At 64.1% G+C, this 44,129-nt stretch carries 34 protein-coding genes and 1 other RNA gene; 28 read left to right on the top strand and 7 right to left on the bottom strand.

The features are described from left to right. The 5 genes from GY769_10835 to GY769_10815 form a co-directional block, all read left to right on the top strand. Positions 1 to 914, top strand: a 914-nt coding sequence (locus tag GY769_10835) for a hypothetical protein (GenBank protein MCP4202413.1), incomplete at its 5' end; no start/stop codon positions are given. Between the two features lie 202 nt (positions 915 to 1,116). Beyond that, a complete protein-coding gene (nrfD, locus tag GY769_10830; GenBank protein MCP4202412.1) occupies positions 1,117 to 2,667 on the top strand; it encodes a polysulfide reductase NrfD in 1,551 nt (516 codons plus the stop codon). Next, complete coding sequence (locus GY769_10825; GenBank protein MCP4202411.1) at positions 2,664 to 5,591, top strand: molybdopterin-dependent oxidoreductase; 2,928 nt, start codon at positions 2,664 to 2,666, stop codon at positions 5,589 to 5,591. Before nrfD ends, GY769_10825 begins: the two co-directional genes overlap by 4 nt. Before the next feature lie 73 nt (positions 5,592 to 5,664). Then, positions 5,665 to 6,534 carry a hypothetical protein gene (locus GY769_10820; protein ID MCP4202410.1) on the top strand — a complete coding sequence of 290 codons (870 nt, stop codon included), beginning with the start codon at positions 5,665 to 5,667 and terminating at the stop codon, positions 6,532 to 6,534. An 11-nt stretch (positions 6,535 to 6,545) separates the two neighbouring features. Continuing rightward, on the top strand, positions 6,546 to 7,361 hold the full coding sequence (locus GY769_10815) for a carbon-nitrogen hydrolase family protein (protein MCP4202409.1): 816 nt from the start codon (positions 6,546 to 6,548) through the stop codon (positions 7,359 to 7,361). A 238-nt stretch (positions 7,362 to 7,599) separates the two neighbouring features. Here GY769_10815 and GY769_10810 read toward each other — a convergent pair whose 3' ends face one another. Beyond that, entirely contained in the window at positions 7,600 to 11,556 is a 3,957-nt protein-coding gene (locus tag GY769_10810; GenBank protein ID MCP4202408.1) for a hypothetical protein, read from the bottom strand. Positions 11,557 to 11,763: 207 nt separating this feature from the next. Between GY769_10810 and GY769_10805 the strand changes: the two genes are divergently transcribed. Next, a complete protein-coding gene (locus GY769_10805; GenBank protein ID MCP4202407.1) occupies positions 11,764 to 12,384 on the top strand; it encodes a YceI family protein in 621 nt (206 codons plus the stop codon). A 3-nt stretch (positions 12,385 to 12,387) separates the two neighbouring features. Here the strand turns inward: GY769_10805 and GY769_10800 are convergent, their stop codons facing one another. Together GY769_10800 and GY769_10795 are read right to left on the bottom strand one after the other, a co-directional pair. Then, the gene (locus GY769_10800; GenBank protein ID MCP4202406.1) at positions 12,388 to 12,756 is read right to left on the bottom strand and encodes a hypothetical protein; all 369 of its coding nucleotides are present in this window, start codon (positions 12,754 to 12,756) and stop codon (positions 12,388 to 12,390) included. 21 nt (positions 12,757 to 12,777) lie between these two features. Next, positions 12,778 to 13,929: a pyridoxal phosphate-dependent aminotransferase gene (locus GY769_10795; GenBank protein ID MCP4202405.1), complete on the bottom strand. Its 1,152-nt coding sequence runs from the start codon at positions 13,927 to 13,929 to the stop codon at positions 12,778 to 12,780. 101 nt (positions 13,930 to 14,030) lie between these two features. Here GY769_10795 and GY769_10790 point away from each other — a divergent pair, with 101 nt between their 5' ends. Continuing rightward, on the top strand, positions 14,031 to 15,683 hold the full coding sequence (locus tag GY769_10790; protein ID MCP4202404.1) for an MBL fold metallo-hydrolase: 1,653 nt from the start codon (positions 14,031 to 14,033) through the stop codon (positions 15,681 to 15,683). Positions 15,684 to 16,194: 511 nt separating this feature from the next. Here the strand turns inward: GY769_10790 and GY769_10785 are convergent. Together GY769_10785 and GY769_10780 are read right to left on the bottom strand one after the other, a co-directional pair. Then, positions 16,195 to 17,175: a pyridoxal-phosphate dependent enzyme gene (locus GY769_10785; protein ID MCP4202403.1), complete on the bottom strand. Its 981-nt coding sequence runs from the start codon at positions 17,173 to 17,175 to the stop codon at positions 16,195 to 16,197. A 31-nt stretch (positions 17,176 to 17,206) separates the two neighbouring features. Further along, complete coding sequence (locus GY769_10780) at positions 17,207 to 18,070, bottom strand: hypothetical protein (protein ID MCP4202402.1); 864 nt, start codon at positions 18,068 to 18,070, stop codon at positions 17,207 to 17,209. Positions 18,071 to 18,282: 212 nt separating this feature from the next. Here GY769_10780 and shc point away from each other — a divergent pair, with 212 nt between their 5' ends. The 20 genes from shc (at position 18,283) to GY769_10680 (ending at position 39,549) form a co-directional block, all read left to right on the top strand. Next, entirely contained in the window at positions 18,283 to 20,250 is a 1,968-nt protein-coding gene (gene shc, locus GY769_10775; protein MCP4202401.1) for a squalene--hopene cyclase, read from the top strand. A gap of 4 nt (positions 20,251 to 20,254) precedes the next feature. Beyond that, the gene (gene hpnH, locus GY769_10770) at positions 20,255 to 21,256 is read left to right on the top strand and encodes an adenosyl-hopene transferase HpnH (GenBank protein MCP4202400.1); all 1,002 of its coding nucleotides are present in this window, start codon (positions 20,255 to 20,257) and stop codon (positions 21,254 to 21,256) included. Between the two features lie 13 nt (positions 21,257 to 21,269). Further along, on the top strand, positions 21,270 to 22,253 hold the full coding sequence (locus GY769_10765) for an NAD-dependent epimerase/dehydratase family protein (protein ID MCP4202399.1): 984 nt from the start codon (positions 21,270 to 21,272) through the stop codon (positions 22,251 to 22,253). Next, positions 22,240 to 23,022, top strand: coding sequence for a hypothetical protein (locus GY769_10760; protein ID MCP4202398.1), 783 nt, complete (start codon positions 22,240 to 22,242; stop codon positions 23,020 to 23,022). The genes GY769_10765 and GY769_10760 overlap by 14 nt, the downstream gene beginning before the upstream one ends. Beyond that, positions 23,019 to 24,422: a hypothetical protein gene (locus GY769_10755; GenBank protein ID MCP4202397.1), complete on the top strand. Its 1,404-nt coding sequence runs from the start codon at positions 23,019 to 23,021 to the stop codon at positions 24,420 to 24,422. Before GY769_10760 ends, GY769_10755 begins: the two co-directional genes overlap by 4 nt. Before the next feature lie 72 nt (positions 24,423 to 24,494). Further along, positions 24,495 to 25,586, top strand: coding sequence for a polyprenyl synthetase family protein (locus tag GY769_10750; protein MCP4202396.1), 1,092 nt, complete (start codon positions 24,495 to 24,497; stop codon positions 25,584 to 25,586). Then, a complete protein-coding gene (locus GY769_10745; protein MCP4202395.1) occupies positions 25,583 to 26,629 on the top strand; it encodes a type 2 isopentenyl-diphosphate Delta-isomerase in 1,047 nt (348 codons plus the stop codon). Before GY769_10750 ends, GY769_10745 begins: the two co-directional genes overlap by 4 nt. Positions 26,630 to 26,635: 6 nt before the next feature. Next, a complete protein-coding gene (gene hmgA / locus GY769_10740; GenBank protein ID MCP4202394.1) occupies positions 26,636 to 27,907 on the top strand; it encodes a hydroxymethylglutaryl-CoA reductase (NADPH) in 1,272 nt (423 codons plus the stop codon). 8 nt (positions 27,908 to 27,915) lie between these two features. After that, a complete protein-coding gene (locus GY769_10735; GenBank protein MCP4202393.1) occupies positions 27,916 to 29,037 on the top strand; it encodes a hypothetical protein in 1,122 nt (373 codons plus the stop codon). Continuing rightward, complete coding sequence (gene mvaD / locus GY769_10730) at positions 29,030 to 30,052, top strand: diphosphomevalonate decarboxylase (protein MCP4202392.1); 1,023 nt, start codon at positions 29,030 to 29,032, stop codon at positions 30,050 to 30,052. Before GY769_10735 ends, mvaD begins: the two co-directional genes overlap by 8 nt. After that, positions 30,049 to 30,885: a hypothetical protein gene (locus GY769_10725; protein MCP4202391.1), complete on the top strand. Its 837-nt coding sequence runs from the start codon at positions 30,049 to 30,051 to the stop codon at positions 30,883 to 30,885. The genes mvaD and GY769_10725 overlap by 4 nt, the downstream gene beginning before the upstream one ends. Positions 30,886 to 30,994: 109 nt before the next feature. Further along, entirely contained in the window at positions 30,995 to 31,981 is a 987-nt protein-coding gene (locus GY769_10720) for a squalene/phytoene synthase family protein (GenBank protein MCP4202390.1), read from the top strand. Positions 31,982 to 32,032: 51 nt separating this feature from the next. After that, a complete protein-coding gene (locus GY769_10715; protein MCP4202389.1) occupies positions 32,033 to 32,779 on the top strand; it encodes a sulfite exporter TauE/SafE family protein in 747 nt (248 codons plus the stop codon). 44 nt (positions 32,780 to 32,823) lie between these two features. After that, positions 32,824 to 34,644 (top strand): UbiD family decarboxylase, encoded by a 1,821-nt coding sequence (locus GY769_10710; protein ID MCP4202388.1) that lies wholly within the window; start codon positions 32,824 to 32,826, stop codon positions 34,642 to 34,644. A gap of 456 nt (positions 34,645 to 35,100) precedes the next feature. Next, on the top strand, positions 35,101 to 35,601 hold the full coding sequence (locus GY769_10705) for a flavin reductase family protein (GenBank protein ID MCP4202387.1): 501 nt from the start codon (positions 35,101 to 35,103) through the stop codon (positions 35,599 to 35,601). A gap of 128 nt (positions 35,602 to 35,729) precedes the next feature. After that, positions 35,730 to 36,026: a cell division protein ZapA gene (locus tag GY769_10700; protein ID MCP4202386.1), complete on the top strand. Its 297-nt coding sequence runs from the start codon at positions 35,730 to 35,732 to the stop codon at positions 36,024 to 36,026. A gap of 53 nt (positions 36,027 to 36,079) precedes the next feature. Further along, a non-coding RNA gene (gene ssrS / locus GY769_10695) (6S RNA) lies at positions 36,080 to 36,264 on the top strand. Positions 36,265 to 36,333: 69 nt separating this feature from the next. Next, on the top strand, positions 36,334 to 37,914 hold the full coding sequence (gene rny, locus GY769_10690) for a ribonuclease Y (protein MCP4202385.1): 1,581 nt from the start codon (positions 36,334 to 36,336) through the stop codon (positions 37,912 to 37,914). After that, complete coding sequence (locus GY769_10685) at positions 37,911 to 38,699, top strand: TIGR00282 family metallophosphoesterase (GenBank protein ID MCP4202384.1); 789 nt, start codon at positions 37,911 to 37,913, stop codon at positions 38,697 to 38,699. Before rny ends, GY769_10685 begins: the two co-directional genes overlap by 4 nt. After that, positions 38,686 to 39,549: a glycosyltransferase family 2 protein gene (locus GY769_10680; protein ID MCP4202383.1), complete on the top strand. Its 864-nt coding sequence runs from the start codon at positions 38,686 to 38,688 to the stop codon at positions 39,547 to 39,549. Before GY769_10685 ends, GY769_10680 begins: the two co-directional genes overlap by 14 nt. Positions 39,550 to 39,737: 188 nt before the next feature. On the opposite strand, the gene GY769_10675 is transcribed toward GY769_10680, so the two are convergent. Beyond that, positions 39,738 to 42,842: an alpha-mannosidase gene (locus tag GY769_10675; protein MCP4202382.1), complete on the bottom strand. Its 3,105-nt coding sequence runs from the start codon at positions 42,840 to 42,842 to the stop codon at positions 39,738 to 39,740. Between the two features lie 41 nt (positions 42,843 to 42,883). Between GY769_10675 and GY769_10670 the strand changes: the two genes are divergently transcribed. Continuing rightward, a complete protein-coding gene (locus tag GY769_10670; protein MCP4202381.1) occupies positions 42,884 to 43,405 on the top strand; it encodes an acyloxyacyl hydrolase in 522 nt (173 codons plus the stop codon). A 13-nt stretch (positions 43,406 to 43,418) separates the two neighbouring features. Here the strand turns inward: GY769_10670 and GY769_10665 are convergent. Beyond that, positions 43,419 to 44,129, bottom strand: a 711-nt coding sequence (locus GY769_10665) for a glucose-1-phosphate cytidylyltransferase (GenBank protein MCP4202380.1), incomplete at its 5' end; no start/stop codon positions are given.

Below are 44,129 nucleotides of genomic sequence, written 5' to 3'. Positions count from 1 at the left end.
GCTCGTTCGGCCTGTCGGTGTACGGCCAGGGCGGCATGAACACCGACTATCCAGCGCCGACCTTCGGCGTTTCGCCGACCGGCGTCAACCTGTCGCAGCTGTTCATCGTCCCGACCTATGCCACCAAGTTCGGCAGTGAAGACCACTCGATCGGCATCTCGCCGATCATCGCTTACCAGACCTTCGAGGCGGAAGGCCTCCAGGCTTTCGGTATGTTCTCTTCCGATCCGGCCAAGCTCACCAACAACGGCGCCGACACCTCGACCGGATTCGGCGCGAAAGTCGGCTACCTGGGCAAGCTCAGTCCTCAGTTGTCTCTTGGCATCGCCTACCAGACCAAGATCTCGATGGACGAGTTCAGCGACTACGCCGGTCTCTTCGCCGGTGACGGTAATTTCGACATCCCGTCGAACTACGTCGTCGGCATCGCCTACAAGTTCGGCGACAACGCGGTGTTCGTGCTCGACATGCAGGAGATCATGTACACCGACGTGAAAGGTGTCAGCAACCCGATTTTTCCGGCTCTGGGCCGCGCCTTCATGGGCGACCCGAGCGGTCTGCTCGGCAGCCCGACCGGTCCCGGCTTCGGCTGGGAAGACATGACCGTCATCAAGGCGGGCCTCCAGTGGGGCTCAGAAGACTGGACTTGGCGGCTTGGCTACTCGACGACCGACCAGCCGATTCCCGGAACCGAGGTTTTGTTCAACATCCTGGCGCCAGGTGTGGTCGAAGACCACATCACCGTCGGTTTCACACGGGATCTCGCCTCCAACCGGGCCTTCAGCGTCTCTCTGATGCACGCGCCGTCGGTCAGCGTCAGCGGGCCGAACCCGCTCGAGGCGCCCGGCCAGCAGACGATCGAGATCGCGATGGATCAGTGGGATCTGGAGATCGGATACTCCTGGGGCATCTGAGGACCGAATAGAGGTTGGTAGAAGGCTCGCTTCTGAGCACGAGTTGCTTGCTTCGGTTTGGCTGCTTCGAGGCGGTACGCCGCCGCGAAGCAGCTGCTTCTTTTCTTCGGGTCGGGCGGCGGATACTCCATAATTGGTGGACGGGAAGAGGAGTGACGGTGATCGCCGGCCGCGAAAAGAAACTGCCGAGAGGGAACCTGGTATGTCGCTAGCGGTGGCCGACCGCACCGAGACGGCCCGCTGGGCCAAGGTCATCGACCACGAAAGCTGTATCGGATGTCACGCTTGTTCAACCGCGTGCAAGTCGGAAAACGAGGTGCCGCTTTCGGTCAATCGAACTTATGTCAAGTACGTCGATGTCGGTGTCTTCCCGCAGGCGAGACGCGCGTTTCAGGTAACCCGGTGCAACCAATGCGCCGACGCCCCGTGCACGCAGGCCTGTCCGACTCGGGCCATGCATGCCCGTCCCGACGGCATCGTCGATTTCGATAAAGACATCTGCATCGGCTGCAAGGCCTGCATCGCCGCCTGCCCCTACGACGCGATCTTCATCAACCCGGAGGATCATTCGGCCGAGAAGTGCAACTCCTGCGCGCACCGGATCGACATGAACTTGGAGCCCGCCTGCGTCGTGGTCTGTCCGACCGAGGCGATCATGGTCGGCGATCTCAACGATCAGCGGTCACGCGTCGCGCAGATGGTCAATCGTGAGCCGGTGGCTGTCCGACGGCCCGAGAAGGAGACCCATCCCGAGCTTTTCTACCGCGGCGCTCATCAAGCGACGCTCGACTCTCTGGCCGCGCGCCGGCCGGAGGGCGCTCTTTTCATGTGGAGTGAGCAGACCGAGGGCGCGCACAATGTGGTCTCGGGCTATCCGATGGAGGCCATCGAGGATGGCCACGTGGCCAATTCCTCCGCCAAGGCGCTCCTGTCCTACGACGTGCCCCACAAGACGCCGTGGGACTGGCGGGTGAGCCTCTATACCCTCACCAAGGGTGTTGCGGCCGGTGCTTATCTCGTGCCGCTCCTCATGATTCTTTTTGGTTGGCTCGACGCCGAGAGTCCGATGTGGCGATGGGCGGCGCCCATCGTTTCCGGCGCGTTCCTCGGGCTCACCGGCCTGGTCCTGATCGCCGATCTCGAGCACCCGAAACGTTTCTACATGATCTTCACCAAGGCGCATTGGAAGAGCTGGCTGGTCAAGGGCGCGTTTGTCATCGGAGCCTATTCGGCGGTCCTCGCACTCCACTTTCTGGTGACCCTGCTCGACGGGCCCGGCCGAGCCCTCCTGGCCGCTCCCGGTCTGCCGCTCGCGGCCATGACCGCGGTCTACACCGCCTATCTCTTCGCCCAGGCCAAGGCGCGAGATCTTTGGCAGAGCCCGCTTCTGCCACCGCACCTCCTCGTGCAGGCGATTCTCGCGGGGTCGGCGGCGCTCCTGCCGGTTGCGTATTTCGTCGATCCGGACGTGGTGCCGCCTCTCTTGATCGTTCTCGCAGTCTCCGCGCTGATTCATCTCCTCATGGTGCTCGGCGAAGTCACCTTGACCCACACCACTGCTCATGCCCACCTGGCAACGTGGGAGATGGTGAGAGGCCGGTACAGAGCTTTCTTCTGGACAGGAATAGTACTGACGGTTGCGGTCCTGGCGGCCCCGTGGATCGGCGCGGCCGCCGCTCCGGTGGCTGTCGTGGGTTTGCTGGCTTTCGAACACTCGTACGTCCAGGCAGGACAGGCGGTACCCTTGGCATGACGGACATCAAGAAACTCAATGAGCGCGTAAGCGCCGCACGCAGAGATACCGAAGCGCGTGGCGAGACTTTCTACCCGGGCGCCAGCCGGATCCATCTGGCGTCGTTCCCGCCCAGGGAGCGCTGGGACGACTGGGTCGAGTTGGACTCGAAGTCCTGGCCGAAGCGGGTCGAGAAGCGCTACATGCTCGTGCCCACCACCTGCTTCAACTGCGAGTCGGCCTGCGGGCTTCTGGCCTATATCGACAAGGACACGCTTCAGGTGCGCAAGTTCGAGGGCAATCCCGAGCATCCGGGCTCGCGCGGGCGCAACTGCGCCAAGGGGCCGGCGACCTTGAACCAGATCATCGATCCGGACCGCATCCTCTATCCGCTGAAGCGCGCCGGCAAGCGCGGCGAAGGCAAATGGGTCCGAGTCACCTGGGACCAAGCCCTCGAGGACATCTCGAGGCGAGTCGCCAAAGCCATTCGCGAGGGGCGGCAGCGCGAGATCATGTATCACGTCGGCCGGCCCGGGGAGGACGGTTTCACCGAGAGGGTTATGGCGGCCTGGGGAGTCGACGGTCACAACTCCCACACCAATATCTGCTCATCGGGCGCCCGTGCCGGCTACCAGTTCTGGTGCGGCATCGACCGGCCGAGTCCGGACCACGCTCGCGCCGAGGTGATCTTGCTGATCAGCTCCCACCTCGAGACCGGGCACTATTTCAACCCGCACGCGCAGCGGATCATGACCGCCAAGAAGAACGGCGCCAAGCTGATCGTGCTCGACACCCGCCTCTCGAACACGGCAACCCATGCCGATTTCTGGCTCGCCACCCAGCCCGGCTCCGAAGCCGCGGTCATGCTGGCGATTGCCAACTACCTGATCCAGAACGATCTCTACAACAGGGAGTACGTCGAGCGCTGGTGGAACTGGAAGGAGTACCTCGGTTCAGTGCACCCCGGTCTCGAGCCCACGTTCGAGAGCTTCGAGCTCATGTTGAAGGCCGAGTACGAGGGCTACACCTTCGAGTTCGCGGCGCGGGAATCCGGCGTCGACGCCGACACCTTGCGCCGGGTCGCCGAGACGGTGGCGACCGCGGGCACCCGTCTCTCGACCCACAACTGGAGGAGCGCCAGCTCGGCCAATGAGGGCGGCTGGCAAGTCGCGCGCACTCTGTTCTTCTTGAATGCGCTGATGGGAGCGATCGCGGTGCCCGGCGGCACCTACCCCAACGCCTGGAACAAGTTCGTGCCGCGGCCGATTCACCTGCCGCGCCATCCGGAGTACTGGAGCGAGCTCACCTGGCCGATCGAGTTCCCGCTCACGATGTACGAAGCTTCGTTTCTGCTACCGCATCTGGTCAAGGACGGCCGCGGCAAGCTCGACACCTATTTCAGCCGCGTCTACAACCCGGTGTGGACCAACCCGGACGGCTTCTCCTGGATCGAGATGCTGACCGACGAGGAGAAGACCGGCCTTCATGTGGCACTGACGCCGACCTGGAACGAGACCGCTTACTTCGCCGACTACATCCTGCCCATGGGGCATTCGTCGGAGCGCCACGATACCCACTCCTACGAGACCCACGACGCCCAGTGGATCGGTTTCCGGCAGCCGGTGATGCGCGCCGCCCGGGAGCGGCTCGGCGAGACGGTCACCGACACCCGAGAGACCAACCCCGGCGAGGTCTGGGAAGAGAACGAGTTCTGGCTCGAGCTTTCCTGGCGCATCGACCCGGATGGCGAGCTCGGTATTCGTACGTTCGTCGAGTCCAAGGAGCGCCCCGGCGAGCCGCTCAAGGTCGAGGAGTACTATCGTTTCCTGTTCGAGAAATCGGTTCCTGGACTGCCCGAGAAGGCCGCGGCCGAGGGCTTGAAACCGCTCGAGTACATGCGCCGCTACGGCGCCTTCGAGGTGGAACGCGACATCGGGCCGGTCTACGAGCGCGAGGTTCCCGCCGACGAGCTCGAGGACCCGGTCGAAGACCAATACGGACGCGTGTTCACGCGCGCGCCGGCGCCGGCGCCGGTCAACCTTGCTCCCACCGGAGCTCCACCCGGAGACGATGAAGGCCGGCGCTTCGCCGGCGTCAAGATCGACGGCAAGATACTCAGGGGCTTTCCGACTCCGTCGGGCAAGCTCGAGTTCTATTCTCCGACTCTGGCGGCCTGGGGCTGGGACGAATACACGATCCCGACCTATATCAAGAGCCACGTCCACCCCGACAACATGGCTCCGGACGAGATGTGCCTTATCTCGACCTTCCGGCTGCCGGTGCAGATCCACACTCGCTCGGCCAACGCCAAGTGGCTGGACGAGATCGCCCACACCAACCCGCTGTGGCTGCACCCGAAGAAAGCCGCCGAGATCGGTGTCCGAACCGGCGATCTGGTGCGAGTCGAGACCCACAACGGCTACTTCGTGGTCAAAGCCTGGGTCACCGAGGGAATCAAGCCCGAGGTCGTCGCTTGCAGTCATCACATGGGTCGCTGGAAGCTCCAAGAACCGGACGGTGACCTCGCGCGCGGCCAGCGCCAGTTGATGGCCACCGTGTCGCTCGACAATCAGGGCAGCGACTGGAAGATCCAGCGCAAGAAGGGCGCGGGGCCGTACGAGTCGAGCGACCCCGACACCTCGCGCATCTGGTGGACCGACGTCGGCGTGCACCAGAATCTGACCTTCCCGGTCCACCCTGATCCGATCTCGGGCATGCACTGCTGGCACCAAGCGGTGCGAGTGAAGAAGGCCGAGCCGCAAGACGGCTATGGCGACATCTCGGTAGATATCGAGAGGTCCCATCAAGTGTTCAAGGATTGGTTGGCCAAGACCCGGTCGGCGATGGACCACTCCCCGGACGGCACCCGCCGCCCGGCTTGGCTGGTGCGCCCGGTCAAGCCGGTTAAGAACGCCTACAAGCTGCCCGAGCCGGTCAATAGCTAGATCGGCAAGGACCCGTTCTCCTGAGTTGAGCCGAGCGGGTCGTTTCAGTCTTCGCTCTGCACCTTCGAGAAAAGTGGAGATCTTCAGGTTACTCGCCCTGATCGCCGAGACGCCCGGTGCGGCTCTGGAGAAAGCCGCGACGGTCCTGGAACTGGGAGCGCCACCCTCCGAAGTTGAACACACGGATCTGTTCGACTTCCAGCTCTATCCGTACGCGTCGGTCTACCTGGGCGGTGAGGGCATGATGGGGGGCGAGGCACGGGACCGGATCGCGGGCTTCTGGCGCGCGCTCGGGGAAACGCCGCCGTCGGAGCCCGATCATTTGACGGTTCTGCTGGCGGCCTATGCCGAGCTCGCCGAGCGGCAGGCCGATGCCGAGGACGACGAGGCGCGATCCCGATGGCGACACGCGCGCTCGGCGTTTCTCTGGGAACATCTGCTGAGCTGGCTTCCGGTCTATCTGGAGAAAGTCGGAGAGAGCGGCTCGGACTTCTATCGCAAATGGAGTGAGCTGCTATCCGCCGCCCTGGTCGAAGAGGCAGCTCTTCCATCTCCGCAATTGCCTGGCGGCCTGCCGCTTCACCTGCGCGAGGCACCGCCATTCGGTGAGCTTGACGATGCCGGTGGCGACGAGTTCCTGCAGGCGATTACGACCCCGGTTCGCACGGGAATGATCCTGGTGCGTTCGGACCTCGAGCGCTGTGGTCGAGACCTGGGGCTGGGCCTGCGCAAGGGGGAGCGACGCTATGCCTTGAAGAGCCTCCTCGGCCAGGCGCCGCGGGAGACGCTCGAGTGGCTCGCCGCGGAGGCGGATCGGTGGGCGGATCGGCATCGAGCTCGAAACGAGGCGCTCGCGCCGATCTCGAGCTTCTGGCGGCGGCGGGCCGAGGGCACCGCGACCCTCTTGCGCGCTGCTGCGGCTTCGCTCGAGCCGCCCGCGTAGAATCGGCTTCCATGGATACTCCGTTTCTCGCCGCCGCGGTCCAGCTGACCTCGACTTCCGACGAGGAGCGCAACTGGGAGGAGGCCAAGACCTTCGTTCGAGAGGCTGCCGGGCGGGGAGCCCGCTTCATCGCGACTCCCGAGAACACCAATTTCCTCGGCCCTCATGAGGAAAAGGTGCGGCGGGCGGAGTCGCTCGACGGTAAGACCTGCACGCGGTTCGCCAAGCTCGCCGCCGAGTGTGAAGCGTTCTTGTTGCTGGGCTCCTTCAACGAGCGCTCGGACGAGCCCGAGCGCTGCTACAACACCTCGGTTCTTTTCAACCCCGAAGGCAAACGGATCGCGATCTATCGAAAGATCCATCTGTTCGACATCGATCTCTCGGAAGAGGTCAGCATTCGGGAGTCGGCGACCATCAAGCCGGGCGAGGAAGTCGTGGTTGCGAATACCGACCTGGCCGCACTCGGTCTTTCGATCTGCTACGACCTGCGCTTTCCCGAGCTCTACCGGCGGCTCACCGTAGACGGCGCCGAGCTGCTCTGCGTGCCGTCGGCCTTCACCTGGACCACCGGCAAGGCCCATTGGGAGCTCCTGCTCCGCGCGCGAGCGGTCGAGAACCAGTGCTACGTCCTGGCCGCGGCCCAGTGCGGCAAGCATGACGACGAAGGCCTGCGCGAGACTTGGGGCCACTCGGCGATCATCGACCCCTGGGGCGAGGTGCTCGCGATGGCCGGGGAGGAGCCCGGTGTCATTGTGGCCGAGTTGGATCCGGAGAGACTGGCCGAAGTCCGGCGGGCCATGCCGGTGGCCGAGCACCGGCGGCTGTAGGGGCTGCTATAGGCTTCGATCTTCGGCACGGAAGTAGCGGTCGAAAGCCGTCTCGACCGAGGCGATAGCGTCGCGCCGGTGAGGTCTCTCTGGGAGCACAGAGAGGCTCCCTCCGAGACCCACCCTGCGCTTCCTTCAGCCGCGTTTGTAGCGTTCGACCTCGTGTCGTTCGAAGTTCGTGTCCGAGTTCGGCAGTGGCAAGCGACGGACGTCGGAGAAAAGCTCAGGCTGAAACGAGCTAGTCGGCCGGATAGCAGCCCACGAGGTCGCCGCTGGCTGTGTCCCGCAGAGTGATGGCAAGTTGGAGATCAGCGCATTCGGCTTCGCCAAGGACCGCGGCCGCCACCTTGCGTCCGGGCAGTCGAACCAGCGAGAAGTCCTCCGGATGTTGGACGCCCTTGAAGATAACGGACCCGATCTGTTTTCCCGTGAAAGCGTTTCGGGTCGAGAGGCCGGTCTTCGTACCGCTCTTGTCCGTCCACAGGATCGAAACATTTGGGCCGGCCGAGTCTCTGGGGCCGGGCGCGATTTCGAGATCCAGCGGTAGACGTTTCTTGCGGGATCTGATGATTCGCGTCACTGAGCCGTCGAGCAGATTCACTGTGATCATCCGGATAGCGCCGTTCTTTCGTCTGCGGGCCAGAACGCTGGCGTATTCGGGCTTCTTGGGGTCTTCCTGGACGATCTCGAGATCGATGGGGACCAGCTTTCCGTCGATCGTCGCGTCGCCGATCGTCTGCCCGGTCCCGGCGTCGAGAGTCAGAAGGCGCATGGAGCCAGACAGACTCGATCGGCCGAGGACGACGAGGCCCCACTTGTCACGGCCACGTATCGGTTTCGGGATCTCGGTTACTTCGAGGTCGACGGCGTCGAAGGCTTCCGGCAGGGCAAATTCGAGAGGATCCGACGATTGAGCTCCGAAGGGGGTTATAAGGACACTTGCCTGTTTGCCAAGGCCGCGCCGGCTCAGCACGGCGGCTCGAGTCGGTCCGCCGCCATTGGCCGGGACGACTTCCAGGTCAAGCGGATGGTGCTTGCTCGTGAGCTCGATACTCGAGGTCTCCGCACCGTTGAGTGCGTTGCGCACGGAGATCTGGACCTGTTTGCGCAGGCGGGTGAGCACCGCGAGCTCGGTAGGCTCGTCGTCGGCAGAGCTTGTGGCGAGCTCGAAGTCGACGGCCTCCCATCTGTGCGATGGGGCGAAATCCGCAGCAGAAATCGCGACACCCGAGGCCGCATCGCGCACAGCAAGGTTCGAGCCCAGGATCGCCAGCTCGTCGCCGCCCAGGCCGTCGAGATCGGGCAGTGTGAGGAGCTTCGGTAGTCCCGCGGTCGCGGAGCCGGCTCGAAGGACCCAGAGCTCCTGGCCCGACCGCTTGCTCGATGCCGTGAAGAAGAGGTGCCCGTCGACGCTTTCGAACTGCTGCGGCCAGGATTGCGTGTGCCCGGGATCGAGGTCGGCGACCAGAACGGTACCGCTGCGGGTTCCGTCAGTGCTCCACAGCTCGGAGCCGTGGACGCCGTCATTGGCAGCGAAATAGACCCGCCCATCGAATTCATGGAACTCGTTCGGAAACGAGGACTCCGCCCCGGGGTTGATGTCCTTGACCCGATAGGTTCCCTCATCGGTGCCGTCGGTGCTCCAGAGCTCGATGCCGCGACCATCGCCGGCCGCGAAGTAGATCCTGCCGTCGAGGACGGCGCCGGTGCCGTAGCCCATAGAGCTGTCGCTACCGGGCTGGATGTCCTTGACCAGGTAGGTTCCGTCTGCCGTGCCGTCGCTCGCCCAGATCTCGTCGCCGTGAACACCGTCTTCCGCCCAGAAGAACAGTTTGCCGTCGAGCGCGCCCAGCGCGTACTCCGGATAGGAGTCTTCGGGGCCCTCCCAGATGTCCTTGACCAGCCTGGTACCTTCGGGGGTGCCGTCGCTGACCCATAGCTCCCGTCCGTGTACCTCGTCGCGGATGTGCAGCAAGAGGCGGCCGTTCGCTTTTCCGATCGCCGACGGGTACCCCGGCGCTTCGCCGGGCCAGGCATCCTTGAGCAGCCGCGTCCCGGCGTCGCTGCCGTCGCTTACCCACAGCTCTTCTCCATGTACGCTGTCCTCGGCCTGGAAGATAACCAGCTCGCCGAGCGCGTGGAGCCGATCGGGCCAGCGAAACTCCTCGGGGGGAGAAACGAAACGGGTTCCCAACTCGGTTCCATCGCTGACGTAGAGCTGGCGGCCGGATTCAGAAGAGTAGCCGCTGAAGAACACGCGGTCGCCAACCGCCACGAGGTCGTGCGCGTACAGGCTTTCGGGCCCCGGTTCCAGATCGTCAACCAGGCGAGTGCCGCGTCGGGTCCCGTCGCTGGTCCAGAGCTCGCTTCCGTGCGTACCATCAGAAGCGAAGAAAAAGAGACCCGAACCGGCTGCGACCAGGTATGTCGGAAACGACGGCCCCTCGGGGTTGATGTCTCTGACCCTGAAGGTGCCCGCGGCAGTGCCGTCGCTGCGCCAGAGCTCCCGATCACTCAGATCATTCCCAGTGGAATAGTCCCGGTCGGGGCACTCGAACGAGCAGTCATCCGCGGTGAAGTAAAGGACGCCCTCCATGCCGGTGAACTCGGTGGGAGACGAGCTCAGAGTCCCTTTCGAGTCGATGTCTTTGACCAGAACCGTGCCACCTCTGCTGCCGTTCGTGCTCCATAGCTCGTCGCCATGGACTCCATCGTCGGCGTTGAAGTAGAGGCGCCCGTCGAGCTCCAGAAACAGGCCAACCTCGGCGTCGTAGGCCCCCGGCTTGATGTCCTTGAGCACGAAAGTCCCGGACTCGGTGCCGTTGGAAATCCAGAGCTCGTAGCCACGCCTGCCGTCATTGGCGATGAAGACCAGACGATCGTCGAACTCGAAGCTTTGGATGTAGTCGCCGGTGTACTTGAAATAGAAGAACGGCGCTTGTCCCGGCGGCCCGATGTCCTTGGCCATTCGGGTGCCGGATTCCGTGCCATCGGACGACCAAAGCTCGACTCCGTGGATGCCGTCATCGGCGATGAAGAAGACGCGACCACCGGCCTCGGTCAGATCTCTCGGACCCGTGTACCCCTCTCCAACCGATGCAACGAACCGCGTGCCGTCCTGGGTGCCGTCGGACGTCCAGAGCTCGTACTCGTTGCTCGTGAAGAACAGACGGCCGTCGACCAAGGTGGGCCAATACAGATAATCGGCACCCGGGATCTTCACCGCCACCCGAGTGCCGGCTTCTGTTCCATCGGTGATCCAGAGATGAGGCAGCTCTCGCGTCAGGAAATAGAGCTCGCCGTTGAGCGCGGTGAAGGCCCCGGGTTCCGCGGGTGCCGGTCCGGGAGCGAGGTCCTTCACAAGGTATGTCCCGTTCTTGGTGCCGTCGGACGTCCAGAGCTCCATTCCGTGAACGCCGTCGTCGGCACTGAAATACAAGCTGCCTTCGTGGGCGACGGCCCACCGCGGGTATGAGCCTTCTGACCCAGAGCGGATGTCCCGGAGCATGAACGTGCCGTCCCGGCTGCCGTCGGTGGTCCAGAGCTCATTGCCGTGAACCCGGTCGTTCGCCACGAAGACCATGCGGTCTCCAACGGCAAAGAAGGAGTTGAGCCCGTCGAAGCCTTCGGCGATCCGTTCCGTTCCCTCGGCCGTGCCGTCGCTGGTCCAGAGCTGGCCGCCGAGGACGCTGTACTCGATGCCGAAGAAAACCCTACCGCTCGCGGGTAGGAGCCAAGGGGCACGACCTCCGGTAGGAACCTCGATGACTTTCTTCGACCCCCTCGCGGTGCCGTCGCTGGTCCAGAGATCCCAGGAGTCGCGATCGACCTCGTAGAGAAAGAAGAGGAGCCTGTCGCCACCGACGACGACCGGACGGGAAATGCCCCAGTCCGGTCCCGGGACGAGATCCTTGACCAGTTTCGTGCCCGCCGAAGTGCCATCGGACCGCCACAGCTCGCGGCCGTGATCGGGCTCGAACGCGGAGAAATAGAGCATTCCGCCCATCTCCACCTTGTAGGACGGCGTAGACCCCGCGTTGACACCGTTGAGGTCTTTCAAGAGGTTGGGCACCTGAGCGCCGGCCTCGGTTGCAGCGAGTATCAACAGGAGCGCGAAGAGCTGAGCGCAGGCCGCGAGCCGGCAGCACGGCGATACTCGCTTCCGCTTCTCCACCTCTAGCGGGATGCTGGACATGGTTTTCCGGGAAGGCTACCACCGTGCATGCGCCAGCCGCGACACGCATAGCGGCAGGATCGCACCGTCCGTAGGGGTGGGATGACAATACTCGCAGCGCAGCGGCCTGGAGGTTGTATCATCCGGCGTCGCGTGGAGGGGCAGGCCCCTCGTCAGCCGAGGAAGGCGGTTTTCAATCACAGTCACCGATTCATTGAGGAGACCCAGATGCGATCAAGATTCCTTTCGACCCTGGCCCTGGCGGCCGCTCTGGCCACCTTTGCCGTGCCCGCGGTTCAGGCCGCTGAGACCTATGCCATCGACAATAGCCATTCCAACATCGGTTTCTCGGTCAAGCACTTCGGGATCACCAGTGTTCGGGGCGAGTTCAAGGAGTTCTCGGGCGAGCTGATGATCGACGAAGAGGACCTGGTCAACTCCTCGGTGAAGCTCGAAATCGTTGCCGACAGCGTCGACACCAATCACGAGCAGAGGGATGGCCATTTGCGCAGCGCCGACTTCTTCGATGCCGAGAATCACGGCCAGCTGACCTTCGAGAGCACCAAGATCGAGAGTGCCGGTGACGGCGAGTATCTGGTTACCGGGAATCTCACGATCCGCGGAACCACCAACGAGATTCAGATGCCGGTGACCTTCGGCGGACCGATCTCGGCTCGCGGCACGCTACGGATCGGTATCGAGGGGGGACTCACGATCGATCGTCAGGACTACGGCGTCTCGTTCAGCCGCGTGATGGACACCGGTGGTCTGGTCGTCGGCAACGACGTCAAGATCAGCTTCGCGCTCGAGGCCTCCCGGCCGGAAGAGGAAACCGTCGACGAGAGCTAGTTTTCAGTTGCCGCTTACCATGAGATGGTGCGGCTTGCCGAGGACCGGTTTGAGAAGGCCTGCGAGGGTGTTGATGACCTCGCCCAGTAAAGCGTCCTTGGTCACTCCGGCCAGAAACTCGAGCTCGCCGTAGAGCTTCTCGCACTGCTGACTCCGGAAGGTGGTGTCGTCGTAGATGTCGATCATCTGGACGTGGTGGAGCTCGTAGGCCATCCCCAGACTGGTCAGGCGAGCGACGAGCCGTTCGGGCACTCCGACCCAGCTTTCGGGGTCCCTCTGCGATGGGGCGGTTCCGAAATGAACCAGCGTGTCATTCTGGTAGGTGTTTTTCTCGAGTCTATTGGCGAACTTGGAGCCGTCATGGTCACTCATGGCAGCGACAGTACGGAAAAGCTACCGATCGAGCAACCGGGCAAGGCTGTCGATACCACGCTCGGTGACCTCGGGGGACGTCGCCGTGTAGCAGAGTCGCACGTGGGTCGGATAGGGGCCGAAGCTCGGTCCGGGGGCCAGGAGGATGCCCCGATCGACGCACCTGGATAGAAAACCCATGAGGCCCTCGCCGTCGAGAAACTCGGCGACGTCGAGAAACAGGAACGTGCTGCCTTCCGGGGGCTCGACCCCGAGCCTCGCCGCGGCGGCGACGCCGAGCTCAGCGTACTTTGCACAGGCTTCCGCCGCCCAGGTGTCGCCGGGGCCGGCGTAGGCCCGCCGAGCGGCGATCTGGGCGGCGGTGGGTGTCGAGTAGAAAGTGTGGGTCGAGACCTTGCGGACGTGAAACATGGTGTCGCCCGGGCCGATGGCGTAACCACAGCGGTTGCCGGCCATGCCGAACGCCTTGGAGCAGGAGTGAATCGAAAACGTGCGCTCGGGTGCGAGCGGGCGGGCGTAGGTGGGCTCGCCGTCGAACACGTAGTTCTCGTAGACCTCGTCGGCGAGGATCCAAAGGTCTTCGGAGATCGCCCAGGCCACCAACGCCTCGATCCAGGATTTCGGGATGACTCGTCCGGTCGGATTGTTGGGCGAGTTCCAGTAGATGGCGACCGCTCGATCGGTGAGATGCGACTTGACGATCTCGAGCGCGGTTTCCCGAGAATCGGCACTTCCGATCAGGGGCACGTCGACGGCGGTGGCTCGCGCCGAGCGCACGATTCCCGAGATCAGCGGCCAGTAAGGCGCCAGCAACAGGACCTCGTCTCCGGGCTCGGCGATCGCGCCGATGATCGCGCCGAGGGCTCCCGTGGCTCCCGCGGTCACCAGAATGTCCTTCGCCTCTGCGGCGGCGCCCGTGCGTTCGAGCGTTCGCCCTGCAATGACCTCGAGCAGGTCTCTCCGGCCCTGAACTGGTGCGTAGCGATGCATGCCCGGGTAGTCGGCGACCGTCAGGTCTTCCATCCGGGTGCCGACGGCGGGTTCCATCCAAGTGTCGCCGATGTGAAACGGATAGGTCTCGCCTTCGAAGCTGTGCAGCCGGTGCACGAGTGAGGAGTAGATCGAGCCGGTCATGCCGGCGATGGTAGGCGCGATATGCGGATATCGGGGCATGGCTCAGGCCGTCGAAGAGCGGGATGCTTCGGCTGTCGGAGATGCAGGTTAGCGTATCAACCGGAGAGTGCCGGGAGGCTCGGTGTGCTAAAACACCGCGCGTGAGCGAAGTGAGTCTCTACGAGAAGGTGTTGAGCCTGGGGCTCGAAGCGCCCCGGCCCAAGGTGCGTGCTTCGGGGGGAGCGGTGCTGTGGCGTCATGTTCCCGGCTCGGACGGTGACGTCGAGGTCTACTGGGTCGAGCGCTCGAAGAAGTTGGCCTTCATGGGCGGCTTTCACGCCTTTCCGGGTGGAGGCCGGTCACGCTCGGACACCGATCTCCTAGTTCTCGGGGCGCCCGCGGGCATCAAAGGCGCATCGAATGAGGCCGCGATGCCGGCCGACGTCCTTGACGGTATCGAGCTCGAGCCCATCGACGCCCGCGGGATCATGGCGTGCGTTCTTCGAGAGCTCTTCGAAGAGACCGGGATTCTGCTGGCGCGTGGTGCCGATTCGGTCGACTCCAAACTGTTCGAGACCTCGAGGCACGCGAGCCTCGAGCGGGGGGCGAACTTCGAGGCAGTCTGGGCAGAGCTCCGCGATGCCTCGGGGCGCGATCTGCAGCTCGACGCTGGCGAGCTGGTCTATGCCGGCCGCTGGCTGACGCCGCCGCTCGGGCCGGTCCGGTTCGACAATAGGTTCTTCCTGCTGGAATGGCCTACCGACCGGGAGCCGCAGCCGAGCGTGATCGACGGCGAGCTAGTGGCGGGGGAGTGGATACGGCCCGCCGAGGCCATCCGCCGCTGGGAGACAGGCGAGGTGGTGACGGCGCCGCCCATTCTGCACATCCTGAAAGTCATGGCCGAGGACGGTCCGTCCGAGACGGGGCTGGCCAGGCTGCGCGAGCCGTTTGAGGTCAACCTCGGACCGTTCCGCAGAATCGAGTTCCGGCCCGGTGTCCTGATGTTTCCGCTGAGAACCCCGACGCTGCCGCCGGCGGCCTACACCAACGCCTACATTCTTGGCCGGAGCGAAGCTGTACTGATTGATCCGGGCTCGCCGTTCCCGGAGATGATCGATGGAATGATCCAAGCCATTCGCGATCTGGAGAAGACCGACGGCCGCAAGGTCGCCGCGATCTGGTTGACCCACCACCATCCCGACCACGTCGGCGGTGTTCAACGACTCCGCGCGGAACTGGGTGTGCCGGTCGCGGCGCATGCCGAGACGGCAAAGCGACTGTCCTCGGCCGGCATCGGGGTCGATCGCGATCTCAGAGACGGAGAGCGGGTAGTCCTCGAAGGCGAGCCGCCGTTTCCGGTCCTGATCTCGCACACCCCGGGACATGCGCAAGGGCACGTCACGTTCCATGACGAGGGTGGGGGGTCGTTGCTGGGCGGAGATCTGACCGCTGGATTCGGCACGATCGTGATCGATCCACCCGAGGGCGATATGGACGACTATCTGGCCTCGCTCGAGCGGATGCGCGATCTGGGCGCGAAGACGCTGTTCCCCGCGCACGGGCCGCCAACAATTGCGGTGAAGGAGAAGCTCACCGAATACCTCAGGCACCGCCTCTGGCGAGAGAGCAAGGTCCTCGAGGCCTGGAACGAGGGTCTGAGAGATACCCAGGAGCTGCTGTCGACCGTCTACGACGATGTGCCCGAGCAGGCCCATCCGCTGGCGGCGCGGCAACTCGAGGCGCACTTGATCCGACTGGAACGACTGGGCTCGATCGAGCGCTGGAAAGTCCGAGAATCCTCCGACGCTGGTTGATGGCGCCCCGACGGGCGATTCGCCAGTGGCCGGCTCGAGCTAGAAGGCCTCCAACGGGTCGGGCTCTCGCCTGCGCGCCGCTGCGCGCAAACCGTCAGAGACCTCCGACTCGATCCTAGGAGCGCTTTGCGGCGAGCCCACTGGCGAATCACCCGCCGAGCCGCCTTTTCTGCGTGCTTTGTGTCGGCGAGCCTCCGGCAGCCGACGCCGTCTCGGACCGTTGAATCGAGCCATGTTTCCGGCACAAGAGCCGGTTCCGGCCTTGCCGGCGCGGAGCCGTTTGAGGCGGTGCGAGGCTCCGGCGTGGCGAGTGGAGGGGGAGGTGAGGAGCAGCGATTTGCCCGCACCGCAGCGGGGCGCTCGGCAACACGGCTCCTGTTCGCGGAAGGTAGCGAGGAGACGCGCAAATCGCCCGAGCCGACCTCTCCAAGAGTCCGCCGGATCGCATGAGCCGAAAGGCTCGAGCGCTGGTCGAGGGCGGAACCGGCTGTCCGTCCGGCGCCGTTCCCTGCTATTCAACTGAGACGCCGAGAATCTCCGCCAGAACCTCGGGGTCCACGTTGCCGCCGCTGATCAGAACCCCGGTTCTCTTGCCGGGCTCGACGGCTCCGGAGAGCAGCGCCGCGACGCCGAGGGCACCGGAGGGCTCAACCACGAGCTTGGTGCGTTGGATCAAGAACCGCACGGCTTTCTTGATCGCCTCTTCGGACACCGTGACCATGTCATCGACGCACTCGAGAAACAGCGGAAAATTGTGCTCGCCGAGGGACTGCGTGCGGGTGCCGTCGGCGATGGTCGGTGGGTTCTTGACTGTGTGAAGCCGGCCGGTCTTGAACGAGCGAGTGGCGTCATCGGCGACCTCCGGCTCGATGCCCACCACCCGGCATGATGGCGCGACGGCCTTGGTGGCTACGGCGCATCCGGACATCAGACCGCCGCCGCCGACCGGTGCCAGGAACAGGTCGAGCTCGGGTACCTGGCGATGGAGCTCGAGAGCGGCGGTGCCCTGGCCGGCGAGGATCTGTAGGTGGTCGAAGGGCGGTATGAGCGTGAAGTCCCGTTCGGAAGCCAGCTGCTCGGCGACTTCACGCCGGGTGGTCTTTGCCGGGTCGTACTCGATCACGCGGGCGCCGTAGCTCTCGGTGGCGGCGCGCTTCACCTTCGGCGCGTTGGTCGGCATCACGATGGTCGTCGGGATGTCGAGCAGCTTGCCGGCGAGGGCCACGCCTTGGGCATGGTTACCCGAGGAGTAGGTCAGAACGCCGGCGGCGCGCTCGGCCCTCGAAAGCTGCGACATCGTGTTGAAGGCGCCGCGAAACTTGAAAGCACCGACCCGTTGGAAGTTCTCGCACTTGAGAAAAACGCTGCCTCGGACAAGCTCGTCGAGGGTGCGAGAGGAATGGATCGGAGTGACGTTCGCATATCCCGCGAGTCGCTGGGCGGCGAGCTCGATCTGCGGAAAGACCTCGGCGGCGGTGATGGAGACGGCCATTGTCTGCGGACGGAGGGGTCAGGTCAGGCTCTCACTTGCTCAGACGGTCGAGAAGAACGCGAGCGTCCGACACCGCTCGCATGTGCTCGACGACGGCACCGGGCTCGGGCTCCCTCGTCACCAGCGAGCGCAGGAGATCAATGGCCTCGTCGTGCCTGGAGGTGTCGTATTCGAACAACGCTTCGATGTAGTAGAGGAGCGTCAGTGGATCATCGGAGAACGACCGTGCGGCCTCCAGCTCCGAGATGGCCAGGGCGCGACTCACCCAGCCGGTGACAAAGGGGATCTTGGGTGCTTCGGCGTGCAGGCGACCCAGCATGCGGTGACCGCCACCGCTCTCGTAGGTACTATCGACCGAGTTGACGATCCTGGCGTAGTTGCGCACTTTGGAAGCAACTCCCTGGCGTGCGGCGGCGATCTTTCCTCGATGCCTTCCCCAGAGCCCCCAGTGAATCGCGGACCAATAGTAGACTCCGGCCGCATGGGGCTCGTTTCGCAGGTGTTCGATGAGCTCGTCGTGGTGCTTGCCACCCGCGCGGTCGAGTTTCGTGCCGGCGATCAAGCGAGTAATGCCATCCTCCCCGACTGCCTGCCCGCGCTCGAAGATGCGCAGCTTGGTGTCGCGATCCCTGACGACATAGTCACCTTTGAAGAACAGGGCCCGGAGCAGCTTCGTGCGCGCGAGCTGGTTGTCGGGATCGGCCAGCAGGGCCTTTTCGTAGGCCTCGATGGCCTCGGAAATCGGTCCCGGGGCCGCCCAGAGTCCCGTGTGTCCCTCGGCTCGGCGGGCGTAGGCCTCATCGCCTCTGGCCAGGTCTTGAAGCACCGTTGCGCCGGCCGCTGCTTGGACACAGAGCAGCAGCGACAAAAGGAGGACTCCAAGACGCGCGCTCATCCCGAGTCATTGTATGGTCCTTGCAGGGAATTGGGGTCGAGAACGGCGAATCTGTTTCCTACCTATGCTCGTACTTGGAGCAAGATGGGGTCGAAAAACCGGAGAATCACCACAAAGGCGCGAAAGGTCGACAATCGGGGACAGCCGGGGGAAAGTTGTCGAGACATCGAGAGATGAAGCCACGAGAGCCCGAGGGGGAAAGATTTTCATCCTTGGCTGGAGCCGAAGAACCGAGAGACCTGGACTTCGCGCAGGGCCTGGAAGAGGCGGTCACGAGGGCGCAAGGGTGCCTGCTGGAACGCCAAGCGGCGGACGGCCACTGGTGTGCCGAGCTCGAGGGCGACCTGATTCTGGAGTCGGAGTACATCCTCACGATGCAGTATCTGGGCCGCGCCGACGAGGCCCGCGTGCACAAGGCGGCAGAGCATCTTCGCCGGTCGCAAAGGTCGGAGGGGGGCTGGAGCCTGTATCCGGGCGGGCCGGCCGACGTCAGCGCTTCCGTCAAGGCCTACTTCGTTCTCAAGATCCTGGGCGACGACCCGAGCTCGGAGCCGATGAGCCGCGCCCGCCGAGCGATACTCGAGGCGGGAGGCCTCGAGGCCTGTAACTCGTTCACCAAGCTCTATCTGTCGGTGTTCGGGCAGTACGACTGGAATCGCGCTCCGGCCGTTCCCCCGGAGCTCGTGCTGCTACCGAAGTGGTTCCCATTCAACCTCTACGAGATGTCCGCCTGGTCTCGCGCGATCGTCGTGCCGCTCGCGATTATCTGGGCGCTCAAGCCGGCAGGAGAGGTGCCCGAGGGCGCCGGCATAGGCGAGCTCAGAGTCGATGACACGCGTCATGAGCACCCGGCGGTTAGCGGTCTGCGGGGCAGGCTCTGGGGTCTCGTTTTCGTTCTGATCGATCGCTTCATCAAGTTCTGCCAGCTCATACCCTTCCATCCTTTTCGCCAGCTGGCGATCAACCGTGCCGAGGCCTGGATTCTCGAGCGCTTGCCCGAGAGTGACGGCCTGGCGGCGATCTTTCCGCCGATCGTCAACACCATCATCGCTCTGGAGAGCTTGGGCTATTCGCAAGACGATCCGGTGCTGGCAAGTCAGATTCGAGAGCTCGAGAAGCTCGAGATCGAGGACGGCGAGACACTGCGTGTCCAGCCCTGCAAGTCTCCGGTCTGGGACACGGCGCTTGCGGTCTCTTCTCTGGTCGGCTCCGGGTTGGCGCCCGACCATCCGGCCTTCACGAGGGCCGGCTCGTGGCTGGCCGACAAGGAGGTCAGGCGCCCGGGCGACTGGCGCCAGAAGAACCCGGCGGGACCGGTCGGCGGTTGGTTTTTCGAGTATTCGAACGAGAACTACCCCGATTGCGACGATACCGCCGAGGTCTTGAAGGGGCTGAACGGACTGAGGGCGTCCGGAGAGGTGTCTTTGGCCGTCGAGGGAGCGATGGACCGGGCTCGGGACTGGCTCCTCTCGATGCAGAATCGCGACGGTGGGTGGGCCTCGTTCGACAAGGGCTGCGATCGGGAGTTTCTGACCTTCATACCCTTTGCCGATCACAATGCGATGATCGATCCGTCGACGACCGACATCACGTCGCGAGTGATCGAAGCCCTGATCGGTCTCGGAATCGATCGCGGCGATCCGGCGATCCGGCGCGGTGTCCGCTTCATCAGGGCGGAGCAGGAGGCCGACGGTTCGTGGTACGGCCGTTGGGGCTGCAACTACCTCTACGGAACGTGGCTGGCGCTCGTGGGGCTGGCCGCGGCGGGAGAGGACATGAGTAGGCCTTGGGCGCGGCGTGCGGCCGACTGGCTGCGCAGCAAGCAGAATCCGGACGGCGGCTGGGGTGAGCTGCCCGAGTCCTACAGCAACCCGGCTCTGAAGGGCGTCGGGCCGAGCACGGCCAGCCAGACCGCCTGGGCACTCATGGGCCTCATGGCGGCCGGTGGCGCGAACTGCGCTGAGGCGCGTCGGGGTGTCGACTTTCTGGTCTCTTGCCAACTGGAGGACGGCGGCTGGCGAGACGGAGCCTGGACCGGTACCGGTTTTCCAAAGGTGTTCTACCTTAACTACCACGGCTACGCGCTCTATTTCCCCCTTCTGGCCTTGGGAGAATGGCGCAACCGCTCACGCCTTGTTCGTGAGCTTGCCGAGGGTCGAACCAGAGAAAGGGTCGCCTAACAGTATGAGGTTCCCTGTTCACATCACCACCGACATGATCCGGCACCAGGTGCGCCAAGCCTGGCGTCGGAACCGCCGCTATCCGTTCGTGCTCATGCTCGAACCGCTCTATACCTGCAACCTGGCCTGCCTCGGTTGCGCCACCGAGCGGCACACCGGCAAGCTCAAGGACCGGTTGCCGGTCGAGCGGTGTCTCGAGGCTTCGGACCAGTGCGGAGCACCGGCCGTCTCGATCTGCGGCGGAGAGCCGACGGTGTACCCGGAGCTGCCGGAATTAATCGCGGGCATCATCGCTCGGCGGCGCCATATCTACCTTTGCACCAATGCCCTGCTGATGGAGGACACGGTCTTCGGCAAGATCGAGCCCCACAAGCGCCTATCGATCAACGTTCACCTGGACGGCATGCGGGAGACCCACGACTACGTTTGCGCGCGAGAAGGAGTCTTCGACAAGGCCATCGAGATGATCAAGAAGTCGAAGAGCCTGGGGTACCACGTGGTGACCAACACCACGATCTTCAAGGAGACCCAGATCGAGGAGGTCGAGGAAGTCTGTCGGCTGCTGGAATCGATCGGCATCGACGGCATGATGGTCTCGCCTGGCTATCAATATGAGTCGGTCGAAAGCGATATCTTCATGACCCGCAAGGATACGGAAAACAAGTTCAAGCGAGTGCTCGAGCTTTCCAAGACGTACCGGCTGCACTCGAGTCCGATGTTTCTCGAGTTCGCCGCCGGACTGCGCGATTACGACTGCTCGCCATGGAGCACGGTTACCTTTACCCCACTGGGGTGGAAGGGGCCCTGCTATCTCATCGGCAAGAAATACTACGAGACCTGGGATGAGTTCTGGTCCGGCACGGACTGGGACTACTGGGAGTCGCGGCAAGACAGCCTGTGCCAGAACTGCGCGATGCACTCGGGCTTCGAGGCCTCAGTGGTGAAGGAGCTGCCGAAGAGACCGGTCGATCTGGCTCGGATGGCTGCCTGGAACGTTCTGGGCTAGGGGGACACACCCTGTGAAGGCCTTTCTCACCGGCGCCTCCGGGTTCGTCGGGGGGCATGTCTTGCGGGCCCTGGAGGCTCGAGGCCGGGAAGTCGTCTGTCTTGTCAGGCGCTCCAGCGATCGGCGGAATCTGGCGGCGAGCGGCGCAGCGACGATCGAGGGCGACCTGACGGACCCGGACTCCTACCGGGGGGCACTCGAGGGCTGCGTCGAGCTCTACCATTGCGCCGCCGACTATCGATTTTTTGCGCGCGAGCCGCGCGAGATGTATCGGATCAATGTCGATGGAACGAAGAGCCTGTTCGAGGAAGCTCTCCGATCTGGGGTCGAGCGGGTGGTCTACACGAGCTCGGTTGGTGCCTTGGGTCTGCGCACGGAAGGTACGCCTGCCGATGAAGAAACGCCGGTCACTCTCGACGACATGGTCGGCCACTACAAGAGGTCGAAGTTTCTGGCGGAGCGAGTCGCCGAGGAGTCGTTTCGAAGCGGTCTTCCGGTGGTCATCGTGAACCCCTCTACCCCGGTCGGCGAAGGGGATCTCAAGCCGACTCCCACGGGCCGGATCATCGTCGACTTTCTGCGCCGAAAAACTCCGGCCTATGTCGAGACCGGACTCAATCTCGTGGACGTACGGGACGTGGCCGAGGGCCATGTTCTTGCGGCCGAGAGAGGACGTGTGGGCGAGAAGTACATTCTGGGCCATGCGAATCTCTCTCTTCAAGAGATTTTCGGGATCCTGGCCGATCTGACCGGACTCGAGCCACCCAAGGTCAAGTTGCCGCATGTGGTGCCAATTGTCTTCGCCGCCTTGGATACGGCGCGCGCGCGATTGCTCGGCGGTGAGCCGCGGGTCGCCCTCGAAGCTGCCCGGCTGGCACGGCACAAGATGTTCTTCGACTCCGGCAAGGCCGTCGCCGAGTTGGGCTTCAGGCAGACTCCCGTGCGCGAGGCCCTGGCCCGAGCGGTAGGCTGGTTTCGGGAACATGGATACGTCTAGGCACCACAAACGGGATCGGTGGATCGCGGTTGTCAGCGCGCTTCCGGAGGAGGTTCGGCCTCTGGTCAGAAACCATGGGCTCGAACCGGCCGTCCAGGGTTCTCGGCGATGGCGGGGTCGGGTCTCGGGCCATCTCGTTGAAGTGGTCTGTACCGGAGTCGGCCTCACCAATGCCCGCAATGGTGTCTCCGAATTGGTCGCCGAGGCGTCGCCGAGGGCCATCGTCTTCCTTGGCACAGCGGGAGCGATCTCGGCCGGTTTGACCCCGGGCGATCTGGTGGTCGCGGAGAGGGTCTTGCTGGACGATGAGTCGGGAGCGAACGGCGGCGTCCCGGAGGCCGCGGTGATTGCGGTTCCCGGCTCGCCTTGGTTCGAGCGTGCAGCGGGGCTGCCGAGGTCCGAGCGGGGGACCCTGGTGAGTAGCCACCGAGTCGCTTCGACGGCGGTTCGCAAGCACGAGCTGGCCCAGCGTCATGTCTTGGGGAATGGGACCGCGGCGACCGACATGGAAAGCTGGGAATGGGTCTCGGCCGCGTGCGCGGCCGGTATTCCGTTCGTGGTCGTGCGCGCCATCAGCGATACGGCCTCCGAGGACCTGCCGCTTGATTTCAACCAGGCACTGCGGTCCGACGGCTCGCTCTCGAAAGCCCGGGTCATCGGAGGCGTCCTGAGGCGTCCGGCGGCTATCCGTGGATTGTTGAATCTAAGCGATAGAGTGAGATTGTGCGCCGAGAGGCTCGAGCAGGCACTGATTACGATTCTCGATTGAGTCGCTTCGGGTGGGCAGTCGCGGTGGCCGCTTCCGGCCTGCTGTTCGCTGGAGCCGGACTCGGTGCGTCGAATGAGGGGGGCGCGACCGAGAGGACCTTCTTCCTCCTCGTGGATGCGGTGCCGTACGGTGCCGTTGACGCGCTCTATAGGGATGGAGGCGCGCCGGAGCTGTTCGATGAGCTGGGTCCCCCGGCGCCTTTGATCAGCACCTTTCCCTCGACGACGACCGTGGCTCTGGGAGCGGCGCTGGGTTCGCTGGGACTGGAGATCTCGCCGGGGTACGAAGCACGGTTCTTTGATTGGGAAGAAGAGACGATCCGAGGTGGCGGGGCGATCAGCTACTTCCGGATCGACTTTCCCTGGCGGCGTTTCTTTGAATGGAGCAAGAAAGGCGTGGCCCGGAGCGCCGTCGCCAGCCTGCGGCCCGTCGTAGCGAGCGAGCGCAGGGTGTTGCGCGCTCTGGATGCGTTTCTTGCCTCGGATCGGCAGGACTTCTTCGCCTACATAGAGACCACGGACACGGCCGCTCATCTGCGCGGGCCCTCGTCTCTCGACAAGATGTTTCGAAACCTGGGGCTGGCAATTCAAGCCGCGCGCGCCGCGGGCGAAAAGTTTCGAGTCGTGGTGTTTTCCGATCATGGAATCGCGGGCGGCGAACCCTTGAAGAATGTCCTCCCGGGAATCTTGAAGCGCTTCCAGAGGGTCGGTCTCAGGCGAGTCAAGCGCTTGCGAACCAGGAATGATGTGGCGTTGACGCCCTACGGCCTGGTCTCGAGCCTCGAAGTCTATGCTCATGACGAGAGCGCGCCACGCCTGGCGGAAGTCCTGACCTCGGTCGAGGGGGTGGGGCTCTGCGCCTACAGGGCGGCAGGGGAGTTGTGGGTCGTGTCGGCGAGTGGTTTGGCGACTATCGGCAACCGCGGCCGTGAGTGGGCCTATCTTCCGCGGACGGGAGATCCTCTCGGCTACCGGAGTGTGACGGCTCGGCTTCGAGCCGTCACAGGCGAATCCGGCGAGCCGGGCTGGTTCTCGGATTCCGAGTGGTTCGAGGCGACAAAAGACGAGTTCTACCCCGACGCGCTCCGTCGCATCGCACGCGGCTTCGAGCTGGTGGAGAACCCGGCTACAGTCATCTGTTCGGCGGATCCCGGCTACATGTATGGCGCCAGGAAGACCGAGAGAGCCGCGCGTCTGGCTGGCGGGAAGCTGCGTTGGACCCATGGCGCCCTGCATTGGGAGGCAACGGCGGGCTTTCTGCTTACCGACGTGCCCGGCCGCACCTCTCGAAGCGGAATCAGTCTCTCCACAGCTCTGCGCCCGCTGCTTTCCAGTCCTGAGCTTCGGGTCGCGCGCGGCGCTTCTCAGGTCCCGAAGCTCGCCCAAGGGAACTCGGAGTGAGGCCGTGCGCTCCCGACCGCTCGACACTCGATAAGATGACGGATTCCAGCCGCTTCGCAAACCGATCGTGACATGACGACTCTGCTCAAACCCTCTTCGACCGCCCAAAGCGGATCCTTGACCCGTTTTCAGGAGCTGGTCGAGCCGGAGCTCCTCGCCTGGCTCGATCGGAAAGAAAAGAACTACCTCGTTGAGGCGTCGGGAGTGGCGGAGCTCACCTCGCGGCTCCGCGAGTTCGTCGCACGCGGAGGCAAGAGGCTGAGACCGGCGCTCGTCTTCTTTGCCTACGAGGGCTGCGGCGGCGTCGACAGGGAGGTGGTCCTGCCACTGGCGATGTCAACGGAGCTACTCCACACCTACTTGTTGATTCACGACGACATCATGGACAGCGCCGATGTGCGGCGTGGCCGGCCGACCGCGCACATCCTGTTCGAGGCCGATCATCGGGGAAAACGCTGGGTAGGGGACTCACAACACCACGGCGAGTCCGTGGCCATCCTGCTTGGCGATCTGGCCCATTCCTGCGCTGTCGAGCTATTCCTGGAGGCCCAAGCCCACGTGGTCAGACCCGAACTGTCGGCTTGCTTTACGGCGATGTGCCAGGAGGTTGTCCTGGGCCAGTATCTGGAGATGACCGCTCCCTATCGAGAGAGCCTGAGCAAGGAGGACTTGCTCAAGGTACTCCGGCTCAAGAGCGGCCGCTACAGCGTCGAGCGGCCGATCGCACTCGGCGCGCTGGCGGCGGGCGCGTCCGGGCAGACGCTCGAGGGGCTGGCGAACTACGGCAAGGCTCTGGGCGAGGCTTTTCAGCTCAAAGACGATCTGCTTGGCGTCTTTGGAGCGAGTGACACCGTCGGCAAGTCGGTGGACTCTGACATCGCCGAGGGCAAGTTCACGGTGCTCGTTCAGCAGGCGCTCGAGCGCTCGGACGACCAGGGACGTGATCTGCTCGAAGCCGCTTTGGGGAACCGTGGCGTAACGGAGCCTCAGTTGACGGCGGCGCGAGAGGTGGTCGAGGCGTCGGGAGCTCGCGCGGAGATCGAGCGGATGATCGAGAGTCGACTCGAGCGGGCGGCCGTGGCACTGAAAGGCGTCGATTTGACCGCGGGCGCGGAAACCTTCTTCGCCGGCCTCATCGCTTTCCTCAGAGACCGGGAGCATTGAACGTGTCCTCCGCCAAGGCTCTCGAGCGCGACCGCAAAGCCGAGCACATCGATCTTGCGCTGGAAGATCGGATGCAGCTATCGGCGCACTTCTTCGATCGGTACTACTTCGACCATCTGGCGCTGCCGGAAATCAACATGGCCGATATCGATCTTTCGGTCCGGTTCCTCGGCTATTCGCTCAAGGCGCCGCTTCTCATTTCCTGCATGACCGGAGGCACCGGCCAGGCCGCGCGGATCAACCGCAACCTCGCGGCTGCAGCGCAAGAGGTCGGCATTGCGATCGGTGTCGGCTCGCAGCGCAAGGCGATCGAGGACCCCGCTCAAGCAGAGAGCTTTCAGATTCGATCCTCGGCACCGGATGTTCCCATTCTCGCCAACCTGGGAGCAGTTCAGCTCAACTACGGCTTCGGTCTGGATGAGTGCCGACGCGCGGTCGAGATGATCGAAGCCGACGCCCTGGTGCTTCACTTGAATCCGCTGCAGGAGGCGATACAGCCCGAGGGCCAGACGGATTTTTCCGGTCTGATCGAGAAGATCGGACGCATCGCGGAGGAGCTGGAGGTTCCGGTGCTGGTCAAGGAGATCGGCTGTGGTCTGTCGATAGAGACGGCTCGCCGGCTCAAGGAAGCCGGGGTGGAGATCCTCGATACGGCCGGTCTCGGTGGTACCAGCTGGGCGCGTATCGAAGCCAGCCGCGCCAACGATGCCGAGCTGGGCGAGATCTTCGCCGGCTGGGGCGTAGCGACGCCGCGGTCCATTAGGGAGCTCCGGGGTCTTGGTGGGCTTACGATCATTGGCAGCGGAGGGGTGCGCAACGGCCTCGACGCAGCTAAGGCGATCGCCCTGGGTGCCGACATCGTGGGGATGGCACAAGTGTTCCTCGAGAGCGCGAACGAGTCCTCCGAGAAGGCCGCCGAAAGCGCGGCGCGGGTGGTGCGCGAGCTCAGGATCGCGATGTTTTGCGTCGGTGCGGCTTCGGTGGCCGCCCTTCAGCACACGAGGCTCCACTCGATCGGCGCGGGACGCGGAGCGACGGAGTAGCTCGCAATGAGTGAATCTGAACGCAGCGACGAAGACCAGAGAGTCACCGAACGGCTCGTGAGCGAGCTGGTTTCCGGCAAGCGGCAGCTACATGAGCTACCCGCCGATCTGCCGGCACGACATGCGGCGCGCATTCGCCGCAGAGCGCTCGAGGAGGAACGCGGCGTCTCGCTCGCGCGAACCGGCGACTATGCGCTCGACGCGGCTCGGGCCGCCAGCCGCCATTGTGAGAACTTCATCGGTGCCGCACAGGTTCCGGTCGGGATCACCGGTCCCCTATCGGTCAGCGGTCGCTACGTATCGCCGGACGAAGAGCTCTACATACCGCTGGCTACGACCGAGGGCGCGCTCATCGCCAGCACGAACCGCGGCTGCCGAGCGATTCGTGAGGCTGGGGGTGCGGTCGTACGCGTCGAGGACGTGGGCATGACCCGAGCTCCGGTATTCAGATCCGACGGTATCGACGCGACCCGTAGGTTCCTCGACTGGGTTGATGAGAACCAAGACCGCATACGCGAGGTCACGGAAGCCACCAGCAACCATCTCGAGCTGTTGGATATCCGCTCTCAGGTATTCGGCAGCTCGATCTATCTGCGCTTTCGCTTCGCTACCGGCGATGCAATGGGAATGAACATGGCAACGGTCGCCTGTGATCGGGTGATTCGGGAGCTCATCGAGCCTGAGACCGGCTTGCCCTGCCTGGCACTCTCGGGGAACTTCTGTGTCGACAAGAAGCCATCGGCGATCAACTTCCTCGAGGGTCGAGGCAAGCGTGTCTGGGCCGAGGTTGGGCTCGATGATGATGTTCTCGAGCGCTATCTCAAGACGTCGGCCCGGGACTTGGTCGAAGTCCAGTATCGCAAGAATCTCCTGGGCTCGATAGCCGCGGGCTCGATGGGCTACAACGCCCACTTCGCCAATATTCTGGCGGCGTTCTTCATTGCGACCGGACAGGACGTGGCTCAAGTGGTCGAGGGCTCGATGGGTGTGACCACGGTCGAAGCGCGCGCCGAGGGCGGAGTGATCGCTTCGATCTACATGCCGGACCTGCCGCTAGGTGCCGTCGGAGGTGGGACGGCGCTCGACACCCAGGCGGAAGCGCTGGCCCTGCTCGGAGTCAGCGCACGGTCAGACGCGAAGGGCGCCGCGGTGATGCGGCTGGCGGAGATCCTGGGGGCAACTGTTCTGGCGGGCGAGCTTTCGCTTCTGGCGGCCTTTACCTCCAGCGACCTGGCGAGAGCTCACGAGGAGCTGGGCCGCGGCCGGGTTCAGGAATAGCGAGCTCCGTGTCCGCGCTTCGATGCCAGGCGAGCGCTCCCGGCAAACTGATTCTCATGGGAGAGCATGCCGCGGTATACGGCCGGCCGGCATTGGTTGCCGCGGTCGGTCTGCGCACCCGGGCGCGGATTTCACCGGTGGAAACAGGAGAGCTGGAGCTCGACCTTCCTGATCTGGGCTATCGGGAAGAGTGCACCTGGGAGGAGATCTCGGCGTATGGTGATCGGCGCCGCGAGTCTTGGCGAAGCTACCGTGAACGGCCGGCAGGAGGAGACTTCGCCGGACTCGGGTCACGCGATGAAGCCGGGGTCGTCAAGGTCGCGCTCGCCGAGGCCATGAGATCCCTGGAGCAGACTGAGGGCACCAGCCCGAGCCCGGCTTTGCGCCTGTCCGTGCGGTCCGAGCTGCCGGTGGGCTCCGGCTTCGGCAGCTCGGCGTCGGTCGCCGTAGCCGTCGCCGCAGCGATTCTGGGCTCGCTGTCGGCGGGGACCGAGTTGTCGGTAGGCGATGAACGCATCGTCGACGTCGCTCTCGAAGCCGAGAAGCGGCAACATGGGCGGCCTTCGGGAGTGGATCACACCGCCGTCATTCGCGGCGGTTTCTTGGCGGTGGCCAGAGAGGACGGGTCGCTTCGTGCTACCGATCTGGCTCGGCCGGGTTGGTTTCGCCAGGGGATTCGGGTCTATGACACCGGGGCGCCCGCCGAGACGACGGGAGAGGTCGTGGCGGCCGTCCGAGATCTGCGCGATCGTGAGCCAAGCCGGTTCGCCGATCGGCTCGACGCGATGGAGAGGTCTACCCGAACGCTGATGGAAGCGCTGGGGCGGGAGACCCCCGACTGGCCGACTCTGGTGAACGCGGTTCGGAGATTCGAGCTTTGCCTCGAGGAGCTCGGAGTGGTGCCGGCTCCGGTGGCCCAAGCCGTGCGCCGCGTCGAGGCCGCGGGGGGCGCGGCTAAGATCTCTGGTGCCGGGAGCCTCTCCGCCGCCGCCGCCGGCAGCCTGCTCGTGCTCTGGCCGCCCAAGGCTCGAGCCGGCGCGGACCTCGACGCTATCCTAGGTGCATACCGGCCATTCGACGCGCGACTCGGCGGCCAAGGTCTGGAACTGACGCGAGATGACAATGCCTGAAACGCAGCGAGCCACCTTTGTCGCCCCCTCCAATATCGCCTTCATCAAGTATTGGGGTATTCGAGACGAAGACAAGGTGCTGCCCTGCAATCCTTCGATCTCGATGACCTTGTCCAGATGCACTTCGAAGTGCACCGTAGAGTACGACAGCACCCGGAGCGGGGATGAAGTCCGGTTTCGCCAGGTGGGCGGCACCTTCGAGCCGGCCCCGGACGGCTTTGCACGGCCCGTTCAACGGCATCTCGAGAATCTCCGGAGGCGGGCTGGGAAGAGCGGGGGCTGTAAGGTCTGGACGGAGAACAGCTTTCCCACCGGCGCCGGGATCGCGTCCTCGGCATCGGGTTTCTCGGCCCTGACACTGGCCGCAACCGAGGCGCTGGGAACGCCCCCCGAGGACGCCACAGAAGCCTCCGTCCTGGCGCGAATGAGCGGTTCCGGCTCGGCGGCGCGGTCGGTTATGGGCGGCTACGTGCAATGGCCGGCGGATGTCGGTGACTTGGATGAACCGGCGGCCATGCGGATCGCGACCGCCGAGCACTGGGACTTGCGGGACGTAGTGGCGGTTGTCGACTCGGCGCCGAAAGGCGTTTCTTCACGCGACGGTCATCGGCGCGCTCCCTCAAGTCCGCGGTTCGCGCCCCGACTCGGAGAGCTGGGAGAGCGACTCGAAGCCGTTCGGGACGCGATCAAGCGGCGCGACCTCGAGACCCTCGGACCGATCGTGGAGTCCGAAGCCATCGACCTGCACCACGTCGCGATGTCGTCGCGACCGCCGATCTACTACTGGAAGCCCGGTACCCTTGCCGTGCTTTGGTCGATAAGGTCGCTGCGTAGAGACGGAGTTCCCGTGTACGCGACCATTGACGCCGGACCGAATGTACACGCGATCTGCCCGGCCGAGTTCGAAGAGCAAGTTGCGAAGGAGTTCGAATCGATGGCTGAGGTTGAATCGGTTCTGCGCGATCGTGTCGGCGAAGGACCCTACTCGACGTCGGAGCACCTGGGAGGCTCATGACGGAGAAACCTCCGGTGATTCTGGTCAAGCTCGGCGGCAGTCTCATCACCGACAAGGCCGGCCAGGAGTCGGTTCGAACCGGCGTTCTGGCGAGGTTGGCCGCCGAATTGCGCGAAGTCAGGGAGGTCATTGCCGGCGGTATGGTTTTGGGGCACGGTAGCGGATCGTTCGGTCATGCGGTGGCCACCAGCGGCGGATGGTCTTCGCCGGGCGTGAAACCGTCGCTCGACACTCTGGTTCGCACGCAGGACGCCGCGGCTCGTCTTCATCGGAAGGTGATGGCTGCGCTACTCGAAGCCGGTCTGGATCCGTTCTCGGTGGCGCCTGGCAGCTCGATGGTGTCTTCGAAGGGCCGACTCGTGAGCCTGAGCATCGAGCCGTTGGCCGGAGCGATCGAGTGCGGGCTGCTGCCGGTGCTGTTCGGAGACGTCGTCCTCGATACCGAGGATCGCGCCCGGATCTTCTCGACCGAGCGGGTGTTCCTGGCGGTCACGCCCCTGCTTATGGCAAGGGGATTCCGGGTATCGGCCGCCTATTGGCTCGGCAACACCGACGGGGTTCTCGACTCGGTCGGTGAGACGATCGGCCTGATCACCAGAGCCAACGCCGATGAGGTGATGGACAGTCTGTCCGAAACCGCGAGCTCCGAGGTCGTCAAGGGTCCGCCCGGTGTCAGCGACGTGACCGGCGGAATGCGGCACCGAGTGAAGAGCGCGCTGGCGCTCAGTCGCCTGGGCGTGCCCTCATGGATTCTGGACGGCCGCTCAGAGGGCTTGCTCCTTGCCGCGGCCCGCGGCGAAGAGGTTTCGGGCACGCGCGTGGACCCGGACTAGACTCGCTTTCACAGAACCCGTCAACGCCGGGCGCCGTACTTTCGGTGCCGGAGCGTCGGAAACGGTGCCCGAAAGGTCGGGTAGGATCCACGGTAACGGATCGTTTCAAATGGACGAAAGACCCATCAGCACGGAAACGGCCCAACCGTCGGAGCCTGCAGATCGTGACGCGCGTCTTCACGATCTGTTGGTGAAGACGAGCCGTACTTTCGCGCTTGCGATTCCGCAGCTGCCGCAGCCGACACTGCGCGAAGTTACGATCGCGTATCTTCTCTTCCGGATCGCCGATACGTTCGAGGATGCCAGCGTGCTCTGGGACCGGCCGCAGCGGCTCGCGGCGCTCAAGGAGTTCGACCATCTTCTGGACTCGCCTTCCGTCGAGCGGGCGCAACGCTGTGTCCGCGAGTGGTCGCGAGAGCCACCCACCGACCACGCGGGATACCTCGAGCTGCTCGAAGAGACACCGCTGGTTTTTGCCGCCTTGCTCGCGCTGGACGAACCCTCGCGTACCGCCATCGTCGAACACACGGGCCGCACTGCACAGCTGATGGCGGAGTTCGTGGCCCACACCGACGGAGCCGGGGTCTTGCGCTTGCGAGACCTGGACGACCTGCGCGCGTATTGTTACGCCGTGGCCGGAATTGTCGGTGAGATGCTCACCGATCTCTTCCTGTTGGGCAGCGACAGCCTGGCTGCGTCAGCGGAGTTTCTTCGCAAGCGGGCTTCGGCGTTCGGTGAAGGGCTTCAGCTGGTCAACATTCTGAAGGACAGCGCATCCGACGAAGGTGAAGGCCGGAATTTCCTGCCGTCCACGGTCGATCGGGGAGAGGTGTTCGCGCTGGCACGAACCGATCTCCAGGCAGCCACAGAGTACTCGCGCGAGCTGCAGCGAGCAGGCGCGCCGGCGGGAGTGGTCGCGTTCACGGCGCTGCCTGTCGAATTGGCCTGGGCGACCCTCGATCTGGTCGAAGAGCGCGGACCCGGTGCCAAGATCACGCGCGAGCGGGTGTTCGCCTTGTACGCTCAAGTTCATCAGGCCATCGAGGAAGGCCGCCCGGTGCTGGAGTCGCGAAGATCGGCTCCGCAGAGCAGCTAGCCCGACCTTTTTACCAGGGCAGTAGCTCTTATTGAAGCGGCGCCGTTTTCGATGAACGACCCGACGCCTTTCGCGATCGCCTTCTTTTTCGTCGCACTCCTCTACTCGTCGGTCGGGCTGGGAGGCGGCACCTCCTATACCGCGATTCTCGCGATCGCCGGCGTAGCGCAAGCGATCATCCCGACAACGTCTCTGGCTCTCAACGTGATCGTCGCGAGTCTGGGTCTGGCGAGCTTTTCCCGTGCGGGCTACTTCCGGCCCAAGCTGATCCTGCCGTTGTTGCTCGCTTCGATGCCCATGGCCTTTTTGGGCGGTCAGTTGGTTCTTGCCGCAAGGGTCTTTCAGTGGCTCCTGTTGGCCACCTTGGTGGCCGTGGCGGCTCGGATCTACCTCGTCGGGGATCTTCATTCGAATCTAGAGCTCAAGGCTGGAAGCCGCCTGGCCGCGTGTCTCGCTCTCGGAGCGGTTCTCGGTTTCGTGGCGGGCACCGTCGGGATCGGAGGCGGCATCTACCTGATTCCCTTGCTGATCTCCCTGAATCTCGCCAGCGAACGCGAGGCCGCGACCGCCGGTGCCGTCTTCGTAATGCTCAACTCGCTGGCGGGACTGCTGCCGCGGGCTCAGACCGGGTCGCTGGAGGTCACCTGGTTGTTACCTCTTTCCATTTCCGTCCTGCTCGGTGGCGTGATCGGCTCTCATCTGGGGTCGGTCAGGTTCCGTCCCCGGACCGTGCAGAAGGTCTTGGGCGTGGTTGTCTTGCTGGCGATTGCCGTGCTTCTGCGCCGCTTGCTCGCCTAGGCCGGGCGAGTCCCCGGACGTTCGCGTAGACTCGTCATCGTTTGATGACTACCTCAACCAGGAAGCCATTCCAGAATCTGAACAGCTTCCTCGACGCTCTTCGGCGCGAGGGTGAATTGGTGGAGGTCGAGGCCGGGGTCGATGCCCGTCTCGAGATTGCCGAGATCCATCGCCGGGTGATTGCGGCGGAAGGTGCGGCCCTACTCTTCAACAACGTGCACGGGTCGCGCTTCCGGTGCGTCACCAACCTGTTCGGCAGCGCCCGGCGCGCCGAGATGGCCTTTGGGCGTCACCCGTTCCGGCTGATTCAACGGGCAGTCGAGCTCGCCGAGAACCTTATGCCGCCTTCGGCGGCCACGCTCTGGCAGCACCGGGACGTGCTCGGCGGGCTGCTGCGGGTAGGCCTCAAGCGCTATCGTCGTGGCCCGGTCACCGACAACCTGAGCTCGACTCCGAACCTCGGAGATTTGCCGGTGCTGACGACCTGGCCCGACGACGGCGGGCCGTTCGTGACCCTGCCCCTGGTGTATACCGAACACCCCGAAGGCAAGGGCCACAATCTGGGCATGTACCGGTTGCAAGTGTACGACGAGCGGACCACCGGCATGCACTGGCAGATCGGCAAGGGCGGTGGCTACCACTACGCGGTCGCCGAGGCGCGCGAAGAGGCGCTGCCGGTAAACGTCTTCGTCGGCGGACCGCCGGCGGCGATGTTGTCGGCGATCGCGCCGCTGCCAGAGAACGTGCCCGAGCTGGTCTTGGCGTCTCTGATCCAGGGCGGCAAGTTGCCGCTGTGCGATGGGCCGGGGCCGCTACCGCTGCTCGCCGAGGCCGAGTTTGCCCTGGTAGGCCGTGTGCCGCCACGGCAGCGTCGCCCCGAGGGACCTTTCGGCGACCACTACGGCTACTACTCGCTCGAGCACGATTATCCCGTGCTCGAGGTCGAACACCTCGCCCATCGCAACGGTGCGGTTTACCCGGCGACCGTAGTCGGCAAGCCGCGCCAGGAAGACTTCTACATCGGCGATCTGCTCCAGGATCTGCTTTCGCCTCTGTTCCCCTTGGTCATGCCCGGGGTGGTGGACCTCTGGTCCTATGGTGAGACCGGGTATCACTCGCTGGCTGCCGCGGTAGTTCGTGAACGCTACGCGCGCGAGGCGATGGCCAGCGCCTTTCGAATCCTTGGAGAAGGCCAACTTTCCCTCACCAAGTTTCTCCTGGCTACAGACCGGCCGACAGACCTGCGAGACTTTCGGTCAACGCTCGAGCACGTTCTCGAGCGTACGCGTGTCGAAACCGACCTTTTCGTCTTCGCGAACCTGGCCATGGACACGCTCGACTACACCGGACCCGCCGTCAACGAGGGCTCCAAGGGAATCTGGCTGGGGCTCGGCGATCCCGTGCGACGGCTTCCAGCCGCCTTCGAGACAGCCGAGTTGCCGCAAGGCGTGAGTTTTGCCGAGCCCTTCTGCCGCGGCTGTCTCGTGGTCGGAGGAGCGCCCAAGTCGGAAGAGCCGGGCTTGCCGGAGCGGATTGCGAGCCATCCGGCGTTTTCAGAGTGGCCTTTGGTCGTCGTTACCGACGAGCCCGAGAGGGCGGTGGCGAGCTCGATCAACTTTCTCTGGACGACCTTCACTCGATTCGAACCGGCAGCCGATATCCATGCGGCCGGTACCGAGGTGGTGAGAAACCACCTCAGCTATCGCATGCCGATCGTTCTCGACGCGCGGGTCAAGCTGGGGTTCCCCGACGAGCTGTTCTGTTCGGACGAGATCTCGCGACTCGTCGATCGGCGCTGGACGGAGTACTTCGCGGACGGGCTGGAGATGGGCGACTCGAGCTCGGCACAGCTGACTCCGGTGTGAGCGTCTGGCCGGATCTTGACCAACTCGAATCCCGAGCGAAAGACCGGCGTCACGTCGCCCACGGAGTCGACGCCCGATTCGACGAGAGTCCGGCTCAACCGGCTCCAGCGCACGACGGCTGCCATCGGGCGTGGAATCTCACCGAGCCACCAGCGCAACCGGTAGGTGGCTCCCACTCGCACCGCGATGTTGGATTCAACCGCGAAGCCTCCGGCGCTCCAGTCCACCAGCAAGCCCTCGTTGCCGGGGCATATCAGCACCGTACCCCTGGCCGATTGACGGTCGGTCCGGCGTCGCTCGACATCGGCGGCGCGAGGCCGGTCTCGCCGCCGGACAGGCTCCCGGGCGCTGGGTTGTTGCGGCCACATGCCCGGGAAGACGCGATCCGCGGCCGCGATCTGGCGCTCTGCGCTGCTAGAATCCGCGACCGACACTCACTTGGCGAGGGTTTATCCATTGACTATCAGCACCGACGACTACCGGGATGTTCTGCGGCACTTTCCGTCCGGCGTGACCATCGTGACCGTGCGCTCGGGCGAAACTCGCCACGGTCTGACCGTGTCCGCCTTCGCGTCCGTTTCGCCCGATCCCCCGCTGGTTCTGATCATGATCGACCATCGGCATCGGGCCTACGGGCTTCTCCAGGAGGAAGGCGCCTCGTTTGCGGTCAATATCCTTGCCCACGATCAGGTCGAGCTTTCCAATCGATTCGCCTGGGTGAAGGACGAAGATCGCTTCGCGGTTGGAGACTGGACTACGGCGGCGACCGGAGCTCCGGTCCTGTCCTCCGCTCTGGCCTGGATGGATTGCTCCATCTACTCGAGATCCAAGACCGGGAGCCACACGATCTACGTCGGCAAGGTGGAAGCGTCCATGGTCGAGCGGCCCGACGAGATGCCACTGGCGTACTGGAATCGCGGCTATCGGAAACTGCAGGAAATCCCTGACAGCGACTGACTTGTCGCCTCTGTGAGGGCTCGGAGGACAGGCCGAGGGCGGTCGGGCCTGTGCTATAGTTTTCTCGTCGAAGCTCATCTCGAAGCCGTTTTATCGGCCTCGGGGCGAGGTCTTTTCCGGGAATGATGATGGCTACAAAGACGACCACGACGACCGATGTGGAGATCTTCGGAACCGTCTATCACGTCCGGGGCGAGGATAACCCGGAGCATCTCCAGGAAGTAGCGAACTTGGTGGACCAGAGGATGCGAGAAGTCGCACAACAGGTCACGACTGTAGACACGGCCAAGATCGCGATCCTGGCGGCGCTCAACATAGCCGATGAGATGTATCGGCGTGGGAAGCAGCAGGAAGGGGAACGGGTAGATATCCAGGAGAGAGTGGCGACGCTGACAGAGAGACTAGAAAAGGCGCTCGAGAGCTAACTTGCTTTTTGCAGGTCGGCTCGCCGCGATAAGAAATTGAAGACTGAGCTTGGCATCCCCTGTGAGGTTTCGTGATGGGTAAGGTAGTTGTAGAACCAACTCTTAATTCCAGGGAGTCTTTCATTCCCGTGGCCTGTGCCAGCCCCGCTTTGACGGGGACGCTAACGGCCCTCGAAGCGGACACCCACCTGGTGCACACCAGGTTCTAATACCGCCCACACGGCTTCACGGGGGGTGCTCACACCTTCCCGGACAAGCGAGGTTTCTCTCCATCCACCCGATCCCCTCTTTGAAATAGGGGGTCGAAATGTTGACCGAAATTCTGGTTGCCGCGGCCGCGGCTCTGATACTGATATTGGCCGCCTGGTGGTTCTTTTTCCGGCGGGCGGCGGAGAGAGTCACGGCGCAGGCTCAGCGAGAGGCCGAGGGAATCCTCGCGGCCGCCCAGCGGGAGAGTGAGGCCAAGCTCAAGGAAGCCGAGTTGGCGGCTCGCGAGAAACTCCTCCAGGCGCGGGGCGAATTCGAAAAGGCCTCGCGGCGCCAACGCAAAGAACTCGAACAGTTGGAAAAACGCGTCCTTCAGAAGGAGGACGTGGTCCAGCAGAAAGAGGATGCGGTCCAGCGAGCGAGCGCCGAGTTGCGCCGCGAAGAGAAGTCGTTCGGAAAACGCGAGCGAAAGCTGACGGCTCGGGAAGCCGCGCTCGAGGAGAGGCACAAGGAACTGGATGAGTTGATCTCGGTTCAGACCGGGAAGCTCGAGCAGATCGCCGGCCTCACGGCTCGGCAGGCCAAGGATGAGTTGGTCGAGGCCATGAAGACCGATGCCCGGATGGAAGCCGCGCATATGGTCAAGCGGATTGAAGACGAGTCGCGCGAAAAAGCCTCGCGCGAGGCCCAGCGCATCGTCGGCATGGCGGTGCAGCGAGCAGCCTCGGACTACGTCTCCGAAACCACGGTCTCGGTCGTGATGCTGCCCAGCGATGAGATGAAGGGCCGCATTATCGGACGTGAAGGGCGCAACATCCGGGCGATCGAGGCGGCAACCGGCGTCGATTTGATCGTCGATGACACGCCCGAGGCGGTCATCGTCTCCGGATTTGATCCGTTTCGTCGCGAGATCGCGCGAACCGCTCTTGAGCGGTTGATCGCGGATGGCCGGATTCACCCGGCGCGAATCGAGGAGGTGGTGGAGAAGGTCAAGGTCGAGTTCGACCAGAAGATCCGCCAGGAAGGAGAGTCCGCTCTTCGCGAGCTCAATCTGCCGAATGTCCACCAAGAACTGGTGCGCCTCCTCGGACGCCTTCGCTACCGGACCTCGTACGGGCAAAACGTCCTTCAGCACAGCAAGGAGGTGTCGTTTCTGGCCGGCACCATGGCTGCCGAGCTCAAATGCAACGTCCAGGTGGCCAAACGGGCGGGCTTGCTGCACGACATCGGCAAGGCCGTCGACCGAGAGATGGAGGGCACTCATCTCGAGATCGGAATCGATCTGCTGCGCAAGTACGGCGAGCGCGAAGACGTCGTCCACGCGATGGCTTGCCATCATGGCGACTACGATCCGGAAACAGTCGAGGCGGTGCTGGTGACCGCGGCCGATGCGCTTTCGGCGGCCCGACCCGGAGCGCGGCGAGAGATTCTGGAAACCTACGTCAAGCGTCTGGAAGCGCTCGAGGAGCTGGCGCAGGGCTTCAAGGGTGTTCAGAAGAGCTACGCGATTCAGGCGGGGCGCGAGGTGCGGGTGATCGTGGACAGCAAGAAGGTCAATGACGACGAGGCGATCTGGCTCTCGCGCGATATCGCCGGCAAGGTCGAATCCGAGCTCACCTATCCCGGCCAGATCAAGGTCACGGTAATTCGGGAAACGCGCTCGATCGAATACGCCAAATGAAGATCCTTTTCGTCGGCGATGTGATGGGCAAGCCGGGCCGGCGCATGCTGGCCCGTCATCTGCTGCGATTGATCGACGAATATCGGACCGACTACGTCATCGTGAACGTGGAGAACTCGGCCGGGGGCTTTGGGCTGACGGCGCCGGTTTTCGCGGAGCTGGACGAGCTTCCGATTCACTGTTTCACCAGCGGCAACCACATCTGGGACAAGCGTGAGGTAGTCGAGATTCTCGGGTCGGAGGCCAGACTGCTGCGACCGGCCAACTATCCGGAGGGCACGGCCGGCTCGGGTGTCCATGTGGGTGAGACCGCGGGTGGCGTCAAGGTCGCGACCCTCAATCTGGAAGGCCGAGTCTTCATGAAATCGCTCGACTGCCCCTTTCGCACGGCCGATCGGATCCTGGGAGAGCTCGCCGACGAGGTCAAGGTCGTCTTCGTGGATTTTCATGCTGAGGCCACGAGTGAGAAACAGGCGCTAGGGTTCTATCTGGATGGCAGAGTCAGCGCGGTCGTAGGAACCCATACCCATGTGCCGACTGCCGATGAACGGGTCTTGCCGGCGGGTACCGCGTTTCAAACCGATTCGGGCATGACCGGACCCTACGAATCGATTATCGGCATGAAGACAGACAAAGTCCTGCGGCGCTTCCTTCAGCAGACTCCGTTTCCGTTCGAGGTGGCCAAGAGGGACGTCCGTCTGGCGGGCTGTCTGATCACGGTCGACGAGCTCTCCGGGAAGGCGGCCCGGATCGAGAGGATCATGGTGCAAGATGCCGAAACATAGTGAGCAAGCCAGCAAGCGCCCAAGCCGGCCTCTCTCGGTGATCATCACGACCTTCAACGAAGAGGTGAATGTCGGTGACTGCATCGAGTCTGCTCTTTGGGCCGATGAGGTGTTGGTGGTGGATTCCTATTCGACCGATGAGACGGTCGAAATCGCGAAAAGCTATCCGGTCAAGGTACTGCAGCGCGAGTACTTTGGTTCCGCGGCCCAGAAAAACTGGTCGCGCGACCGGGTGGAGAACGACTGGGTCTTGATCGTCGACGCCGACGAGCGCATCACGCCCGAGCTCGCCGACGAGATTCAGGGGATCCTCTCAGTGCCGCCCCGGGCGTATGGCTACTACATCCGGCGCAAGAATGTGGTCCTCGAGAAGGTGATCAAGCACTCCGGATGGTCGACCGACAAGGTCATCCGTCTGTTCGATCGCGCCCACGGTCGGTATCCGAATCGCCGCGTTCACGCGGATCTGGATATCGACGGCGACGTTCCGACTCTCAAGAGCTCGCTTCTGCACTACACCTACCGGACCTTTGACCAGTACTTCCAGAAGCTCATGAACTACGCCGATTGGGGTGCGGCCCAGGGGTTTCGGGAAGGCCGCAGCGCGGGACTCCTGGCAATCGGTGGCCGACCGCTGTGGCGCTTCTTCCGGACCTACTTTCTGCAGCTTGGCATTCTCGACGGCATGCACGGCTTGGCGATCTGTGGACTCCAGGCGACGGGCGTGTTCATGAAGTATGCCCGCCTCTGGGAGTACGGGGTGCGGACCCGCCTCGGCCAGGAGGTCGAGTTACCCGCCTTCGACGAGAGCGCCGAGACCTGGGAACGGCCTGGAGACGGGGCGGGCTAGTTCGGAGTCGACGGGCGGTCGACAAGTGATTCGCCAGAGGACGGCTCGACCTCCGAGCCGACTGGACCAGATGCGTCGCTCCGGTGTGGTCTCTCCGGGAGCGAAGAGAGGCTCCCTCCGAGGCCCACTCGTCGCTCCTTCAGGCGGGCAGCTCTTGGAAGAGGACACCAGAGAATGGTGGCCCCGATTCAGTCGTAGAAGAGCGCCGCGGGCTCGAGCGTCCATTCGCCGGAAAGTGACGCCGTGGTGGCGAACAGCTTGACGTCCGGCGCGACTGGAAGCTTGACCGAGCGGGCTTCCGGCGAGATCGGAATCTCGAAGAGAAAGAGGTAGCAGTAGGTGTAGACCTGATCGCGGACCTTGCGGTCGTGGCGGTGTGTGGCGGTCCAGGCGACCGGCGTCCGTTCGATGAAGCCTGGCTTCCAGCGGCGGAGAAGAAAGCCGAACCGTCCCGAGAAGCGTTTCCACTGCCCGACGAAGCCCGAGTAGTAGGGCACGCGCACGGATTTGCCGTCTCCGCCGGGGAAGCTCATCGTCGTCCCGTCCCGGCTGGTCGAGGTCGCCAGGAAGGCCAAGCGATCGAAGTCGCCGGCCGGCAGATCGAGCTCCTGCCCTCGGCAGGCCATCGCATTGTGCTCGTGTGGCTCGTTGGGCCCAAGAACAAAGCACAAGCCCCCGGCGGTGATCTGCGGTGGGAAGAGCTCACCCGGGATCGATTGGCCCGCGCCATCGAAGTTGGATCCCGGCTGACCGTGGAAACTGGTCGAAGGCGTCTCGAAGGGAAGCTCGACCCGTGCCTGATCGAGGAGCGGCACACGGCTCGGTGGAGCCCCTGGCGCCAGCAAGAAGCTGCGCGGCGCAAAGCCCTGGAGGTCAATGCTCAGACGTCCGCCGGTAAGCACCGCCGGCGACTCCGATTGCTCACAGCCGTTGACCTCGGCGGCGCTCAGAAACGGCTGGGGTGCCGCCAGTGAGACCGAGGCCGAGCGCCCGCCCGCGGTTTCACGGATGCGAGCCAGCCAGAGCCGCCGATCTTCTGCCTGCTTGAGCGCCATGAGCTGGGCGCTCCGGCTCTCGATTCGCAGCAGTGAGAACCTGCGTCCGAGAGCACCGGGATGAGGTCCCGCCTGAAACGGAAACAGAGGTTGGTTGAAACTCGCTGCCCGCGCCGCGATCGCAGCCGCCGAGTCGACGCCGTGGCTCTCGATGGCATAGGCCATGCGGTGGCGGCCGAGATCCTGGACCGCCTGGTGGGCAAACCTGCGCAGAGCCTTGGGCGCGCGCAACAGGCTCAAGCGCAAGGTGCTCGGGTCGGGCCGATCCCAACCGTATTTGTGCTGGCTCAGAACTGAAACGCCCCAGTCCGGTCCCGAAAGATCGGCCCACTCGTGGGCCGGCACTTCGTACCGCTCGCGCCGGTTCGGTTCGCGCTCCACCGCCCCGAGGCCCATGTCGTAGGTCGCAATCGCTCCATCGAGGGCCAGAGGAAAAACGGCTTTGAGCAGCTGGCCCGAGCTTTGCCAGTCGATGTCGAGCCTTATCTCGAGCCGCGATCCGGCATCACCGACCGCAAGCGAGATCCGCTGAAGCAGGGTGGTGGCCCCGGCCGTTCTCACGATCTCGAGAGTCGCTCGAACCGGGCCCGTCTCCGCGATCCGAAAGTCCGCCCTTCCGCCCACGGCAGACGGCGGCGAGCACAGATCCTCGTAGCGGAGCTCCCAGGCCGGCCACTTCGAGGAACGGTCGGGGAGCAAGACGACGTCCATGGGGCCGTTCAGTAGCTCGCGCTCGAGCTTCTTGTCGTACAGGCTCACGATCCCGCCGTGGTCGTCGAACTCGACCCGGTAGCGGTGGTTCTCGAGGGTCCTGGCCGTGATCGCCAGATCGCAATCCACCGATCGAGCCTGGGCCGCCGGCATGACCTGGTAGACGGCAACTCCGACCGAGGGCACCGACGCCGGGAACAACAGCCGCAGCCGGTTGCCCTCGCGTTCCAGCTCCTGGCTCGGGATCTCAGCCCCCGCGGGATCGCTGACGGTCACGAATCTCGGCGGCTCGCGGTCGAACCGGACCCAGGCATCGACAAGCTCTTCGCGGTCGAAGCCCAGGGAATTGAACACGACGATCGGGACCCCCTCGGACCGGGTGTCGAGTCCGCGAGCTACCGCGGCCACGCTGGATTGAAGCAGCGACGAAAAGCGATTCTGCGCCAGCACGAGATCGTTCCAAGTGAATCGATAGGCCTCCGGAGAGCTGGTGCCGGTGAGGTCGTCGTGCATCTGATGCCACAGAAACCGGGTCCATTCCTGGCGGAGCTCCGCCCGAGGGTAGTCCTGGCCTCCGAGCCAGTCGGCGGCCAGCGCAGCCCGCTCCGCGGCCTCGGCGAGCAACTCGCAGCGCCGGTTCCACTTCTTGAGAATGGCCTGGGAAGTCCAGCAGCCGGTACCGTGGGTCGGGAGCAGAAGGTCTCCGCGATGGACCGGAAGCCGGTCGCGGTCTTGGGCCGCCAGATCACGGAAGAACTGATCAGAGCCCGAGTGAACGACCTCAATCTCTCCGTCCGCGGCCAAGCCCTGCTCCAGGTAGTCGAGAGATGTCGGGTCCGGAGCGCCGCCTCGGTCACCGACGCCGAAGTACCTGTAGCCAAGGGGCACGCCGGTCTCATCGCGCTTCACCTCGAGTCTTCTTTTCCATGCCCGAGATCTCGAGAGATCCTCGCGCAACGGCGCACCGTAGCCACCCGGGTCGAGCACCGCGACGATGCGGGATCCGTCCGGACCCTCCCAGAGGCCGATGTCGAACGGGATCTTCGCTGGCGACATCCACTTGATGAGCTTCTGGCTCGAGAATCCCTCGAGTCCACAGTGGGCGGCGACGGTGGGAAGGCTCCAGGGGAAACCGAAGCAATCCGGAAGGAAAACGTCGATGCAGCGCTGGCCGAACTTGTTCTCGAAATAGCCGTTGCCGTAGAGAACATGGCGAATCAGCGATTCGGGTGACGGCAAGTTGGTGTCGGGCGCGTCCAGCATGGCGCCGGCGGGGCGCCAGCGCTTTGCGCGGACCCAGCGCGTGAGCTCCTGGAACTCCTTCGGGTAGTACTCCTCGGCGAGCTGGTAGCGAAAGGCGCCCTCGAAGCTGAGGACGTAGCCGGGGAAAGCCCGCAGGCGATCGAAATTGTCGAGCAGGGTTCGTCGGAGAAAGTGCCGGATCGTCGTTTGAATGGTCCAGCGCCACTGGGAGTCCAGATGCGAGGTCGCAACGACGTAGAGGCGCGCTTTCCGGTTGGCCTTCATTTGCAATAGAACCGAGGAATCGCTTGCAGTAAGATCCCGCGATGTCCAGTCCTGACAACAAACGACATTTCGCTGACAGGGCGGTTGTCTCGGGCATGGCGGTGCTGATCGCGCTCTCGAGTCTTGCAGGGGCGGGCGCACCGGCGGCGGCGGATCAGATCGAGTGGTCGGTCTACGCCGGCCGGTGGGGGCTCGAGAAAGAGGGCGAAACGTCCGAGCTGGGCTTCGAGATTCAGCGCCCAATGGGCACCAGGGGGTTCGACCTCGTCGGTGGGATCGCCGGGACCGCCGATGAAGCGGTGTGGGCTTACGCGGGAGCCTCCTGGAGGTGGGAGCCGGGCGGCAAATGGCGCGTGCGGCCCGGGTTCGCGGTGAGCGTGTTCGAGAAGGGTGACGGCAAGGACCTGGGCGGAGCGATCGAGTTTCGCAGTAGCCTGGAAGCGACCTATCGAACTCGCCGAGATCTCCGACTCGGTCTGCTCGTCTACCATCTGTCGAACGCCGGGTTCTACGACCTCAACCCGGGCAGCAATTCGCTGGTGTTCGTGGTCGGCTTTCCGTAGAAACGGCGATTCCCTAGTCCTTCCAGATCTTCCAGGGCGGGCTGCCCTCGCGCCAGGTCTTGTTGAGGTGGAGGTAATCCCGGTAGGTGTCCATCGGCTCCCAGTGACCCTCGTGGACATAAACCGCGAGCTCGCCGTCGCGGGCCAGAGCCTGCAGCGGCTCGAGCTCGAGCAGGAGCTCTGGGTCGTCGTTCAGGTAGTCGAACACCTCCCGTTGGAAGACAAAGAAGCCTCCGCTGACCACGCCCGTAGCCACGGTCGGTTTCTCGTTGAACTCGAGGGCGACGCCGTCCTTGACTTCCATCTCGCCGTACCGGGACGTTGGATGAACGCCGGTGACGGTCGCGATCTTGCCCTGCTCGTAGTGATAGTCGAGCAGCTTGCCGATATCCACGTTGCCGACCGCGTCGCCATACGTGAAGAAGAAGGTCTCCTTGTCGAGATAGTCCCGCACCAGTCGGAGCCGCGCACCGGTACCCGATTCCTCTCCGGTCTCTGAACAGGTCACCTGCCACCGCTCTTCGCCGCGCCGGTTGTGGAACTCGGGCGACTCCGGGTGGTCCATGGAAACGGTGAAATCACGCATCATCTCGTGGTAGCGGAGGAAATACTGCTTGATCACCCAGCCCTTGTAGCCGAGGCAGAGGACGAAGCGCTCCACGCCGTGAAAGCCGTAGATCTTCATGATGTGCCAGAGGATCGGCATGCCGCCGATCTCGACCAT

It is taken from the genome of bacterium, from assembly GCA_024224155.1.
Taxonomy (GTDB): domain Bacteria; phylum Acidobacteriota; class Thermoanaerobaculia; order Multivoradales; family JAHEKO01; genus CALZIK01.
The sequence above is the reverse complement of the archived record's forward strand: the minus strand, read 5'-3'. Positions and strand labels throughout refer to the sequence as shown.

Coding starts and splice junctions, on each gene's coding strand:
- hpnH (MCP4202400.1), top strand. CDS start 20,255: ATGAGGTTCCCTGTTCACATCACCACCGACATGATCCGGCACCAGGTG.
- hmgA (MCP4202394.1), top strand. CDS start 26,636: ATGAGTGAATCTGAACGCAGCGACGAAGACCAGAGAGTCACCGAACGG.
- GY769_10800 (MCP4202406.1), bottom strand. CDS start 12,756: ATGAGTGACCATGACGGCTCCAAGTTCGCCAATAGACTCGAGAAAAAC.
- GY769_10720 (MCP4202390.1), top strand. CDS start 30,995: ATGGACGAAAGACCCATCAGCACGGAAACGGCCCAACCGTCGGAGCCT.
- GY769_10785 (MCP4202403.1), bottom strand. CDS start 17,175: ATGGCCGTCTCCATCACCGCCGCCGAGGTCTTTCCGCAGATCGAGCTC.
- nrfD (MCP4202412.1), top strand. CDS start 1,117: ATGTCGCTAGCGGTGGCCGACCGCACCGAGACGGCCCGCTGGGCCAAG.
- GY769_10805 (MCP4202407.1), top strand. CDS start 11,764: ATGCGATCAAGATTCCTTTCGACCCTGGCCCTGGCGGCCGCTCTGGCC.
- GY769_10685 (MCP4202384.1), top strand. CDS start 37,911: ATGAAGATCCTTTTCGTCGGCGATGTGATGGGCAAGCCGGGCCGGCGC.
- GY769_10715 (MCP4202389.1), top strand. CDS start 32,033: ATGAACGACCCGACGCCTTTCGCGATCGCCTTCTTTTTCGTCGCACTC.
- GY769_10760 (MCP4202398.1), top strand. CDS start 22,240: ATGGATACGTCTAGGCACCACAAACGGGATCGGTGGATCGCGGTTGTC.
- GY769_10700 (MCP4202386.1), top strand. CDS start 35,730: ATGGCTACAAAGACGACCACGACGACCGATGTGGAGATCTTCGGAACC.
- GY769_10675 (MCP4202382.1), bottom strand. CDS start 42,842: ATGAAGGCCAACCGGAAAGCGCGCCTCTACGTCGTTGCGACCTCGCAT.
- GY769_10670 (MCP4202381.1), top strand. CDS start 42,884: ATGTCCAGTCCTGACAACAAACGACATTTCGCTGACAGGGCGGTTGTC.
- GY769_10780 (MCP4202402.1), bottom strand. CDS start 18,070: ATGAGCGCGCGTCTTGGAGTCCTCCTTTTGTCGCTGCTGCTCTGTGTC.
- GY769_10810 (MCP4202408.1), bottom strand. CDS start 11,556: ATGTCCAGCATCCCGCTAGAGGTGGAGAAGCGGAAGCGAGTATCGCCG.
- mvaD (MCP4202392.1), top strand. CDS start 29,030: ATGCCTGAAACGCAGCGAGCCACCTTTGTCGCCCCCTCCAATATCGCC.
- GY769_10710 (MCP4202388.1), top strand. CDS start 32,824: ATGACTACCTCAACCAGGAAGCCATTCCAGAATCTGAACAGCTTCCTC.
- GY769_10680 (MCP4202383.1), top strand. CDS start 38,686: ATGCCGAAACATAGTGAGCAAGCCAGCAAGCGCCCAAGCCGGCCTCTC.
- GY769_10795 (MCP4202405.1), bottom strand. CDS start 13,929: ATGCCCCGATATCCGCATATCGCGCCTACCATCGCCGGCATGACCGGC.
- GY769_10750 (MCP4202396.1), top strand. CDS start 24,495: ATGACGACTCTGCTCAAACCCTCTTCGACCGCCCAAAGCGGATCCTTG.
- GY769_10725 (MCP4202391.1), top strand. CDS start 30,049: ATGACGGAGAAACCTCCGGTGATTCTGGTCAAGCTCGGCGGCAGTCTC.
- rny (MCP4202385.1), top strand. CDS start 36,334: ATGTTGACCGAAATTCTGGTTGCCGCGGCCGCGGCTCTGATACTGATA.
- GY769_10825 (MCP4202411.1), top strand. CDS start 2,664: ATGACGGACATCAAGAAACTCAATGAGCGCGTAAGCGCCGCACGCAGA.
- GY769_10815 (MCP4202409.1), top strand. CDS start 6,546: ATGGATACTCCGTTTCTCGCCGCCGCGGTCCAGCTGACCTCGACTTCC.